Below are 57,671 nucleotides of genomic sequence, written 5' to 3' on the forward strand. Positions count from 1 at the left end.
CAACTAGGTACGATTAAGACTGCGGGCTTTAAACAGGGGTTGGGTTAGGATCATGATTTCAATTCCAACTAGGTACGATTAAGACATCGGGGGTGTGCCCTCTTTGAAATACATGTTCGTCAAATTTCAATTCCAACTAGGTACGATTAAGACCTAGATAAAGGCAATCTCGAAACTGTCGTGTCACTTATTTCAATTCCAACTAGGTACGATTAAGACTACGAACAGCAGAAGCCCATGTCTCCTGCCATTCTCATTTCAATTCCAACTAGGTACGATTAAGACCCCGTCGTTAGATAGGGTTTTGCGTAGAAGTCTATTTCAATTCCAACTAGGTACGATTAAGACAAAAGCCTACGTCGAGCTATTGACGGGCAAACTCAATTTCAATTCCAACTAGGTACGATTAAGACGATACGCTGGAATATATCGACCAGAGCCTGCATCATATTTCAATTCCAACTAGGTACGATTAAGACCGACTGGACAAGGGATTGATTATCTTAAGACCTATAATTTCAATTCCAACTAGGTACGATTAAGACAGGGGTTGGGTTAGGATCATGCGGCCCCGTGGTTTAATTTCAATTCCAACTAGGTACGATTAAGACAGGCTATTTTTTACTGATTGAAGCAGACGACGTAACATTTCAATTCCAACTAGGTACGATTAAGACCCCAACTACCGAGCCCCTCAAATCTCCGCAGGGCGTTTAAAAATGGACATTTCTTCGTCAGAAAACAAGACCTTACTGCGTCGATCAGCAATGATACGATTTTACCGGGAGATCGACGACTCGCTTTAGGGCTCTGGAAGGCCGTTTTGCTGGAAAAAGGGGAGGATGGACCGTCGGAAATCGTCAGCCTGTAGCGGCATCGACGACGAGCCAGATTACTGAATCACCTCCTTCAATTGCAGCAAACTACTGATTTCGTAGGTAGGATGGAGCTGCCGGCAGGCTTCAGGATCACCAAATCCGTACGTGGCCCAGCAGGAATCAATCGCACAGTTGTTGGCGTATTGCAGGTCCATGCTGGTATCGCCGATCATGAGGGTACTGTTGCCCGAATGAAGATCGAAATGCGGCTGAATGACGTTGGTATAACTCTCCGGGCTGGGCTTTTTCGGCATCCTCCGCAGTAAAGGACTGCCATCGCCCAGAATCAGTGAGACGTAAGGCGTCAATCCCAGATAATCCAGCGAAGTTTCGATGGAACGAATGCCCTTATTACTAATGACAACCACGTGTTTCCCCTGTTCAACCAGATGCTCCATCAGGTCTTTGGCTCCCGGATAACATTCCACCAATCGGTACGCATCCTGGTCGTAAATGGCCCGGTAGGTCGTCACCCATTCGTTGACTTCATCGATCGACAACGCCGGATTCAGTACCTGAAATGCCTCACCCATTACCAATCCTTTGCTGACGACAGCTTCCAGTTCAGCCAGGGGCGGAACCGGCACGCCGTAATGGGCGAAGGTAGGCGGGAAGGTCGCTAAAATGGCCTGGCGGGAATCACAAAGCGTACCGTCGTAATCAAACAGAATCAGGGAATACGGTTTCATGCCAATGGGATACAGAGAATGATAGGAAAAAGCTTCCAGCCTGAGTAACAGACTGGAAGCCTGACCGATCGGGATCGTATAACGTCGATCGGTCTGCCTAACTTATTTCAGCAGGGCAAGATTATACAATTCGTACCAGTCTTCGTGCGAAAGCTTGATGTCGGCCGCACTGACGGCATTACGAATACGTTCTTCCGACAGCGATCCAATAATGGGTAAGGTTCCCAGCTGATACAGCCAGGCTACGGCAATCTGCTCGACGTTGGCGTCGTATTTGCGACCCATTTCTTCGAGTTTCGAGCGGAGTACAACCGATTTCGCGTCCGAACCATTCAGGATACGTCCACCCGCCAGGGGAGCCCAGGCTAGCGGTTTGCTGAACCGTTGCTTGATAAAATCAAGGCGTCCGTCTTCAATCGCCGTGGTATTCGACAGGTTCAGCTCGATGTGGTTCGTTACGATGGGCCGCTTCAGGTTCGATTCCAGTAACTGGTGCTGGAACACCGTGAAATTACTGACCCCCAGGTGCTTGATTTTACCGGACTTGACGAGTTCCATCAGCGTACGGGCGGTCTCTTCGGGTGGGCAGAGGCGATCCAACTGGTTGAGCAGGAAAATATCCAGGTAATCCGTTTTCAGTCTTCGCAGGGAATTGTCCACGCTCTCGGTGATGTACGCACTGGTGTTGTCATAATACGTAAAACCGTGAGCCGATTGACGAATGCCGCACTTGCTGAAAAGAACCAGAGCTTCGCGTTTGACGGACTTTTGCTGAATGACTTTACCGAAATATTCTTCGATGGTATGGTTTCCGTAATGATCGGCGTGGTCGAAGGTATTGACCCCGAGTTCCAGGCATAAGTTGACTACTTTTTCCATCGACGTGAGGGTTTCGGCACCTTTGTCTTCCCAACGCCAGAATCCATAAATTGCTTCCGAAACTTTGGGTCCGGAGTCACTCAAATACACTTTTTGCATACTAAAAGAGATTATAATAACCGTGGTCTAACGTGGGGTGTACGTCAGGACTTTCGGTCAAAAGTAGCATTAATTCCTAATGCAAAACAGGTTTTTGCGTCTGTAAACCCTATTTTACTTGGTCAGTCGCAGATTTAACAAAATATTTATACAGCCTTTTCCTTTGGTAAAAAGCCATAGAATCCATAAGTTAGCAATTCGCAGAATGAATTTTACCTTGACCAAAACATTTACTTGAAAGCTTTTTCGGATCTAGTGCTCGTAAACCAATTGAAAGCAGAGGACGATCGGGCTGCTTTCAATGAGCTGTATTTACGGTACTGGAAGGTCATCTACGACATTGCTGCGAAAAAGTTACAAGATCCGGACCTGGCCAAGGATGTCGTGCATGATTTGTTTGTCGAACTCTGGTACAAACGCCATACGCTAGTCATCCATACGACCTTTGCGGGCTATCTCTATACGATGCTCAACCATCGGTTCATTGACCTGCAACGTAAAAAAGCCGTCCACACGCGGGCTCAGAACGAGTTGCTCAAAACGCACGAAACCGCCAGCGAAAGCGTGCACGATTCCTTCATTTACGCGGAGCTGGAAACGCGGCTTATGCATCGCATTGAGCACCTGCCCCCGGCCATGCGGCAAATCTTTCTACTCAGTCGGCAGGAGCAATTATCCCCGCAGGAAATCGCCGAACGCTTATCCCTTTCTACCCAGACGGTCAAAAACCAGATTCAGAACGCCCTGCTTCGTCTGAAGGAGTTTCAAATGGAGAAATAAGCAGATGCTTTCGGTGTTCGTGTCGAACGTATAGGTAGGCGAGTCTAGTCCGAAACAGAACACGCCACTCGACTTTGCTGCCCCAAGAACTCAACCTTTTACCAGCCTCCGTATCCTCCACATCGGAAAAATCAACCGAAGCAAGCCTTCTTACACCCTTTTGAGGAAACAAAAGAGTAGAGCCTTCCGCTCTCACCCATCCCTTATTTCGCCATTCCCCAACAACTAAATACCAACTATTAACTAACAACCAAAAACAGCCAACCAACAACTAAAAAAATAACGTACTCCTTCTGGTACGATCCACCCCCGACTTCGTCATGGGGGTATACGAAGTGTTGAACCTTCCACCGTACATGGATAAAGACGATTTATACCGACAGTTTGGGATGGAGGAGCCCGATGAGGAACCTTCGAATCGTGAACTGGAAGAGGAAATTTTACAGCGTATTCACGGTACGCTGGGCTTTGAAGCACCCCAGGTGCGACGCTTTCGCTGGGCCTATGGGCTGGCGGCCAGTATTGTGTTGCTCCTCGGTAGCGTAGGCATCTACTACTGGATGGCTCGCGATACGCAGGCCATTAGTATTCAAATCCCCGCGGGCAAAGTGCGGGAGATTAGATTACCCGATGGCTCCGTAGTCTGGCTCAATGCGGCCACGGCTCTGCATTACGCTCCGGATTTTAATCAGAACCGGGAAGTCTTTCTGGAAGATGGTGAGGCCTTCTTCCGGGTCGTTCACGATGAGAAACGACCCTTTGTGGTCCACGCCGGAAACGTACAGACCCGCGTGCTGGGGACTACCTTTCGCGTAAAAGCGTATCAGGCTCTCGAAACCATGCAGGTTTCGGTGGTTACGGGCAAAGTAGCCGTGAGCGAAGGCACGAAATCGCTGGCCGTCCTGGAGAAAAACCAGGAAATTACCTATCTAAAAACGGAACACAAGGCCATCGAACGGTCTATCGATGCCGCCGAAACCGTGGAATGGCAAACGGGAAATGTAGTCCTCAAGGCCGTAAGCTTCGCAGACATTGCCCTGGCGATTGAAAATGCCTACGGCGTTCGGGTCATTTTCAACCGGGCCACCTTCCGCAACTGCGTGAGCAGCCTTGCCTTTCAACCCCAATCGCAAAAACTCAGTGAAGTACTTGATTTAGTGAAAGATATCCAGGGAATTCAGTATGAAATTAAAGGAAAGGAGGTGCTGATTTCAGGAACTGAATGTCAGTAACAAAAGGAACCGTACCCGCGGAAACAGGTACGGTTCAGCCAGCAGCCCGGTGAATGAGGTAGGAGTCGGACACCGGAAAACCGCCGCTGGGTTTAATACAGGGATTAAACACACTTAAATGTATGAGAAAAAGCAAACGAATCAAACTCATGAGGGTTGGATTGATTGCGTGCGGCATTATGCTCACGGCGGCGGGGAGCCTGCTTGCCGAGAATAGCTACAGCCAGCATCTGATCAGTAAGAAAGTAACGCTTGAACTCCGGGAAACGTCGCTGGAAAAAGCCATCGAAACTCTGCGGAAGACGAGCCACATTGATTTTACCTACAACAACAACGAACTAAGAAAAATTAAGGTATCGGCGGGAACATTTACCAATGATAACGTCGGCCATGTGCTCACGACTCTATTAGACCACACGGCGTACGCGTACCGCGAAACCGATCACAGCATTGTTATTTTTAAACGTCGGGAGGCCCTCCCCGTACCGCCAACGCCGGTTCATCAGCCCGTAGTAGCGGCGACGGTGAAAGAAATGGCCGTTCGGGTCAAAGGGAAAGTGATTGACAGTAAGGGTGTTACGTTGCCCGGCGTTAGCGTCGTCATCAAGGATAGTCAACGGGGTACGCTCACCGATCAGAAGGGAGAGTTTACGCTCGATAACGTGAAGGAAACGGATGTACTGATTTTTACCTTCGTTGGTTTCAAAACCCAGGAAGTCGTACTGGGGAATCGCGTAGAACTGGAAGTCGTACTCGATGAATCCATCAAAGGATTGGACGAAGTCGTCGTGGTAGGCTACGGCACCCAGAAGAAAGGGAACCTGACCGGAGCCGTATCGACCGTAGAAACCGATAAATTTTTGAAATCCCGTCCGGTTACCGACGTCGCTCGCAGCTTGCAGGGAGCGGTGCCGGGGCTGACGATCTCGACGACGAGCGGTGACCTGGGTACAAATCCCCAGATTCGCCTGCGGGGCCTAACGGGCTCGCTCAACGCCGGAAACGGGGCCCAACCCCTGATTCTGGTTGATAACGTTGAAATTCAGAGTCTGCAAATGGTCAACCCGGATGATATTGAATCCATTTCGGTCCTGAAAGATGCGGCGTCCACGTCGATTTACGGAAGCCGGGCGGCCTGGGGTGTTGTGCTGATCACGACGAAATCGGGTAAGAAAAATACCCGGAGTCAGGTTACTTATTCCACCAACTTTGCCTACAGTACCCCCACGACGACCCCAAAAATCGCCGGTGCCGCCGACGGTCCGGAATACGCTCTGGCGGCAGCTCGCCGTACCAATCCCGCGGCTACGACCTTCGGAACGGTAGGGATGTATTTCACCGATGAAAGTATTCAGCGAATCCGCGACTGGAAATCTCAGTACGGCGGCCAAAATCTGGGCAACGATATGGTAATGGGCCGTGATTTTGAAATCAAGGACGGCCGTTTGTACTTCTACCGCCCCTGGGACGCCGAGGCCATGTTCATGCGGAAATGGGCTCCCCAGCAAACGCATAACCTGGGTATCACGGGCGGTTCGGACAAAACCAGCTATAACCTGAGTATAGGCTATCTGGGTCAGGAAGGGGTACTGAAAGACAAAACAGACAAATTTGACCGCTATAACGGGACGTTCAGTATCAATTCTTCCATCAACAAATGGCTGGACGTCAACGGAAAAATCCTCTTTTCGAAGAGCGTATTCGAGACTCCCTTCTCCTTTGGGGGTACGGTTTATGATCCGCTGTACTACATCTATCGCTGGCATCGGGTCTATCCCTACGGTACCTACGAAGGCCGGCCCTTCCGCAGTGCGGTGACGGAAACGCAGCAGGCTCAGATGATCAACACGACGGAAAACTTCCTGCGGGCTACCATCGGCGGGCGACTGAAACTGATGGAAGGACTCACCATTGACGCCAACTATACGTACTCCAACACCAATCGGCACGTGCGGGATGTCGGAGGAAAAGTAATGGCCTGGAATCAATGGAATGGGGTACCGCTGAAGTATGAATCGTACGCGAGTGCTACCTATGACCGGGTCATCTATCGGTCCCTCTGGAATGAACTGCACACGGTGAAGGCTTTTGGTACCTATCAGAAAGAACTGACCAATCACTCCTTCAAGGTCATTGCCGGGATGGATATGGACATTAGTCAGGATTGGGACCAAAGCTCCGAGCGACGCGGACTGATTGACATGAACCTGGGCGAACTCCCCCTCGCTACGGGAGATCAGTACGTAGGCGGGAGTCGGGGTCACTGGGCTACCCAGGGTTTCTTTGGACGGATTAACTACGGCTACAAAGACAAATTCCTGCTGGAGCTGAACGGCCGCTACGACGGTTCGTCGTTCTTCCCCACCCGTACCCAATGGGCCTTTTTCCCCTCGATCTCTGCCGGATACGTCCTTACGGAAGAACCTTTCATGAAGCCCATCGAGCCGGTGCTGAGCTCGCTGAAAATCCGGGGGTCTTACGGTTCGCTGGGAAATACGGATGTGGGTACGACGACGTTCCGACCCACGATGGGTACGACCAACTCCAGCTGGTGGATCGGCAGTACCAATATGCTGACGGTGAATACGCCCGCTCTGGTACCTGCTGCACTGACCTGGGAAACCATCCGTACGCTTGATTTTGGAGCCGACGCCAAGCTGTTGAACAACAAAGTAGGCGTGACGTTTGACTGGTATAAACGTACAACCAGCGATATGATCACGACGGGTATTCAGTTGCCGAGTTCCTTCGGGGCGGCAGCTCCCCGCCGAAATTATGGCGAAATGCAAACGACGGGCTGGGAACTGGCCGTTGATTTCAACCACGGATTCACGAATGGGCTGAACATCAATCTGGGCTTAAACCTGTCGGACTTTACTGAAAAAATCACCCGTTTTGATGGAACGCTGGTGAATGGCAACTACACCGGGAAAAACCTCGGCGAAATCTGGGGCTACGAAACCGACCGCTTTTTCACGAAAGACGATTTCAATCAGGATGCAAACGGAAATCTGCTACGCGACGCGACGGGCAGGTATATCCTGAAAGACGGTATCCCCAACCAGACCCGCCACGAATCCGGCTGGTTCTTCTACGGACCCGGCGACGTGAAGTATAAGGATCTCAATGGAGACGGCACCATTTTCACGGGAAGTAGCAGTCTGGAGGATCACGGTGATCTGAAAGTCATCGGTAACTCGACGCCCCGGTATCAGTATGGGGTGCGACTGGGAGCCGACTGGAAAGGTTTCGATTTCAATATGTTCTGGCAGGGGGTAGGCAAACGCGAACTCTGGCCTTCGGGCAGCATTTTCATTCCGGGTTTCAACCCCAGTGATGCCATGTATGCTCACCAGATGGATTACTGGACGGAGGAAAATCCGAATGCGTTTTACCCACGCCCAACCAATACGGGCCAATCCAATAACACACAGAACTTTCTGATTCAGAGTAAGTATCTGCTCAATATGGCCTATTTGCGGTTGAAAAACATGACGCTGGGCTATACCCTTCCAAAAACGCTGACGGAACGCATTCGGATTGAGCGTTGCCGGGTATATGTGAACGGCGAAAACCTGCTGACCTTCGACGATCTATCCATTCCGATTGATCCGGAAGTAGGGTACCTGCGGTCAAACAGCCCGGCGGTAACGTTTGGTCGGGTGTATCCGTACCGTCGCACGTTCTCTTTCGGTCTTCAACTCACCTTTTAATCAGAGCCAGCGATGAAAAAAATAGCGATTCTCTTGTCCGCCGCCCTGCTTTTTCTGGTGGGTTGTAAGGACGATTTACTAACGCGTTCGCCCCTCGACGCCCTCTCGGACGAAACCTACTGGACCAATGAAGCCAACGTCCGGACCTTTGCCTGGGGTTTTTATACCCGGTATTTTGATGGCTACGGATCCAGCTTTACGCCGGGACGATACTTCAACGGACAAACATTAAACGACGATTTTGCTCCGGCGAGCCCGACGCAGTTTACCCGAAATGTACCGGCTACGAGCAGTAACTGGACCTTTGCCTGGGTACGGAAAGCAAACCTCTTCAAGGAACGGATTCAGCGGGTACCGATGGAAGCCGAAGCCATTCGGCACTGGACGGGCATAGCCCGTTTTTTCCGGGCGATGGAATACCATGAACTCGTTCGTCAGTATGGCGATGTGCCGTTTTTTGACCAGGTGATTGGGGAAACCGATTTTGCTCAACTCTACAAACCCCGCGACCCGCGTACGGTGGTGGCGGATAGTATGCTGGCCGATTTGCAATACGCAGCGGCCAACGTACGGGCGGACGACGGCGAGAAAGGATTAACCGTGAATAAAAGCGTTGTACTCGCATTTATGTCCCGCATTATGCTCTACCACGGAACCTTTCTGAAGTACCACAGCATCGACCAGAATCGGGCTAAAACTTACCTGGAAGCGGCGAAATGGGCAGCAAATGAAGTCATCACTTCGGGTCGGTACGCGGCTACGGACACGTACCGCTCGATGTTCAGTTCGCTGAGTCTGGCGTCCTCGAAGGAAATGATTCTGTACCGGAAATACGAAACCGGTATGCTGACGCACTCGCTGAACAGTTATAACAACAAGGAGCCGCAAACGGGGGTCTCGAAAGATGCCATCGAATCGTACCTGAGCAAGGATGGCTTGCCCATTCAGCTTTCGCCGCTGTACAAGGGGGATAAGGGGATTGCCAATGTCATGGCCGATCGCGACCCCCGGCTGCCCGCAACGATCGTGAACCAGCTACGGGTGAGTAAGTACGCCGCCAACTTTTCGTCAAGCGGATACGCGACGCACAAATTCCTGAACGAAGAAACCAGGGAATTACCCGAAGGCAGCGGCTCGCTCAACCAGACCGACGCCCCCGTCATTCGCTACGGCGAAGTACTGGTTAACTACGCGGAGGCTGGTGCCGAACTGGGTACGCTCACGCAGGCCGATCTGGACAAGTCGATTAACACCTTACGGCAACGTCCGGGGATTGCGATGCCGAAACTGGAAGTCAGTGGCACAAGTCCGGCGGTGAATGGCAAGGTCTACGACGATCCGTCCCGCGATCCTTCGGTTCCCGCCCTGATCTGGGAAATCCGTCGTGAACGCCGGATTGAACTGCTGCTGGAAGGCTTCCGTCTGGACGATCTGATTCGCTGGAAGAAGATGGAGTACGCCGATACGCAGGCAAATTCGGACATCAACCGGGGAGCCTGGATTCGCAAGGCCGATTACCCCAATACCGATGCCATTATCGAGGGAACAACGGAAGGCTACATCATTCCGGCTCCAAAACTCGAATCGCAACGTTTATTCACCGATCCCAAAGTGTATCTGACGCCCATTCCGCTCGATCAGATTACCCTGTACCGAGCCGCCGGATACGAACTCAAGCAAAATCCGGGCTGGGAGTAAATATTGTAGAGTGATTCAACTGCCAGCGATATGCTGGCAGTTGTGTTTTGGGTTAAATGAGGTTGGTTTTAGAGGTTCAGTTAACTATGTCGTCTTGAACAGACCGGGTTCGGTACTTCTTCCTGGCTGGCTAGTAGCCATTGAGCCTTTCAGGCTGGACCTCTCCACGACTAACCATTCCATGGGGGCCATCCCATGGTGGCGACAGCCTGCATTGGCCCAACGCTTTGCGGCTATCGTAGGTCGTTCAGTTACCCCATGGAATGGTCCAGCCTGGAAGGCTCAATGGCGGGAGAGGTTTTCATCTTTGGACAGCAGTTTTAGTGGTTTGTTGATAGTTAATGGTAGTTAGAAAACAGTCGAATAACTTCAAGGACGGCCTAAACCCCATCCCCGTCCTATCGCGAAAAGCCGCCTTTTTCATCCGCAACGCGGTGGCCTAAAGCGGGATGAAAAGAGCGGTGTTCGCGATACGGACTAAACGAACAGCCCTGCTAACGGCACCAAACTTCGTCTAGGTGAATAACGAAGCTCAAAAAGAAAAAAATTTTAGATGTAGAACATAAGGTACTGGTTAGCCGGTATACCGGCCGATATCCCGTCTGAGTTGACGATACTCTCCCAAACCCTATTAGTAAAATAACCTCCGTAAACATTTATTTATGAAACCCTTCTTCACGCTGCTCCTCTGCTGGCTCGCCCTACACACCTCGGCTCAGAGCTTTCAGTTTGCCTTTGTGACAGACTTGCACGTCGGCGGGGCAACCGGAGCCGATGATTTACGGCGTACAGTGAAAGACATCAACGCCAATCCTAATCTAAAGTTTGTCTTACTCACGGGCGATCTCACCGAATTCGGTTCGGACGAAGAGTTGCAACTGGCCAAAACCATCATCGATAGCCTGCAAAAACCCTGGTACGCCATTCCCGGAAACCATGACGCCAACTGGTCGGAAAGCGGGAGCAATACCTTCAAGCGGGTATTCAAAGGTGAATCGTTCTCCTTCGAGTACGGCGGTTTTGCCTTCATTGCGACGGCCTCAGGGCCGAACATGCGGATGGGGCCAGGGCAGGTTCCCCGCGAACATCTGGTCTGGCTGGATAGTACCTTGAATCATCTGCCCAATCCGAAAATTCCGATTGTCTACATCAACCACTATCCGCAGGATGCCTCGCTCAATAACTGGTATGATGCTCTGGACCGGGTGAAAAAACGGAATGTACAACTCTTTCTCTGTGGTCACGGGCACCAGAACAAGGTTTACGATTTTGAACACATTCCGGGGGTCATGGGTCGTTCGAACCTGCGGGCCAAAGCCGAAATTGGGGGCTACAACATTGTTACGCTGACGAAGAACGAAGCAGTATTCACGGAGAAAACGCCGGGTACCGATCAGCTACGTTCCTGGGCAACCATCCCGTTGTACGATCACGAATTTAGTAAGGATACGACGCATTTTCCGCGTCCTTCCTACGCCGTTAATGAACAATACGCTCAGGTTAAAACGCTTTGGCAGTACCAGGATAACAGCGACATTGGCTCGGGAATAACCGTACAGAATGACCTGACTTTGTGCTCGAATACGAATGGACTGCTGTATGCTTTGGACGAAAAAGGCCAGAAAAAATGGAGCTTCCAGACCGCAGGTAAAGTATACGCGACGCCAGCGGCGAATAAAAAATACGCCGTCATTGCCTCCAGTGATCGCTGGATTTACGCCGTAAACCGAAAAAATGGAACCTTACGCTGGAAGTATGAGACGGGCAAGGCCGCCGTGGGAAGTCCGGTCATTCACGAAAACGCGGTATACGTTGGCGGTTCAGACGGCCATTTTCGGGCTTTCGATTTGAAGACGGGAAAAGTAATGTGGGATTTTGACGGGGTCAAAGGTTTTATCGTGACCAAACCCCTGATTTACCAGAACAAGATCTACTTCGGCTGCTGGGCGAATGATTTCTACGCGTTGGATTTGAAGACGGGAAAACTGGTCTGGAAGTGGAACAATGGTTCGCCCAATCGCATGTATTCGCCCGCCGCCTGCTATCCAGTCGGGGTGAATAACCGCATTTTCATCGTCGCTCCCGATCGGTACATGACCGCCCTGGATGCCGCAACGGGTCAGGTCATTTGGCGGAAACAGAATCCGGACGTACGGGTACGTGAGTCGATGGGCCTTTCCACCGATGGCTCGCTGGTGTACGTGAAAACCATGCAGGGCAACGTTTACGGGGTTTCGACGACGGCCGCGGCCATGGAATTGCCCTGGAAAGCAGAGGTACAGTTGGACTATGAAATCTGTCCGACGGCAATTGTCGAAAAAGACGGAGTCGTCTACGTACCCGGCAATTCGGGCATGCTCACCGCCATTGACCGGAAAACCGGACAAACCCGCTGGCAGCATAAACTTTCCAACGCCCTGGTGAGTGGCATTACCCCGCTGGATCGGGGGAAGGTGCTGGTCAGTACCATGGACGGGAAAGTGACTTGCCTGCAAGGAAACTAAGCCTTCACGTTTTTCAGAAGCCGCCGTCGTTCCGCTGGGGAGTACGGCGGCTTTGCTTTTCAGGATTTTTCCTATCTTGATTGCCCAAACAACCGAAGGGATGGATTACCTCGAAAAAAACCGGAATACCTGGAATCAGCGAACCCTGTACCATTTGCAATCGGATTTTTATGATCTGGAAGGGTTCATGAAAGGAGCTACTTCGCTCAAAGACATCGAACTCGGCTTGTTGGGGGAGGTTGCGGGGAAAACGATCCTGCATTTGCAGTGCCATTTCGGTCAGGACACCCTTTCGCTGGCTCGCTTGGGAGCCAAGGTAACGGGCGTTGATTTGTCAGATATTGCCATTTATTCGGCGGAATCACTGGCGATTCAGATGGATCTGCTGACGCCTCAATTCATTTGTTCGGATGTTTACGATCTTAATCTCAATCAGCAGTTTGATCTGGTTTTTACCAGCTATGGCGTCATCGGCTGGCTACCCGACCTGGATCGCTGGGCGGAAGTCATTGCCCGCCATCTGAAGCCGGGTGGACGTCTGGTTTTCGCGGAGTTTCATCCGGTAGTCTGGATGTTCGACAGCCATTTCCGGTACGTGCAGTATTCGTATTTCAATACCGAAGCCATTGAAGAGACTACGCAGGGAACCTACGCCGATCCGGATGCTCCCATTACAACCGACTCGGTGGGTTGGAATCATTCGCTGGGTGAGGTACTGAGCAGCCTGATTAGTCAGGGATTGCAGATTAACTTCTTCCAGGAGTACGATTATTCGCCCTACGACTGCTTTGCCGAAACCGTGGAAGTAGAACCGGGCAAATTCCGGATTCGCCACCTCGACGCCAAAATTCCGATGGTCTACGCGTTGCAGGCCGTAAAACCGAACCCTGCGGAAGGGTATGCCGCTCCCGAAAACGTCTAATCGGAATAAAGACCTGCTTTTCCTCAATGAAGATTCGCTACACCCTCGTATGCCTGGCCCTGCTGGCCGCTTCCTCCGTTCAGGCCCAGAAGAAAAAATGGGTTTCCCTGTTCAATGGCAAAGACATTTCAGACTGGATCGTCAAGATTCACCACCACGATGTAAACGTCAATTACGGAAATACCTTTCGGGTCGAAGACGGCATGATTAAAGTTCGCTACGATCAATACGATCACTTCAACGAACAATACGGGCATTTGTACTACAAAACGCCTTTTTCGCATTACCACCTGGTCATTGAATACAAATTTGCCGATCCCTGGCGGAAAGATGCCCCGTCGTACACGATTCTGAATAGTGGCGTGATGTTTCACTCGCAGGATCCACGAACCATGCCGAAGGAGCAGGACTGGCCGATTTCGATAGAAATGCAGTTTCTGGCCGGGCTGGGGGATGGGAAACCGCGACCGACCGGAAATATGTGCTCGCCGGGTACCAATATTGTCTATAAAGGCAAACTGGACAAGCGGCACTGCATCGATTCCAACTCCAAAACCTACGGCAAAGATGAGTGGGTACGGGCCGAACTCATCGTACTGGGCGATTCGCTGGTGAAACACATCATCAACGGCGAAACGGTTTTGGAATACTCAAAGCCGCAGATTGGTGGCGATGTGGCGAATCGGTACGATCCAGCTCAGAAAGTGGACGGCAAAATTCTGAGTTCGGGCTTCATTGCTCTACAAAGCGAAGGGCAACCCATCGATTTCCGGAAGGTGGAAATTATGGATTTAAGTGAAGGCAAAGAGGGTAAAAAATAACCTTGCTTGCTCGTGACCCTGAAATCTTACTTCCTCCCGCTACTACATCTATGTTAGCGGGAGGAAGTAAGATTGGTAACGTGGGGATGTTATCCTAGTGTTACCATTGTAATCATCGCTTGCAGAAGTACCGTTCCGCGTGTTATTTCCGGGTTTAATACGCTCTGCTTATGAAAACGGTTTTTTCCCTTTCCTTGCTGGTTGTATTGCTAGGTTGTACGCGTCCGTCAGGTCGTTCGGGTGGCGATACGGTACGCGTCCTGACGTATAACATTCACCACGCCAATCCACCTTCCAAACCTGAGTTTATTGACCTGGAGGCCATTGCCCGCGTCATTAAAAACGATCAGCCAGATATAGTCATGGTGCAGGAGGTAGACGTCCGTACCCGCCGTTCCGGACAGGTGGATGAGGCCGAAAAACTGGCCCAGCTCACGGGTTTGCAGGCGTATTTTGTCAAAGCCATTGATCACGATGGTGGCGAGTACGGCGTTGCTTTGTTATCGAAATTCCCCCTTCATAATCAACGCCGCTATCCGTTACCCCTGGATTCGCAGAAACCCGGCGAGCCCCGGGTGCTGGGAACGGCTGAGCTGAAATTGCCCTCGGGGCGTAGCATCACCGTGGCCTGTACGCACCTGGATGCCCAGCGGGGGCCTGCCAGTCGGGTTTTACAGGCCAAAGAAATCGCTCGGATTTTGAAAGCCGTACCCATGCCCGTTATCCTGGCCGGAGACCTGAACGATACGCCTGAAAGTGAGACCTTACGGATCTTAAATCAGTCCCTGCAATCGACGTGTAAAGACTGTGCTCCGACCATTCCGGTCGAAAATCCTCGGAAGACCATCGACTTCATTTTAACCGGCGGTCCCTGGAAAGTAATGGAACACCGCGTAATCCAGGAAACCTATGCTTCCGACCATCTGCCCGTGCGGGCTACCCTAAGCTTACCTTAACTTCTAATTTCGTTTTAATATTTCAAGGGTATAAGAAAAAACGTTTTGTTGCATTTTTGTAAGACCATTGATGTTTTACCTTGATTGCCATGGAACGTATATTTACCTTAATTACTACCCCTACTTACCTTTTTTTCATCCTTTTAGAACTTTACATCTCAAATCGTGAACGACTGGGATTGTATAATTTCAAGGAAACCCGTAACAGTCTTCTGCTTGGATTAGGAGGTTTAGTACTGGATGTCGCCATGAAAGGCGTCTCATTTTTCGTACTCGACGGGCTGGCTCGGCACTCTTTTCTGTGGACGTATTGGCAGGAGCATCCCGTAGCGGCCTGGGTGGGTGTATTCTTTGCTCAGGATTTTTGCTTCTACTGGTTACACCGGGCGGAACACTATTGCCGGGTACTCTGGGCCGTGCATTCCACGCACCATTCCGCCGAACGGTACAACCTGACGGTGGCCCTGCGATCGTCGATGTTTCAGCCCTTGTACCGGTATGTGTTTTACGTACCCGCGGCTTTGCTGGGCTTCGATGGCGTTCATATTCTGTTTATCTACGCGGTCAATCAGGCGTATCAGTTCTTCCTCCATACCGAGACGGTCGGTAAGCTGGGTCTGCTGGAACGCGTGCTGGTTACGCCTTCGCACCACCGGGTACACCACGCCTCGAATGTCGCGTATCTCGACAAGAATATGGGTCAGGTACTCATCATCTGGGATAAGCTATTTGGTACCTATGCCGAAGAAAGAGCCGAGGAACCGACCCGTTTTGGCCTCACGCATCCGCTGCCCAGTCAGAACTTCGTACACGTAGCCTTCGATGAATGGAAACACCTGGCTCAGGATGTATCGCAGCCGGGGCTTTCTTGGTCGGATAAACTCCGTTACGTATTCGCTGCTCCGGGCTGGTCGCACGACGGCCATACGCTTACTTCACGGCAGCTTCGGCAGCAGCAGTCTACCGTCGAAAAACGGGAAGAAGTAGAGGCTTAGCTCCAGATTTAAAGCTGAATTAGAAAACTGAACCCATGCTTCTGGAATCCCAGCGATTCGTAAAAAGCATGGGTTCTTTCGCGTTTCAGATTGCTGGAAAGGGCCATCTTGTAACATTGTTTCTCCCGGCAACGCTCCATCGCAAAGGTCATCATTTCCCGGCCAATGCCCTGACCCTGGGCGGAGGTATGCACGGCCACATCCTCGACTACGCCCGAGCGGGCTCCGGCGTGGCCCAGATTATCCATGATCAGTAAAGCAAAGGTTCCCAGAATCACCCGCTCCTGTTCGGCTACGTAGAGAGTGTAATCCGGGTACGACTGCATGCGTTGAAAGGTCGCCAGAGCCTGTTCGGGACTCAGGATTTCCGGATCTTCGAAGGCGTTTTGGTACAGGGCCAGAACGGCGGGAAGGTCTTCCGCCTGGGCCGGACGAATGATTAACATACAGGAAACAGGTTGAAATGACGGGCCTGAATTCGGCTGATTTGATGGAATCAAAGCTAAGAATCGCTTCGGGTTAATTCCAGATTTTCGGGAAGAAAAGATACTTGGATGACCTGAGCGAAAGCCGTTTCTTTGCGACTGGTTTTTTCAATATCCGCCTGAAAACCCAGATGAAAAGAAAAACGTCAGAATCTTTACATCGACTAAACACTAATAGTAGATATTATGGCTTACGGCTTACTGAAAGGCAAACGGGGAATCATTTCCGGAGCCTTGGATGAAAATTCCATCGCCTGGAAAACGGCTTTAAAAGCGTACGAAGAAGGAGCCCGCTTTGTACTGACCAATGCTCCCATTGCGATGCGAATGGGAGCCATCAACCAGCTCGCAGAGCAGTGCGAGGCCCAGATCATCCCGGCGGATGCCACCGATGTGGCAGATCTGGAAAAACTCTTTACGCAGTCGCAGGAAATATTGGGCGGTAAAATCGATTTCGTTCTGCATTCCATCGGCATGAGTACCAATATTCGGAAAGGTCGGGAGTACGGCGATCTGAACTACGAATGGTTCCTGAAATCACTGGACGTATCGGCTTTATCCCTGCATAAAATGCTGCAAACGGCCGAGAAGCTGGATGCGATGGCCGAGTATGGTTCCGTAGTTGCCCTTAGTTACATTGCAGCCCAACGGTCCTTTCCCGACTATACGGACATGGCCCAGGCCAAGGCCATGCTCGAAAGCATTGCCCGTAGTTACGGCTATCGGTACGGACGCCTGAAAAAAGTGCGGGTGAATACGATTTCGCAGTCGCCCACGAAAACAACGGCTGGTACGGGAATTGGCGGTTTCGACGCGTTTTTTGATTACGCAAACAAAATGTCTCCGCTCGGTAACGCCTCGGCCGAGGCCTGTGCGGAATATGCCGTAACGTTGTTCTCAGATTTGACGCGTTCGGTTACCATGCAGAATCTGTACCACGACGGCGGCTTTTCGGCGGTGGGCATCTCCCATGAAATCGTAGACCTGATGACACCAAAGGAGTAAGACGAGTCCCCAATTTGTAATGGTTATGGAATGATCGGGGTGAGCGTGTTAACTCAAGTGTTAATGATAACCTAACCCCGAAGGGGTTCAATCTGAATAGCCCCGTATGCAATACGGGGGCTTTTATAGCAACCCGATCATTCCAAAACACTTGCTGGGGTGAGCATTTGATAAATTCCGTTGACCTCAACTCAAAATACTAAATCCACACTGTAAACTTCTCAAATCACCCCCATCTTCTGCATTAGAAACGTCGCACTACGGTTCTGGCAAATGCCGTCGAGCAACTGGTAGGGGAAGACCAGTTCATCGTTCACAATTTCTACTTCAAAGCGTTTGTTGATCAGTTTTTGCGGATACTGTTCGGTAATCTCGCAAACTTCCAGATCGTGCGTGGCAATCACCCCCCAGGCATTGTACTGGATAATTTTCTTGATCACTTCAATCGTGCCGTTTCGTTTGTCGTCGGAGTTGGTACCCCGGAATAACTCATCCAGCAAAATGAAACAGGGCTTGGTTTGCAGCGTCTGCAAAATGGATTGAAGTCGCTTCACCTCCGCAAAAAAGTACGATTCACTATCGGCCAGTGAGTCGTTCAATCGCATGGAGACCAGAATGTCCAGCGGCTGAACCCGGGCTTCGGTCGCACACACGCAGGAACCCACGTTGGTTAGTAACATATTGATGCCCAGTGTCCGCAGAAAAGTACTCTTTCCGGACATATTCGAACCCGTCAGAATCATGAACCGGGGCGAAAAACGTACGTCGTTAGTAACGCGTTTGGTACGGTTGAGCAGCGGGTGTCCCAGGCTTTTAAACGCAATTTCACCCGAATCCGACAACGACGGAAATACAAAATCCGGGTTATTATACGAAAGATTAGCAAAGCTGTTAATCGATTCGAACGTACCAATCGTTTCGAGCCAGCTACGTAGCGATGCCGCGTACTGAGCTTTCCATTGCAACAACCGATGCAGGGTATGCACGTGCGAAACGTACAGTCCGTTAGTCAGTACGGCGGCCAGGGCATGGTTGATCCCGTTCATGGCCGCCAGTAAGGACGAAAGTTGGCGTACCTGCGTGCTGGCGAGGGAGCCATTGGTCCGTAGGCGTTGTTGCAAATCCTGTAATTCTTCTGATTGAAAGGTTTGCGATTCGATGGCGGCGATGAGTGTACTGTATTTTTTAATAATCAGTCCAATACGTTCCGAATCCACCGTTTCGGCTTTCACCTGCTTCAGATTTCGGGAAAGAATAAACAGGTTAATGAGTCCCATGAAACCAGCGAGGGTGAGAAAATCATCGTCCCAGGTCAAAACAAAACCACCCACACAAAGGGCCAGTAAGGCTGGAAAAAGAATGGCTAGCGTACGGGTCAACCCCGAGACGGGCGGGCTTTTTCGTTCGCTCCATTCCACCAGAGCGGCGTATTCTTCCGCCGTATCCTGACCCATTGTACCCAGGGCCAGAAATTCCTGCCGCCACTCGGGATGATTCGCCAATTCCTGAACGGCTCGCTGGCGTGGCGTGATGGCCGCATCCGGCAAACGGTGGAGGAGTTGTTGGGCCAGGGTCGCCTGCCCGATGCTGGTAGCCGTACGGTTCAGGTGCTGATACAGCGATTTTTCACCGAAAATATCGAGGTCATACGAATACGAATGAGCCGTTTGCAGATGTTCCGTCCCCGCCTGAAACGGGATGCGGCTGCCGTTGAGGTAATCCAGCTCATCCTGGTTGATTTGAATGAGTTGACGGGTGAGGGCAATCCGGTCGGACAGTCGTTCATGCCGATACATCAGGTACCGAAAAAAAACCGCTGGCAAGAGCAGTAGTAACCAGTACCCGCTTTCGTTGGATCGCTGAGCCAGATAAATCAGTGCTCCGGCCAGGACCACGGTTAGAAAGCGAAGGGTACCAATCCAGTTATAGCGACGGCTCAGTTGCTCGGATTCCCCCTGAAACTGAGCCAGACGTTCGGCGTAAAAAGACATAACTTGAAAAGCAGATAAATACAAACAAATCCTTGGTTGTCAAGGCATTTAAGTTTAGGTATTGGAACCTTCCAAAGGTTTTCTTTTGGAGCGTCCCAATACGTCTTCGTACAGAGTCTGGTAACGTCGGGCGATGACGGGTTCCGCGTACTGCGTCAGTACCTTTTGCCGGGCATTTCGGCGTAAGGATTCATAATCCGACTGGTAAAGCGTTTGATACAGGGCCCGCATGAGGTCTTCGGAAGAACGGTATTCGGCCAATGCCCCGTTTACCCCATCGTCAATAAGCTCGGGAATGCCGCCAATGTTGAAACCCACCGAAGGCGTACCGCAGGCCATGGCTTCCATGATGGTATACGGCAGGTTTTCTTCCAGCGAAGGAATCACAAAGACCGAAGCCGCTGAATACGCTAGGGCAATTCGCTCCGGATTTGACAAACGACCCAGATGATGAGCGGGATAGGGAAGTTTGGGTAGCCCTTCGGTTTGTCCGAAAATGACGAGTTCAATCTGCTCTTTCGTTTCGGGATGAGCCGTAGCCAGCCGTTCCAGAGCTTCCTTAAAATACGAAAATCCCTTCATGGGAGCATCCACCCGCATGGCGGCAAACAGAATCAGGTGTTTATGCTGGGGCAGATTGAGTTTCCAGCGGGCTGCTTTTTTTTCGGTAGGTTTAAAAACGTCCGTATCCAGTGGATTGGGAATGCTGACAATCGTATGTTTTTTCAGTAAACTACTTTTCCGGGCCCGATTGGCCAGCCAGTCACTGCACGCTACGGTGGTGAGGTTAGCCGGATCCATGACTTTCTGTTTTCGTTCCCAGATCTGATTCGATAAATCGACCTCCGAAGGATACCGCAAAAACTTACAGTTGCCGCATTTATTGATAAAGTGATCGCATTCGCCGCTGTGGTGGCAGCCCCCCGTAAAAGGCCACATGTCGTGCATAGTCCAGACCAGCGGCTTTTGCGTTTCCACCAGTTTCTGAAAGGATTGGGTGGAAAGAAATCCGTGATTGATCCAGTGTAAATGCAGAATCTGGGCTTTTTGTACAAACGGGTGCTCGGTTACGTCTACGCCCAGTACCGCAGGATCGAAAGCCCAGTGTTGCTTTTTGGAGGCCTCGTAAGCTTTCAGGTATAGACGTTCACCGGCAAAACGAGCTAACGTTTTCTTTTTACCCAGCCAGGAGTCGTCTAAAGCGGCAATGGCTGGATTTTGGGTATTTTTTTCCTGTACTAAAATTTGGGAATACAGGGGCGAGTAACGACTCAGAGCCTGCTGCAACCGCACGGCTCCGATGGATGCCCCGCCCATATTATCGGAAGTACTCAGTAGCGTAACGGAAGTTGGCATGAAATTCAAATAGTACTGCGTGCGTTTACACCCCGTACCGAACAAAGTTAATAATCTTCCGTATCCAGCTGAGACGGAAGTGTTTGCGTAATCGCTGGTGGATGACTTCGTCGGGAGAAACGGCCTTGGTCAGTCGACTGAACCGTTCCACCCGCTGGACATCGTAGCGGTGCGTACCCCGACCAAAATTCGTGCCCGAGCCATCCATACCCGTGCTCTCCAGTTTGGAGGCCCGGGGATGCAAATTGTACGCCTGATGCTTGTAATGGGCATAGGTCCAACGAATGGCCCAGGAGTTGAGTACACCCACCTGCTGTTTTTTCAGCATCGGTAACAGGTCTTCACCGCCCCGCATGAATTCCCGCCGGGCCGCTTTATTTTTCATAAACTCCGGAAAATCGCGTACCTCCCAGTCAACTTTCGCCCAGCGGTCGGGCCAGGTGCCCCAGCCGTACGAACAGCCCCGGGCCAGTAAGAGGACATCGTGCGGATAGTCCAGCGGAATCTCAATGGGGTAGAGGTAGCCCGAAATAGAAAAAACGCGAATGTCTTTTCGGTAGTATTCCAGGGCCTCATTCATGAAGCGTAAATAATCGCGGGTACAAAGCAAGTCGTCTTCCATCACCACAATTTTATCGTGTTGCTGGAGCACCTGCGTAACCCCCCGAATGATGGAAGCCGCCAGCCCACGGTTTTCTTCGCTGAAATCCAGGTGAATGCTCTCGAACCCGCGAATGGACTGGGCGTATTCACGAACGATGGCTACGTTGGCCTCATCAGCGGCTGTTTTGGGTCCATCGGAAAAAATATATACGGTACTAAACGCAGCTTCTGGACAGCGAAGCAAGCTCTTGACGGTCTTTCGAAAATGATCCGGGCGGTTATAACAAAATAGAGCAATGGGTGCGTACATGAAAAACGTTGGTTGGAAGGCAATGTCGGGTGGAGGTTTGAAGTTTAAGCTGGTTTGAGGTTTAAGTTAGTTTGAGGAGGTTTAAGGTTGGAGTGGGTTTTGGGAGTGATTGTTTCGAGCTAGTATATGGGTAATTCTTACCAAAACCAGTCAGTAGTAAAATGCACTTTAATGCATTACTAATGCTAAGCTCTTCAATCCCTAACTTTCAAACGCACTCAAACCTTAAACTTTTCAAACCTTTTCAAACGAACTTAAACCCTCTCAAACGTCCTCCAACCCCTTCTACCTAAAACTGCTTAATCAAAATACCCTGACCCGTAGGAGAGGTGAAAATGGTGTGTCCGACCTTTTTGGCGAAAGCGTCGTGCCCGTGCTTCTGGGCTTCGCAGGTAGGGAAGCCGTAATCATCGAAAATGACAACGGCCCCGCGTACCAGTTTGGGCCAGAAGTACTCCAGGGCGGCTACTTCGGGTACCACCGCGTTCATATCAATCGACAGAAAACAAATCTGCTCGGTATCGGCCTGGGGAAGGGTATCGGGAATGGCTCCTTTGATAATACGAACGTTGAAATCTTTGAACGTTTCCTGCACCTGTTCGTATAGATTTCGACTCTGTTCGTAACCCATCGTATGGTTCCGCTGGATTTCGTAATCCGAACTATACCGCGGATCCAGCCCCTGAAAGGTATCCATGAGGTAGTATCGCTTGTCGGTTTTGGCAAAATCAATGTATTGCATGATGGCCCGGTCGCAGAACCCTGAGAAAACGCCACAGGCCACAAAATCACCCGGTAGGTGCCTGACCTGATCGGCTGCCCAGCAGAGCATATAAATCCGCCATTCCATGCCGTTTTTGGGCACCAGCGTACCGCCCAGCTTCGTCACCCAGGCATACGCGGCGGCAAAGCGGGGGTCCTGTTTGAATTCCGTATTGACTTCGGTATAGAGTTTATCCGTCGCGTAATGAAATTTATCTTTTTGCAGCAGGTGAAAATTCCAGGGAGCCCGGATGAATTTCAGGTACGGAATCCAGGGTTCAGGGACAATCTTCGATAAAAATGTAAGAGCCATGCGATGTGTTCAGTCTTCAAATCCAGGTTTTCAGGAAAAAGAGACGACGAATCCTTCTTTGGGGAATTAAATCAGCCCACGCGTCGGGTACTTTCCTCTCGCATCAAAGACTATCGCTGACCATCAGTGATTTACGAACGTGTCAACGCGTACGATTACGGCTTTTTCCTGAAAACTTCTGTAAAGTAACAGCCAATTTTTCAAATACTTTGGAATGGAGTAGGGTTTGACGTGCGTACCTTCGCCGGCAAAAAGGCTTTTCTATGCCGAAACTTTCGGTTTGTATTCCTGCGTATAAGGAGCCAGCTTTACTCGAAAAAGCCCTTCAGGCACTGGAAACGCAGACTTTTCGCGATTACGAATTGATTCTAACGGACGATACGCCCGATGATTCCGTCCGGCAGCTCGCCGAACAATGGCAGTCCCGTTTGCCCCTGCGATACCAGGCCAATCGGCCCGCGTTAGGTACGCCTGAAAACTGGAATTCGGGCATTCGTCTGGCTCAGGGAGCGTACATCCTGATTCACCACCACGATGACTGGCTGCTACGTCCGGATAGTCTGGCTTTGTTTGTACAGGCTCTGGATGAACACCCCGACGCGGTTTTCGCCTTTGCCAATACCGATATTCGTCGACTGAGTACGGACGAACGCATTCGTCTGAATCGACCTTCAGAAATCCAACTGGCTCAGCTCCGAACCGAACCCGAAGTGCTCATTACGGCTGATTTTGTGGGCGTGCCGAGTACGGTCATGTTCCGAAAATCCGCCGGACTTTTCTTCGATTCCCAGCTCAAGTGGCTCGTTGATGTGGACTTTTACGTGCGGGCCTTGCGGCAACAGCCCCGGGCGGCGTACATCCCTCAGGCTTTGGTAGGGGTGGCCATCCACGAAAAACAGGTGACGGCTTCGGTAACGAAAAACAAAAATTTACTGCTGTTTGAGTACTTCACGGTGGCCGAGAAATTCAATCTCGATCTCCGGCAGGAACCCTACGCCGGAGCGTACGGCTACTGGTTCTGGCGGCTCAACGTGCAATCGGTCGATGAAATTCGGGCGGCGGGTTTTTACGGACCTATTCCCGCAGGTACGGAAGCGTTAATCCGAAACCGTCGTAAATTCGGTTTCCGGCACTGGTACATCAAAACGGTCATGTTCGTTAAATATCGCCTTTTGGGCCTCAAACGCAAGGATCTGCATGAATGAGTTGCCGCTTTCGGTGGTCATCTGTACCTACAACCGGGCCGATCTGATTGGGCTGGCTCTGGCGGATTTAACCCGACAAACGCTGGATACCCGTCAGTTTGAAATCATCGTCATTGATAATAATTCCCGCGATACCACACCGGAGGTCGTGCGGTCCTTTACGGAACAATACCCGCACATTCGGTACTTTTTCGAAGGAAAGCCAGGACGTAGTATTGCCCGAAATCGGGGTTGGCAGGAAGCCCGGGGCGAGTTTGTCGCGTACCTTGACGACGATATTCGCGTCGATCCGCAGTGGGCGACGGCCATGCTCAGGGCTTTGCAGCAAACGCCCCGACCGCTGGCCGTGGGTGGACTGGTAGAACCCTGGTACGCCGAAACACCGCCGGCCTGGTTTGTTCGCGACTTTGAACTTCGCAGCTGGGGCGATCAGCCCGGTTATATTCCGGCCCAGCGGGCTCCGTTTGGGTTTGCCGGAGGAAATATGGGGATCGCGAAAAAGGTATTGCAGCAGTACGGCGGTTTTCAGGAAGAACTCGGCGGCGGCGGCGAGCATATGCCACGCATGGGCGAAGAAACCGATCTGTTTTTCCGGATCTACAAAGATCATCAGGCCGAAGCAGACCGTATTTTCTGGTTCGAACCGGCGGCCCGGATTCAGCACTGGACGCCCGCCCGCAACTGGCAGATTCCGTACCGCTTGCAACGCAGTCACGCCAGCGGAGCCGCCCGGGCGTGGATGATGCAGGTAAAGCCGTATTCCTGGCAATACTGGCGGGTGCTAGCTTTTGGGGTGAAGTCCACGTTTCGTTTGCTCAAATCGCTGGCAACCACGAAACATCCGATGAAAACCGAGTGGGTCAAGTACCGGCAGACGCTGGCCTACCTCAAAGGTTTTTCGGACGAAAGCCGAACGTTGAAGTAAGAAATAAGGGCCTTGAGCCAACCCCCATACAGAAAATAAACCATTAACAACCCTTGGGAATTGTCATTCGTCAAAGCCTGAAAGCCAGTGCCGTTACGTATGCCGGTGTGGCCATCGGAACGATCAATCAGCTTTTTGTCGCTACGCATTTTCTGAGCGAAAGTCAGCTGGGCCTTACGCGTTCGCTGCTTACGTTCAGTCTGTTGTTTTACGCCATTTTTACCTTCGGTGGGCCTTCCATTGCGGACCGCTATTTCAGTCGATTTCGTAACGATGAAGAGAAACACCACGGGTTCCTGACGTTTTTGCTCGGGTATGCCGCGGTGTATTTCCTGCTCTTTGTAGTCGTATACCTGGGCGGTCACCGCTGGTTTATCCATTTTTTTCAGGAAAAGTCGCCGGAGCTGGTTCGCTATTATCAGCTACTGATCTGGTTGACGGGCTTTAATTTATTGCAGGGCATCCTGGAAGCGTACTGCCGCAATTTGCAACGTATTGCGATTCCGGCTCTGTTCCGGGAAGTAGGACTGAAGCTGGCCAATATGGTGGTGATCCTGCTGTACGGTTTTAAAGTGATTGATTTTGAGGTCTTTATTCGTTTGTACGTCTGGTCGTACGGACTGATTAGTCTAGGGTTGCTGGTGTACCTGCGGCTGATGGGCAAACTTTATCTCCACCGTATCTCCTGGGATCTGGTACGCCCCGTACTGAGTGAAATGATGCGGTTTGGCTCGATTGCGGCCCTGGGAGCCATCGGAACGACGATTTGTAATTACATCGATCAGGCCATGATCAGCCATTACCTGGGGCAGGATTACGCCGGGGTATTTGCCATTGCCGTACTGATCGCCTCGCTCATCGAGATTCCCAAAAAAGCCCTTACGCAAATTGCCATTCCATTGGTGGCCCAGTCTATTCGGCAGCAGGATTACGTAACCACCGAAAACATGCACCAGAAAGTGGCTCTGCACCAGCTACTGGCGGGGATGTTTCTGTTTGTGGGCATCTGGACGAACCTGGATGATCTGTTCGGAATCATGCCCAAGGGAGCCGTTTTCGCCCAGGGGACAAACGTCGTTTTTCTGTTTCTGATGACCCGACTGCTGGATATGGCGGGCGGCATGAGTGGTGAAATCATGGGATATTCGCAGTACTACCGCGTATCAACGGCCTTTGTACTGGTGCTGGGCGTACTGACGATTCTCACGAACCAATGGCTGGTGCCGAAGTACGGAATCGACGGATCAGCGATGGCGACTACGATCACGATTTTGTTTTACAGTGCCTTACGGGCCGGATTTGTATACTGGAAATTTAAGATTCTGCCCTTTACGCAGCAAACCCTCGGAGCCATCGGAATTGGACTTGTGGCGTACTTAATCACCCTGGCCATTCCTGATTTTGGAACTACAGTTGGCACCCGGATTGTGAATATGGTGCTGCGGTGCATTGTAACAACGGTTGTTTTTACTTCGATGGTGGTGGGTTTACGCATTTCACCCGAAATCAACGGCCTGATCGATTCACTGGTCAAGCAGGGGAAAGGCTTCATTAAAAAATGACAATAAAATTAATGGCTGCCCTTGTTTTTAATTAATCTAAATAGCTATAGATTTGTGGCGAGTTTTTTCTCCCAAACAAATCATATCTGTGAGATCGCTATACACGTTCTTTTTTCTTCTTCTTGGTTTTTACGGATTTGCCCAGACGGGTCGGATTACGGGTCAGGTGCTGACTGCCGATGGCAAGCCCGTTGAAAACGTTGCTATTAAACTGAAAGGCCGCCAGGTTGGAGCCGTAACGGACGAAAATGGTCAGTATACGCTTCAAAAAGTAAAAGTGGGTACGTATACCTTAGTAGCCAGTTTTATTGGACTTCAAACGCAGGAAGCCGAGGTACAGGTTTCTGAAAATCAAACGACCACGGCTTCGTTTACGTTACGCGAAACGCTGAATCAGCTACAGGAAGTAGTGGTTTCAGGTAACGCCAACCGATTTGCGAAACGCGAAAGTGACTTCGTAGCTAAGTTACCGTTGAGCAAAATGGAAAACCCGCAGGTGTATTCCACGATTTCCAAGGAATTGCTGGCTGAACAATTGGTGTTCTCAGTCGATGATGCCACCAGAAATGCTCCGGGTTTACAGAAAATGTGGGATGCTACGGGCCGCGGTGGAGATGGCGGATCGTATTACAACCTGCGTGGATTTGTGGTACAGAGCCAACTGCGAAACGGCGTAGCCGGAAATATCACTTCTCGCATTGATGCTGCCAACCTGGAGAGCATTGAAGTAATCAAAGGTCCTTCTGCTACGCTTTTTGGGAGTACGCTCACTTCGTACGGCGGATTGATCAACCGGGTTACTAAAAAACCGTATGACAAGTTTGGCGGTGAGATTACGTATTCCACGGGTAGTTATCGCTTCAACCGGATCAGTGCGGACGTTAATACGCCACTCGATGCGGACAAGAAAGTACTTTTCCGTCTCAATACCGCTTATAATTACGAGGGATCTTTTCAGGATAATGGTTTCTCCCGTAACATCGTCGTAGCTCCGAGTCTGTCGTATCAGGTGAATGATCGACTGTCGTTTACGTTTGATGCCGAGATTTCCAGCGGCGAGGGTACGTCGAAGCCCTTCATCTTCTTCTACTTCCCCGTATCTCAGTTAGGTGCTTCGCGGGCTGATCAGTTAGGAATTGATTACAATCGGTCTTACTCCAGCAACGATCTGACGCAAACGTCCCGAAACAGTAATTTCTTCGCTCAGATGAATTACAAACTTTCGGATCAATGGACCTCTCAGACGTTCTTTACCAGTACGCGTAGTTTTTCTAACGGGCATAACCCTTACTACTACGTGCTGCCGAATGCCGTAGCCTTGAATAATCCTACGCTTCAGGGTGCCGATTATCTGGTTCGGGCGGATCAGTCAACGGCCAATAGCGTCGCACAGGTAGCGGAAATTCAGCAGAATTTCATTGGTGATTTCAGAATCGGTAACGTCAGAAACCGCTTTGTAGGTGGTCTGGATTATTTCACCCAGAACTCCAACCAGCTCTTTTATTATACCGAGTTTGATACAACGCGTAAAAACGGTACGATTCCCCAGTACAGCCAGTTTAATAAAACCAGGCTGGAGGCCTTGTATGCCCGCAAGAATTATTCCGAATTCCCGTATCGATACATCACGCAGACCTATAGTGCCTACGCTTCTGATGTCGTAAATATTACGGATCGACTGATGGTGATGCTGGCTCTGCGGGTTGATCACTTCAACAACAAAGGAGATTTTGATCAAGCGACGGGAACGTACAACGGTGCCTACGAACAAACGGCCCTGTCGCCCAAGTTTGGCTTGGTGTATCAGCCTTTCAAGGATCGCTTCTCCGTTTTTGCGAACTACCAAAGTGGATTTGCGAACAAAACGGGTACCGATTTTGAAGGCAAGTCATTCAAACCTGAATACGCCAGTCAGGCCGAAGGCGGGATTAAACTCGATGCGTTTGGCGGTCGACTGAACGGTACCCTGAGTTACTACTACATTACGGTTGAAAACCTGGTGCGACCTAACCCCACTACGCCTAACTTCTCTATCCAGGATGGTACACAACGCAGCCAGGGACTGGAAGCGGAACTGATTGCCAATCCTTTCCAGGGGTTGAACGTAGTCGCTGGTTTTGCTTACAATGATTCAAAGTATACGAAATCAGCCCGTGATGTGGAAGGTCGTCGTCCAGCCACGGCCATGTCGCCTTACTCGGCTAACCTCTGGTTGAGCTATAAAATTTCCAAAGGAGCCGCTCAGGGTCTTGGATTTGGTTTCGGTGGCAATTACGCCAGTGACAATAAAATCGTGAACAGTGTGGCGATGGGTGAATTCATCCTGCCCGCTTATACGGTACTGAACGCCACGGCTTTCTACGAGTATTCTAAATTCCGCTTAGGTTTCAAAGTAGATAACCTGACCAATCAACAATACTGGACGGGATATACAACCATGAATCCCCAGCGTCCAAGAAGCGTTACCGGTAGTATTTCATTTAAGTTTTAGTGAACAAGTTTCGGAAAACGGCCTGATCCATGATCAGGCCGTTTTTGTTTGGGGAAATTGCTCATTTCCATTTCAAGCTTGTATCTCAACCCCGGAGGGGTTCAATATCCATAGCCTCGTATGCAATGCGGGGAATACCAGCCGCCTCTTTTACCGTAGATTCCAACTCCGGAGGGATTCATTAAGAATAGCTCCGCATGAAATGCGGGGTGCGAATGAGGTTTCAACACCAAACCCAAAACTCAAAACCCCCAACGGTAAACTGAAAACTCTTCCGTACATTAGACCAGATTTTCACATTAAATCATTCCTTCATCATGTTTCTCACGAGTAAAAAATCTGGTTTGCTGGCGGCGGCCTTCCTGACCTCTTTTGCTGCTTTGAGCCAGGAAGTGCAGAACCTGCCCGTACCCCTGGAAATTCAGAAAGCCTACGAAAACGGCACGCGGAGCACGGATGGCAAGCCGGGTGCGAAATACTGGCAAAATCATTCAGACTATAAAATTCAGGTAGACCTGAATCCGGCGACGCGTCGACTGAGCGGTACGGAACAGGTTGTCTATACCAACAACAGTACGACCCGTCTGCAAAATCTCGTGGTTCGGCTGTATCCGGACATTTTTAAGAAAGACGCCAACCGCGATGAACGTGAAATCGACCCTTCGGATATTAATGAAAGCGGCGTTGATGTAGAAAGCATCAGCATCAATGGTACGGAAGCCAAAATTCAGCGGAACGGTACCAATATGTTCGTGAGCGTTCGGGGAGGTCTGGCTCCTGGTGAAAAACTTACACTGGATGTGAAGTGGAATTATCTGATTCCCGCCAAAACGCACATCCGCGAAGGAATCTATTTCAATACTTCGTACATGGTGGCCTACTGGTATCCGCAGATCGCCGTTTACGACGACATCGATGGCTGGGATCGCCAGGATTATACGGGTCAGAAGGAATTCTACAACGACTTTAATACCTATGATGTCAACATCACGGTTCCGGCCAGTCACCTGGTTTGGGCAACGGGGGAGTGGCAAAATCCGGATAAGATTCTTGCTACGGAATACCTGAATCGGTACAAAAACTCGCGTACATCCAGCGAAGTCGTGAAAATCGTTTCGTCCACGGATCGCGAAAAAGGTGGAATCACCCTGGCTAAAACGGGCACGCATACCTACCACTTCAAGGCTGAGCACGTACCTGACTTCGTATTTGCCGCTTCGGATACCTATCTCTGGGATGCAGCCAGTGCCGTAGCCGATCCGAAAACGGGCCGTCGGACGGGCGTTGCCGCGGTATATCACCCTTCCAGCAAAGATTTTTACGACGTATGCCGGTATGCCAAGCAGTGCGTGGAGTACTTCTCGACCTACCTGCCCGGCGTACCCTTCCCATATCCCAATGAAACCGTATTCAACGGGTCGGGTGGGATGGAATTCCCGATGTTCGTAAACGATGGTTCGTATCCTCCGGCTTTTGCGGCCGAAGTGACGGCCCACGAAATCGCTCACACGTACTTCCCCTTTTACATGGGAATCAACGAACGTAAGTACGCCTGGATGGACGAAGGCTGGGCTCAAACCCTGCCGAACTGGCTGGAATTCGACATCGCGGGAATGCCCAAGAAGTTCATGCCGCAGCAAACCAACGCCGCTTACTTTGACCAGTTTGCTGGAAAAGAGCAGGAGCAACCCATGATGGTACCGACCAACCTGCTCAACGGATCGGCGTATACGTTCGCTACCTATATGCGGCCTTCGCAGGCGTATACCTTCCTGCGGGATATGCTGGGTCATGATAAATTTAAAGCGACCCTGCAGGAGTACATGGCTCGCTGGAATGGAAAGCACCCCATGCCGTACGATTTCTTCTTCTCATTCAATGATTACCTGAAAGAGGATTTGTCGTGGTACTGGAAACCCTGGTTCTTCGAAAAAGGCTATCCCGATCTGGCTCTGACCGATGTCAGTGACAAGAAAGGAAAGACAAAGATTGTCGTAACCCGTAAAGGTTCATTGCCCGTACCGATTCGGATGATCGTATTGTTCAACGATGATTCGACCGAGGAGATCAACGAAACGGCCCGGTACTGGAAAGATGGAGCGAAGACTTTTGAAGTAGATAAGAAATTCGGTAAACCCATCAAGAAAATTACCCTTAGCGGTCTAATGATTCCGGACGTAAACCGTAAGGATAACGTCTGGGAACCCGCAGCGAAACAATAGATTTTCCAACGGATACAAAAAATGGTCGGCCCGATAGCCGACCATTTTTTGTATCCAAACTTTAATAATTAAAAGATTAGTTATAAAACTGTAAATTCAGTTGTATAATTGAAAAATAAGTTAAACCTTTGACTGAGTTAAAAAAATAAAAGCCCATGGAAGAACTTACCCGCACTGAAGAACGTGTCATGCAGGCCATCTGGGAGTTGGATACGCCTTTCTTCATCAAAGATCTGGTGGAGCGGATGCCGGGCAAACCGCCCTATAATACCATCTTATCCGTCGTGCGAATTTTGGAATCGAAAGGTTTTCTGGGGTACAAGGCCTACGGTCGTACGTACGAATACTTCGCCAAAATTCCCAAGGAAGATTACCGGAAAAGTGGGTTTCGCAAATTGCTCAGCGATTACTTCGATGGTTCTACCACGAGCTTACTTTCTTTCATGGCCAGGGAAGAACAGATCACGTCGGAGCAATTGGATGAATTACGTAAATTCATTGACGAGCAATGATGTATCTGCTGCATTCATCGCTGATACTGGCAGTTTTTTACGTTGTCTATCGTTTGGTTCTTCAGAAACTGACCTTTCATACGCTCAATCGGGCGTATTTGCTGGCGAGCCTTGTGTTGAGCATTCTGATTCCCCTCGTACCGCTCCAACCCGCTGACTGGACCAAACAGCAACGTGAGCCTACGGAAGTTTTAGCGAAGTCAGTTACGGCTCATCGTTCAAGCACATCAGTTTCCGGGAAGAATGACCCGTTGAATTTTGTTGCTCTTACGCAGTGGGTATATGGGTCAGTTGTGGTCGTACTGCTCGGGCGATTGTTAAGGAAGCTGATCCTGCTAGGGCTACAAATCCGTCGATCCAGGGTTGAACGCTGGCGGGGCTTGCACCTCATTTCTACGGAACACGCCACGGCTTCCTTCTTCCACTGGGTTTTTCTGAACGATAAAGCATTGAATCCGAAGGAAAGGCAGATGGTACGGGCTCATGAGTACAGCCATTTTCGTCGGGGACATTCCATAGATGTGATGGTAGTCGAGATCTTCCGCTGCATCTGGTGGTTTCATCCGGTTAGCTATTGGTTACAAAAATCGCTGACTCAGCTCCATGAATACGAGGTGGATGCCGAAGTCGTTCAGCAGTACAGTACCAAAGCGTACGCTCAGCTAATTCTGAAACTGGCTGTACCGCAATCGGTCGGTATCACGACTCCCTTTGCCCGGCAATCCATCAAAAATCGCATCCATTTCCTCTTTACCCCATCCTCGATTTCTATGAAAAAACTACTTTTTGGGGTACTCATACCCCTGATGGCTGGAGCAGTAATCCTGTTTGCTCCGCCTCGCACGTTCCCACCTGCAACGATGGTTCAGACAAGCCAGGGGTCGATTCATCGGGTCACCTACGTGGATTATGAGGCCTTCCTGTCGGACATGCGTCGTAACCCTTCACTTTCCAGGCAAAAATTCGCAACGCTATTTCCGAATGATTGGCGTGAAGCGTATCAGAAAAACTGCCGTTCCAAAGACCAGGGCGTTACGGGCGTAAGCTGGGATCAGGCCATGCAGTACTGTACGTGGAAGACAAACGTTTCAAAAAATCATTATCTGCCCATCACGTATCGCCTGCCAACTGAGCAGGAGTTTCAAGACCTGTTCGCCAGGGGAGAGGCAGGGAAACCGACGGGTTTCTATTGCCTGGCCATCTGTCCATAAAGTCCGGTGTTCTCCAGCAGGCCAGGGATGGCTACGATTCTACTCCACTGAAGTATTAACCCACCTACGTTGATTCCTCAAGATGACTTACCTCCTGCATGCTTCGCTCATTTTATCCAGCTTCTACGCCGTCTACTGGTTCGGTCTTCGCAAGCTGACCTTTCACACGCTCAAGCGGTTTTACCTGTTGGGAACGCTGGTGTGTAGTTTGCTCATTCCCGTGCTGCCGATCTTGCCGGCTGAAGTAGTACGGGAAGAATCCATCTGGGAAACGACACCCGTCGTCAGCCCATCAGAGCCAGGAGCCCAACCGATAGCCGAGTCTAAGCCGAACACGGAGACATCGGCCATCGACTGGAACTTCATCGGCTTTAGCGTATATGCGGGCGTGGCTGGTACGCTCAGTTTACTGTTAATCGCCCGAGTATTCGTCATTATTCATCAGATTCAGCGAAAGCCCCGGACCACCTGGCATTGCTTACGGATTATACCTACGGAGCAAACCACGGCTTCTTTTTTCCGGTGGGTATTCCTGAATGAAGCGGACCTTACGGATTCGGAACGCGAAATGGTTCTAATTCACGAGTACGTGCATTATCGGCGGCTGCATTCACTGGATCTTTTACTCGTTGAATTACTTGGGTGCGTCTGGTGGTTTAATCCCGCCCTGTACTGGCTGAAAAAATCTCTGGTACAAACGCACGAGTACGAGGTAGACGCCGAACTCGCCACGCGTTACGGTGCAAAACCTTACGCTCAGCTTTTATTGAAATTAGCCATACCTGGCGTAAAGAGCCTCAGGCACACGTTTGCCCGACAACCCATTAAAAGTCGAATCAAAATGTTGTTCACTCCCTCTTCTGCTGCGATGAAAAAAATCCTCTTTGTACTCGTGCTGCCACTCATGGCTGTTTCTGTTGTTCTATTTGCTCAACGCATACCTGCTCAGGAAGTAAGACCAGACCCGGTTGGATCTGAACGGACGAGCCTTCCGGTTGCCTCTGCTCAGGCCACGGGTTCCGTGAAGTTGGCTCCGGTTACCCCGGGAAAACCGCTTTCCCGGCAACGAAAGATTAAAAAGGAACGGCCTATACAGTTGTCGCCTCGGACCCTTACTGACGGGTATCAGCTGGGAAAAAATCCGATTGTCTTTATCAATGGAAAACGGTATGATGCCTCCATACTCGAGCGGATTGATCCGGAAAAACTGCGGACGGCGGCATTGACGCCCAAAGGTAAAACCATCAAATTTGAAGGAAAAGAAGTAAAAGACGGCAAAATTGAACTGACGGTACACGATGATTTTGAGCTGACCGATACCCGGAAAATCAGGATCGCTGCTACAAATGCCAGGGATACGTACAGAGCCTTAACAAACGCCTCGCCGAATCGATCCATTGTGCGGGTTCGGCAAACGAGCTATGAGGAAAATCCTTATGAAGTCGTGTATTACCTAAGTCCGCGTGGGGTAAGTGCAGCGGTTTCCCTGAAACCGGGAGAACGGGTGGAGTTTTATCTGGATGGCGTAAAACGCACGGAAGAGCAGATGAATGCCGCCGGAAGACAAGGTACATCCCGAACCGCAATAGAGCCCCAAAATGGCGTTGCAAGGATTGAAATAAATAATAAAAACTAGATCTGGAGCTAAAGCAGTATAGATCTGATTGCTTCTCAATGAACTCTTGTGAAAAGGCGTATCGTTTAAATAAAAAAGGCCCGTTCTCTTCAAAACGGGCCTTTTTATTATTGGTAAGCTATCAACTATACACCTGCTACCGTCCGTTTGATGAACTCCGTCAGGCTTGGGCCACTCAATAACCCTTGTGACAACAGGGCCAGATCAATGAGTTGCTTGGCCAGATTCGAATCCGCGGAATCTTTCACGCGTAAGATGGCCGGGTGGTTCGCGTTGATGATCAGATTGTACGTCATGGGCATCGAACCAAAGAAGGCCGGCTGACCGCCCATTTTAGACATATCATTCATCCGACGCATGAATTCATTCTGGGTCAATACTACCGGAAGCTCGTCCGAACTTAGCGGTTGCACATCTACTGAATACCCCGCTCCGGCTACGCCTTCAAACAGGGATTTCAGGGACGTTTTCTCGTCTTCACTCAGTACGCTTTCAACCGTAACGCCTTTGTCGATCAGGCGATCCAGACTGTCGGCATCCACGCGTTTGAAGGACGTTTTCTCCAGTTTCTGCTCCATCTTGCCGATGAAGTGCGGGTCAATCGCACCTTCCAGTTTCAGAACATCGTACCCCCGGGTCAGAGCCGTTTGAATATACGCATCCTGTTTACCTGCATCGGTGGTGTAAAGCCATACCAGCGAATCGTCTTTGTCTTTCTGGGTCGCTTCGGTTTTGGCTTTGTACTCTTCCAGCGTATAGTACTTCTCATCCGCACTTTGCAGCAGGACGAAATCCTTGGCTTTGTCGTAAAACTTATCGTCCGACACCATCCCGTACTTGATGAAGATGCCGATATCGCTGAACTTTTCTTCGTAACCCGGACGGTCATTCTTGAACAGTTCGTTCAGCTTATCCGCTACTTTACGGGTGATGTACCCGTTAATTTTCTTCACGTTCGCATCGGCCTGCAGGAAGCTACGACTTACGTTCAGCGGAATATCCGGTGAGTCGATCACCCCGTGCAGCAGCATCAGGAAATCGGGGACGACGTCTTTCACTTCATCCGTAATGAAGACCTGACGGCTGTACAACTGAATCTTCTCACGGCTCAGTTGCAGTTCGTTCTTGATTTTGGGGAAGTAGAGAATACCCGTCAGGTTGAAGGGATAATCTACATTGAGGTGAATCCAGAACAGCGGCTTTTCCGAGAACGGGTACAAAGTTTCGTAGAACTTCAGGTAGTCTTCGTCCGTCAGATCGTTCGGATTTTTCGTCCAGATGGGTTCGGTTTCGTTGATCACCTTACCGTCGAATTCGACGGGGATGGGTAGGAATTTGCCGTATTTCTCCAGAACCGTATTCAGACGATACTGTTCCAGGAATTCCTCTGAATCCGGAGCTACGTGCAGAATGATGTCCGTACCACGTTCGGTTTTGTCAGCCGCCGAAATCTCAAATTCCGTGGAACCGTCGCAAATCCAGCGGGCTGCTGGAGCGTCCTGATACGATTTGGTAACGATTTCAACCTGCGAGGCCACCATAAAAGCCGAGTAGAAGCCCAGTCCAAACTGACCAATAATCGCTCCCCGCTCTACACCCTGATCTTTGTATTTTTCTACGAATTCCAGAGCACCGGAAAAAGCAATCTGATTGATATACTTTTTGATTTCGTCGGCAGTCATGCCCAAACCTTTATCGCTAATGGTAATGGTCCTGGCCTCTTTATCGACGGAAACTTTAATCGTCAAATCCCCTAACTCTCCGCCATATTCGCCCAAAGACGCTAATCGCTTGATTTTCTGCGTGGCATCAACGGCGTTGGATACTAGTTCGCGAAGAAAAATCTCATGGTCGGAATACAGAAATTTCTTAATGATGGGGAAAATATTCTCCGTGTGAATCGAAATATTCCCCTTTTCATGAAAGTGGTTGTATCCATTGGTTTGTAATAAGTTGGAATGATGGTGAATCAGTTAGCAACGTAGCAAAGTTCATTCCCAATCGAATAAAATGTCATATTGACAGGCAAAGGCAATATCGTATCAATTGTAGTGAAAAAAAGGCAAGATGACTAGTATAAAAATAAGTTAAAATTGCATATTAATTGCTTATCCTGCTTTACCTCGAACAAGTCGCATCAATAAACCTATTTACAGACGGCCTATATGTGCCGTCTGTTTTGTTTTTTTCCAGGCTTTGGGAACGATCCTTTCTGAAAATTTTTCCGGTACGCTTCACTACCCATTCAGCTAATTGCGTAAAGCTTTACTTAAGCACACCCGCAAAAGCCTACTGTTTACCAAGGTATTGAAAATATTTTTTTGTTAATAAATGGAGAAGTCTTGAAAAGCGTAAGCTCCATTGCAAAGAAATAAATAAGTATTTTTAACTAGTAAAATTACTTTGTATGGGTATTTTTGCCGGTATAAGGCCTTGAAAACGGAATAGGATAACAAGAAGCTGAAAACACTTTAGCGAAAAATTACGTTAGTATCGGTACCTACAGAGCGGCGGGCGACTTTGAAATGTAAATTTTTAAATTGTACTTTTGCAATAGTAATCCTTGAGTGACCTAAAGCTCTTCAGCCTTAAAATAACGATACCCAATTATGAAATCACCTGTTTCCTCCAAATCCATTAGTCCAACGGACTATCTCATTGCAGCAGTTCTTTTTTTAGGTTTATTGTTGACCGTCTTTTCGTTCAGTCAGATTCACTAAGAATCGTTGGCTGTGTGGTAGCAAACTAGAATTTTAAGCGTATTCGTATACTCCCCTCTGTGCAGAWCCGTGCATAAACGATTCTGCCAGAGGTTTTTTTTTGCTGGTACTCGATTAAGTGCTGGTAAATTTGCCGACACGGGCAAAAGCCCTTTTATTCGCCTCTGCTTAACTAAACATTTCAAGTAGTGAATCATCTTTGGGGTATAGATTTGGGAGGCACTAAAATTGAGTGTGCCGTATTGAACGCCGATAACATCAAAGAGGTCCGGGTTCGCCGCCGGATTCCCACCGAAGCCGATCAGGGGTACGAACATATTCTTAACCAGATAGAAAAACTGGTTACTCAGGTTATTGAAGAGTTGGGAGAGCGGCCGGAGAAAATCGGATTTGCTACCCCCGGTACGCTCGATCCGGTTACGCAAACGATGCGGGGTTGTAATACCGTAGTAATGAATGATCAGCCCATGCAGAAAGATCTGGAAGCACGGCTGGGCGTACCTTGTCTGATTGCCAATGATGCCAACTGTTTTGCTTTAGCCGAGGCCCTTTTGGGTGCTGCACCCGAAGTACATCCGAAGGCTCAGGTTGTATTCGGTATCATCATGGGTACGGGCGTCGGTGGGGGCGTGGTGATCAACGGAAAAGTATGGGGCGGTCGCCAGGGCATTGGCGGCGAATGGGGCCACATCTTTCTGGATGAATCCGGTGGACCCTGCTACTGCGGAAATGTAGGTTGCGTCGAAACCGTATTATCAGGACCTTCGCTTCAACGTTTTTACACCCAGGAAGCTGGTGAAAAACGTAGTATGCCTGACATTTTGGCCCGCCATCAGGCCGGTACGGATCCGGCCGCAACGGCTACCGTTGAACGTATGCTGAATCAGTTTGGTAAGGCGTTGTCGATCATTACCAATTTGCTTGATCCGGACGTGATTGTAATTGGGGGTGGCGTCTCTAACATTGATCTGCTGTATACCGAAGGCGTACAGCGGGCTCAAAAGCACATCTTTACGCCTAAGCCTGACGTGTTAGTAGTGAAAAACGTGTTAGGCGATAGTGCGGGCGTTTTCGGAGCAGCTCTTTTGTAATAAATATCGCTCATTTATTCAAAATTAAACCTCGTACAGCCATGCAACTTTCAGCAGACCGGACGGCTCTCGTCCTGATTGAGTTTCAGAATGATTTTACGACGGAAGGAGGTGTTTTGCACGACGGCGTAAAGGCCGTTATGGATTCGACCCAGATGCTCCCGCATACCATCGAACTGGTTCGTCAGGCTCGGGAAGCGAGTGTACAGATTGTACACGTACCGATTTCTTTCACGGAAGATTACCATGAATTGAATCCGACGCCGTACGGAATTCTGAAAGGGGTGAAAGACGCCGGAGCTTTCAAGAAAGGAACCTGGGGTGCTGAAATTATTTCGGATCTGCATCCGCATCCCGAAGATATTATCATCGAAGGGAAACGGGGATTGTGTGGTTTTGCCAGTACGAACCTCGATTTTATCCTGCGAAGCCGAGGATTACAGAACATCGCTCTGGCGGGTTTTCTCACCAATTGCTGCGTGGAATCGACCATGCGGACGGCCTACGAAAAAGGTTATTACGTCATGACTCTGACCAATTGTTGTGCAACACTAAGTCAGGGGGAACACGACAACGCTCTGACCAAGGATTTTCCCATGTTTAGTCAGCCCATGACGCATCAGGAGTTTCTAAGCTCCGTAGGTACGGAAGTAGAGCTGGTAGGGAAAGGCTACGAATAGATAAAAACGCGACTCAGTACTGCTGAGTCGCGTTTTTTATTCTTACGGGAATGGAAAGCGGCAGTATTTATCCGCAGTAAAGCGAAGAATACGTAACGAATGAATCCTTTTGATACATTAAAAGATCTTCCTGAACGCTTTGTACCCATGAAACGGTACTGCTTAGGAAATCATAGGATTGCAGAGCTGATAGATCGGCTTGGAGCATCACATGCGACTACCAGCATGTAAATTTTTGCCCTTAACACCGCTTACACCTAATGATTAAAAGCCATATTTGAACGAAAAAGCTCTTCTTCAAAAAATTATCCGTGCAATGAAACGCCTATTTACCGCCTGTCTTTTGCTGGGAACGATCCAAGCGGGTCTGTCCCAAACGAACTTCAAATATCGGCCATCCGCCCATTCGCACAACGATTACGAACAAAGTAAACCCCTCGAAAACGCCTATGCTTTGGGCTTTGGCTCCATCGAAGCAGACGTGTACGTGCAAAACGGGGAATTGATGGTTGCTCACGAACGCAGCGAAATCAAGCCCGAGCGTACCTTTCGGCAACTGTATCTGACGCCCTTGCTCAAATTAGTACGGCAACACGAAGGTTATCCGTATCCGGGCCATCATCCCTTACAATTGATGGTTGATCTGAAGGATGCGGAAGCATTACCCTTGCTGGAACATTTGCTTAAATCGCATCAATTTGAACTCAAACAGGTTCGCTTTGTCGTGAGCGGTAGTATGCCTCGGCCCGAAGAATTCAAAAACTACGATGAGATTATTAGTTTCGATGGACGTCGGTCTCAGAACTATGGAGCTGATGTGAAGGCACGCGTACCCTTGATTAGTGCCGATTTTAAAGAATTTAGCACGCAGGCCTGGGATGGGACTACGCCGCTTTCGACGGATGTTGAAACGAAGTTGAAGGCTTTCGTTGCTCAGGCTCACGCCAATGGGCAGAAAACCCGCGTATGGGGAACTCCGAACACGGCTCTGGCCTACCAGACCCTTCAGAAAATCGGACTCGATTACATTGGCTCGGACCAACTCGACAAATTGGCGGCTACTCTCAACTAGTACGGTCGATTTGCGGCCTGGTGTAATCTTTTAGTAAACGGAATGGTTACTTCTCTAGCCGTTCGTACCGGATGGTGCGAGCGGTTTTTTCTATCGAAATTAATCGGGTATGAAGCTCATTAAATTAGCCGCAGGCGTAGTGAATACCATTCCGCTGGACTGGAATGGCAATCTTCAAAATATTCTTTCCTGTATTGAGGAAGCCCGTAATCAGGAGGTTACGCTGTTATGTTTACCCGAACTGAGTCTGAGTGGATACGGCTGCGAGGATATGTTCTACGCACCCTACGTAGCGGAAACGGCCCTGAGTCAGTTGCAGGAGATTGTTCCGTATACTTCCGATCTGGCCGTATCGGTGGGTTTGCCTTTAATGCTGAACAACAAGCTGTATAACGCTTCCTGTTTCATTGTTAATCGGCAGATTCGGGGCTTTGCACTCAAGAAAAATCTGGCTAATAACGGAATCCATTACGAAACCCGCTGGTTTCACGCGTGGTCAGCCGGGGATCGAACCAACGTAAAAATCAACGGCATTGACTATCCGGCGGGCGATCTGCTCTTCGAAGTAGCGGGAGCCAAGATCGGTTTTGAAATCTGCGAAGACGCCTGGATTGCCAACCGTCCCGGTCGCGAGTTGTACGCCCGTGGCGTGGACATTATTCTGAATCCTTCGGCCAGTCACTTTAGCTTCTTCAAAAGTCAGACTCGCGAACGGTTTGTCCAGGACGGGAGTCGCTCCTTCGGCTGCGTCTACGTGTACTCGAATCTGCTGGGTAATGAAGCGGGCCGGGCCATCTACGACGGCGATGCCATGATTGCCCAGTCGGGAGAGATGCTGGCTTCGGGTACGCGTTTCAGCTATACCGATCACTACATGGTCACAGCAACGGTCGATCTGGAAAAAGGTCGCCTCGAGCAAACGCAGAACCGGGCCGTATTCAGCAAAACCGCCGATGCGTTGATGGTTTCCGTACCTTTCCAGTGGCCCGAGATTCGTCCGGCCCGCAACCAGTACGTACTGGAAGACTGGGAAGCGAAAGGCTACCAAAAAGAAGAGGAATTTGCCCGGGCCGTATCGCTGGCTTTGTTTGACTACTTGCGGAAAAGTCGTTCACAGGGCTTTGTCGTATCGCTTTCGGGGGGAGCTGACTCGTCGGCCTGTGCTGCTCTGGTGTATCTGATGGTAGAGTTGGGCGTAGAAAGTATTGGAATCGAGCGATTCAAACAACGACTCAGCTACATTGAAAAAATTCAGCAGGCGACTTCGACCAAGGAAATCGTGCATGAACTGCTGTACTGCATCTGGCAGGGAACGGAAAATTCTTCGGCAGAGACGAAGTTTTCGGCAACCTCACTGGCCGAGGATCTGAACGCCCGTTTCTACGACGTCAACATCAATGGCCTCGTTGAAACCTACAAAGAACTCATCGAGTCGGGACTGGATCGTAAACTGAGCTGGGATACCGATGACATTGCCTTGCAAAACATACAGGCTCGGGTACGGGCTCCGAGTGCCTGGTTGCTGACTAATATTTACAACTGCTTGTTACTGTCTACCTCCAATCGTTCGGAAGCGTCCGTAGGGTATGCAACCATGGATGGCGACACGGCGGGCAGTATCTCACCGCTGGCAGGTATCGATAAAACGTTTCTTCGGAAATGGCTCCTGTGGCTGGAAGAAGTAGGGCTGGGGGGTACCCTGAAAGTGAAAGGCCTGAATGCCATGAACAACCTGCAACCCACGGCCGAGTTACGCCCCGCAGATCGGAAGCAAACGGATGAAGCCGATTTGATGCCCTACGAAGTGCTCAATGCGATTGAAACCTACGGCTTCCGTGATAAACAGCCGCCGAAGGAAGTTTTGAAAAAGCTGGAACTGGATTTCGAAGGCATCTATACGCGGGAAGAGCTGGTTGCCTGGACGGAACGGTTCTTCCGCCTCTGGAGCCGTAATCAGTGGAAACGCGAACGGTATGCTCCCAGCTTCCACATCGACGATCGGAACCTTGATCCCCGTACCTGGCTTCGTTTCCCCATTCTGTCGGGCGGTTTCGAAAAAGAACTGGCCGAACTGCGGGAAGAGGCGAATACTCCTTTGGGTCGCCGTCGGATTGGATTTGGAAATTAAAATAGCTCGGCTGGGTTTGCTGCCGTTGTGGAACGAGTAGGGTGGCATGATGATTATAATCGGGGTGAGCCTACTGAATTATTAAACGCAAAACGGCTCGGATGTTTGAACACATCCGGGCCGTTTTGTATCTATCAAATTACGAACAACCCCGGAGGGGTTTAATAACAATAGCCCCGTATGCAATACGTGGAATAAGCCCCGATTTAAAACCGTCCTGGAATGATCGGGATGGTATGGTCAAGCGTCTTCGACGCGTACCTCTAACCCTTCAAAAACGATCACAAATGACGATGGTCGCCCAATCGCCCTAAGCGTTAAAACTTCCCCTGCAACGCCTCCAACGCTATCGCCAGATACACCAGCGGAGCATTCCAGTTGATCGCAATTTCATTGGAAGCGTACGAGCAGACATCATCCGTAAACGAAACATCGGGTAACTTTGAAGGATACGTTGTACACTTATCCTGCTGCCCCGGATTGGGGCCGCCCGAAATCATACCGGGTACGGGGTCTACGACGCCATCCGCTTCCGACAAGCGATGGTGGGGATGCATCACCCGCTTACTGCCAAATCCCGTCAGGAGGCAGTAGCCCGTCGCATTTTGTCCGAGTAAATAATTCAGATTCGACAAGGCTCCCGCTAAATACTCTTTCCGTGGACTCAGTCGGTACGCGTGCAATAAAGCAATTCCCTGATTCGCCGCAACCGAACTGCTTCCCCAGATGAAATCTTTCGCTGTCTGACCCATTACGGTGGCGTTAGCACTGGCCGCATAGTCAGCCACCAACGCATCAGCTTCCTTCAGTAACAAAGCCCGCAGACCCGCCACTTCGCCCTGAGCCGCTTCGGGTAACTGCTTTTGCAAGCGGGTGAGGGTGTAGTAACCCAGCGTCCGAACCTGATTCCAGGAGGGCAGGGGAGCTTTTGGGTCGGGTAGCCAGGCCAGTCGGTACTGTTTGTCTTTCGTCAGGGCATACAACTCGGCGGCGGCCCAGATCCACTCATCGCTCACGTCGCGGTCGCCGTACGTACCTGTGCTAATGTCGGGATCGAAGGCTTTATTAATGGCATCCTGATCGTATAAAACTTTGGGGTTTTCCTTGGCCCAGTTCCAGGCCTGCACCGCCATGACCCGGCAGGAGTCCGACAGACCCGGCAAGGCTTTGGAAAAAGGCTTGAACACCCGGGCCGCCTGAGCCATCACCGCCGCAAAATCGAGCGTGGCGGCGGTACTTTTCTGAACGACGTACCGTACGGTATGAGCATTCTGCGGCATAATCATCCCATCGAATTTGGCGTTGGTGAGTTTATGATATACGCCACCGTCGTTAGGATCCTGCATGGTGAGCATCCAGCGAAGATTGACGAGTACTTCATCCAGCAGATCCGGAAGAGCATTCGTTTTCTCAGGAATGTCCAGCGAAAGTTTCTGAACAAAGGCAGGGTGATCTTCGTACAGCGAAAGCAACGTTCCAACCGTAATACCCGAGTTGACAATGTACTTGTTGTAGTCACCCGCATCGTACCAGCCGCCGGGCGAAGACAGTATGGTCCCCGCCGGACGCTCCTTCGATGCCGCCGAAGGGTGTACCACCACCTTCGTATCCGGATGACCTACGGGGCGGGCCCATTGGCCCGCGTAGGCTTTTGTTAGGGGGTCCGAAACCCGGTTGTAGTAAAACATCTTGATACTGGCCTGGGCGACGCTTCGGTGAATATTATTCTGAATTTTGAACGGATACGAAGTACCAACCTCCGGGATCACTAGCTGATAGGTACCGGGTTTTTGAAAAGCCGTAAAGTCAGCTACGCGGGTCTGTCGGGAGGCGTACGAATTGGTTCGTACTTCGCTCAGCGTACCCCGAAAGACGGTATCCCTTCCAGCTACCACCGCAAAGGTCCGACCGGTTTCGGGTACAATGGCCTGTTTCGGTGCGTTCGGATAAAAACCAACCTGATTGAGCTGAATGGATTCGGTGGGGGTCTGGGCCGCTAACGTACCGCTCGTGAGTAACAGGGAAAAAAGAAACCGGATACGCATACAAATGCTGGGTTTAGAGAAAGAATATACGCAAGATAAGGCGAGGCTTCAGGTACAGCAATTGCAAAGGTTCGCGAATCGACGAAATGTCGCTAAACGACTGTAGCTTTGTCCGGTTATTGCCGATTCGGCAACCGCTTCAACATTTAGATCACTGCATGTTTCTCGCCATCGACGTCGGTAATACTGACATTGTTTTTGGAATCCATTCGGGTTCGGGCTGGCGGTGCCAGTTTCGCATTCCCACCCATTATAGCACACGTTCGGCGGATTACGAAGTACGTGTACGTACGCTTTTTCTGGAAAATGATCTGAAAATCAGTGACATCACCCGGGTGGGTATTAGTAGTGTAGTGCCGGGGGAAACGGGTTTGATCCGTAGCCTGGTCACGGAATTATTTCTGCTTGAACCGTTTGTCGTAGGTCCCGAAATCTATCCAATGCTCGGCCTGGGCATCGCCAGCCCCCGCGAGATCGGGACCGATCTGGTGTGTAATGCCGTTTACGCCTGGGAGACGTATCGACAAAATAGTGTCGTCGTGGATTTTGGTACGGCTCTCACGTTTACCGTCGTCAGCGAAGCCCGGATTGTGGGCGTGAATATCGTACCGGGGATCAAAACGGCCCTACGTTCCCTCTTTGCCAATACCGCCCAATTGCCCGAAGTACCCCTGGAAATGCCCGCGTCAGCCATTGGGAAGGACACTGTACACGCCATTCAGGCCGGAATCCTGTGGGGTTACGTAGGTTTAGTGAAGGAACAATTATTTCAGATCCAGAAAGAAGTAGGACCGTGTAAGGTACTGGCTACGGGTGGTCTTTCCTCCGTTCTGAAACCTTTACACGAATTGTTTGAAGAAGTAGATATCAACCTAACGCTTAACGGTCTGAAAATCATTGGCGATACATTGTATAATTGAACTTTAAAAACAAATTCTATAATTGAACGTTTATTTTAAACGATTGTTTAAATTTTATTTGGAAGAAGCTATTCTTCTGGTTTTTATTTGCATCACTGTATGACGACCAACCAAAACGATACCGAGGAAAAGATTAAGGAAGCGGCTCAACGCATCTTCCTGGAGAAAGGTTATGAGGGTACAACGATTCGGGATATTGCCGAAGCGGCCCAGATCAATACGGCTTTGACGAATTACTATTTTCGAAGTAAGGAGAAGCTGTTCTGGCTGGTGTACGAATCCTTGTTGAAAGAGGCGATACAGAGTGTTCAGGCAATTCTGGACAAGCCCATTCCGATGGAAGAGAAGTTAATGGGATTGATCGATCACATGTTTGAAACGCAGGCGGCTAATCCTAATCTGTCCATGTTCCTGATGAACGAATGCCGTCGGGATCCGAAGAGTTTCGCGGAGAAGACGGGCGTCGGTTGTCACTTGCTGGAAGGCGGTTTCATCCAACAGTTTCAGGAAGAAGTAGAAAAGGGTACCGTCACGAATGTATCAGCGGAGCACATGCTACCGCTAATATTCGGGCTTATTCAGCAGATTTTTGTCGGACGGGAACTCCACATGCATTTATTTCAGGTCGACGAATCCGAATTCCTAACGTTTGCCCGCGAACAAAAGCGGATCATTAAAGACATGCTCTGTACGTATTTGTTCAAGAAATAGATTAGTCTTTTTTCCCCTATATAAGCCCCGGTTTACGTGGGGCTTTTCTTTTAACCCTGATTTAAACAAACGTTTAAATTATTTATTTTAATCAAATAATACAATGTTACGCCTTCCCCTGATTGTTTGCCTATTCCTGCTCAGTTCGGGCGTTTGGGCTCAGAAACTGACGCTGGCCGACCTAACCGACAGAGCTCTGACGCACAATCTGGACGTCCGGTCTATCCAGCTCGAACGCGAGATTACGGACGCTCGGATCAAAGAAGTCCGTTCGTCCGCCCTACCGCAGGTGAATTTTGCGGGCGACTACAAGTATTATATCAAGATTCCGGCTCAGGTCATTCCATTATCGGCTTTTGGAGGTCCGGAAGGATCGTATTCGGCGGCGGCGTTTGGACTGCCCTGGAACCTGGGAAGTACGGTGCAAGCCAATCAGATTCTGTATAATCCTTCACTGATGATTGGTTTGAAAGCCGCAAAAGTGGGTCGGGAAGTCGCTGATTTACAGATTCGCCGGACCAGAGAAGACATCGCCTATAATGTCGGAGCTACGTATTTCAACGCTCAGACCGTTGCCCAACAGGTTCAGTTTCTCGAAGGAAACATCAAGGCCCTGGACCGCTCCATTCAAATTACGGATTTGCAGTTTCAGCAACAGATGGCCAAGGGCATCGACGTAGATCGGCTGCGGCTGAATAAGGTTTCCATGCAAACGCAGATTGAATCGCTGAAAGCCGATTACGCTCGCATGTTGAATATGCTCAAGTTTCTGGCCGGTATTCCACAGACCGAAACGATCGAAATCGAACAACGAATCGAGGAAACGACGATTGTCGTACCGACGGCCGAAGAAAGTGGACTGAACCGCACCGAACTACTGTTGCTGGATCGCCAGCAGGTGGCGAATACCTTAGAGCAACGCAACATCAAAGCGGGGTTTCTGCCGACGGTTTCTGCGTACGGCGTAGCCAATCACAGCGTATTTGCCATCGGTGGCAACGAGTCTTACATCAAAGGTATTCCCGCGTACTGGCTGGGCTTACAGGTGAACTGGAGCATTTTCGATGGATTCACCCGCCGCAACAAGCTGGCTCAGAAACAACTGGAAGGGCAACAGTTATCGCTCGATCTTCAGAAGACGAAGGAATCCATCAGTATGGACATTTCGAATGCTCGTACACAGATGACCGTTCAGCAGCAAAACCTGAAAACGTCCGATGAACAGGTGCGACTGGCTCAGAAAGTATACGAGCAAACGCAGTTGCAATTCAAGGAAGGAACGATTGACATCAGTAACCTCATCCAGACGGAAAATTCCCTGCGGGAAGCTCAAAATAACTACCTGAGTTCGTTGGTCAAACTCCGTACGGCCGAACTCGACTGGCGGAAAGCAACCGGAAATCTCATCACTAAATAGATCAAAACACTCCTATGAAACGAATAATTGTAGCCATTGCCCTCGTGTCTACACTGGGGCTGACGGCCTGGAAATTGCTGGACAACAAGGAAAAAGTTGCCGAAAAAGTATACAAACCCAATCCAAACCTGAAAGTGGGCGTGCGTACGGCCAAGGCCGAAGTACGCGACCTATCCCTCGAATCGCAGTTTTTAGGTTCGTTTGAGGCGAATCGGGAAATTGAAATTCGTCCGCAAGCCGGGGGTGAAATTGTCCAGTTACCCATCGTGGAAGGACAGGCCGTAGGAGCCGGAAAGCTCGTGGCCAAGCTCGACGACGATCAGCTTCGCTACCAGATTGAAGCTCTGGAAGTACAGATTGAAGGGTACAAAAATGACCTGAAACGCTACGAAGCGTTGGTGAAAGGGGACGCAACGCCCGCGGTCAACATCGAGAAAACGCAGCTCAACATTCGGGCTACGCAGGCTCAGGTGAAGCAGTTGCAGAAACAATTGGCGAATACGACGATTACGGCACCGTTTTCGGGTATCGTAACGTCCAAAATGGTCGAGAAAGGATCAGTCGTTTCACCGGGTACGCCATTGGCGAAAGTAACGGATATTTCTACGCTGAAACTGGTCGTACAGGTCCCGGAAAAAGCCATCAACCAATTCCGGATGGGCCAAAGTATTGCGGTGAAAACCGAGGTCTACCCCGATACCGAATTTAAAGGCCGGGTTTCTCTGATCGGTGCTCAGGGCGATGCGGCTCATAATTATCCCATCGAAATTTCGGTAGCCAATTCCAGTGCTCATGCCTTACGGGCGGGTATGTACGGCACGATTGCCAATACCAGCGAACTGAAAGGTCAGAGTCTGTCCGTACCGCGTCAGGCGATCATCGGTTCGACCAAACAGCCGCAACTGTACGTGGTTGAAAACGGAACAGCTATCCTGCGTGACGTACAAATCGGAGCCACGACGAACGATTACTACGAGATTACGAAAGGCTTGCAGGCGGGCGAACAGGTCGTCGTTAGTGGACAAATCAACCTCCAGAACGGTACCCCGGTGGTTGCTCAATAAGGTAGTTTGAATAGTTTAAGAAGGTTTGAAAAAAGTTAAGGGGTTGGAAAGAAGGTGAACTGGAATGGTTTGACTGGGAGAACAGAAGAAGCCATTCGGCAGAGCGAAAGGAATACCAAATCTCATACCCTCAAACGAATCAAACCTTCTTAAACCATTCTAACAACTTCCAACCACCCGTCAAACCTTTCCAGTACAACCAGCACAGGATATGAATTTTATAGAAACCATCATCAAGCGGCCTTCCATGATTATCGTACTGTTTGCGATACTCACGCTGGGAGGGTTTGCTTCGTATCGGCTGCTCAGCTACGAGCTGATGCCCGAGTTTTCCATTCCGGTCGTAACCATTACTACGGTGTACCCGGGTGCGGCTCCCTCCGAAGTGGAATCGGAAGTAAGTAAGAAAATCGAGGACGCCGTATCGGGCCTCGACAATATCGATAATATTACCACCAAGTCGCTGGAAAGTGCTTCGCTGGTGATTGTGGAATTCAAAGCGGGTACGGACATTGACAATGCTCTGGATGAAACCCAGCGGAAGATCAACAACATGGTGAGCGACCTTCCAGACGATGCCGAAACGCCTTCGCTGTCCAAAATCTCACCCAGTGATCAGCCGATTATGCAGTTACTGGCCACGTCCAGCCTGCCCAACGAAGTATTCTATCAGCAGGTGGAGGATCGGTATCTGCCCCTGATGCAACAGGTACCCGGCGTCGCTGAAATCACAATGGTGGGGGGTGATAAACGCGAAGTACGGGTGAACGTCAACGACGATAAACTCAACTATTACGGCATATCACTGCTTCAGGTAACCCAGGCCATTAATCAGGCCAACATGGAATTCCCGACGGGGAAAGTCAAAAGCTCGTCCGAGCAGATTACGCTGAAGCTGGCCGGTAAGTTTTCCTCCATGGATGACATTCGGAATCTGGTGGTGGCAACGCCCCCCAACGGAAGTCCGATTCGCGTAAAAGACGTGGCTACGGTCACGGATGGACTGGCCGATACGGAAAGCATCAGTCGTTTCAACGGACAAAACGGGATTGGGATGTTCATTAAGAAACAATCCGATGCCAACGCGGTGGAAATCAGTCGCCTGATTCAGGAACGACTGGCAACCATTGAAAAAGAGAACGCCAAAGACAACGTACATTTTACGATTGCCTATGACAGCAGCACGTTCACGCTGGAGTCTGTGGAGGCCGTTACGCACGATTTGATTCTGGCCGTGGTACTGGTGGCAGTCGTGATGCTGCTCTTCCTGCACAGTATCCGGAACGCCATTATCGTCATGATTTCTGTACCGGCTTCGCTGGTTTCGGCCTTCCTTTTCATGTACGTGATGGGCTATTCACTCAACCTGATGACCCTGCTGGCCCTTTCGCTGGTAATCGGTATTCTGGTCGATGACTCGATTGTAGTACTGGAAAACATTCAGCGGCACCTGGAGATGGGTAAAAATCGCTGGCAGGCGACGCTCGATGGGGTGAAGGAAATTGGCTTTGCGGCCGTAGCTCTGACGCTGGTGATTGTGGTGGTATTCGTGCCCATTACCATGGTTAGCTCCATCATTGCTGACTTATTACGCCAGTTCTCATTGACAGTAGCGTTTTCGACGATGGTTAGTTTGCTGGTCAGTTTTACGCTGACGCCGTACCTGACGTCCCGAATTGCTCGGCTGGAACACCTGAATCCGAAGAATCCCTTTCACGCTTTTCTGTTGTGGTTTGAACGCGGACTGACGGGCTTGTCCAACTGGTACCAGCGTACCCTCGTTTGGGTAATCGGTCACAAAATCGCCTTTACCGGAATCCTGATCGCCATTTTCGTGGCAACGGGCTGGGTGATGGGTCTGGGTATTATCGGACAGGAATTCGTGGCTCAGGGCGATCAGGGCAAGTTTCTGCTGACGATGAAACTGGATAAAAGTGCTTCCCTGCAGCAAAACAACCTGACGGCCCGTAGCATTGAAGATTACCTGCGGAAGAAACCGGAAGTAGAAACCATTTTCGCCAACGTGGCGGGTGCCAGTACGGGCATGTCGAGTACGGGTCAGGGCGAAACCAACCGGACGGAGTTAACCATTGAGCTGGCTCCGGCGGAAGAGCGACCGAACCAGTTGCCGACGGAAAAGTACATGATTGAAACGCGTAAGGAGCTGTCGGAGCGTTTCCCGGGTATTGAATTTACCTCTTCCGTAATCGGGATGGTCAACTCCGGAGGTTCACCGATTGAAATGATTCTGAGCGGGGATAACCTCGACGAGTTAATGAAAACCGCAGGGCAGGTAGCCGATCGCCTGAAGAAGACGCCGGGTGCCAACGATGTGAAGGTTTCAGTAGAAGCCGGAAATCCCGAAGTACAAGTGAACATCGACCGGGAGAAGATGGCAAAACTGGGCCTGAACATTCAGACCGTAGGTGGCTTGCTGCAAAACGCCTTTGCTGGTAACGATGATTCGAAATACCGCGAGGGTAGCGAAGATTACGACATTCGGATTATGCTGGACGCCTTTGACCGGAAAGATCCCGAAGCGGTGAAGAACATTACCTTCTTCAGCCCGATCGCGAATCGTCCGGTACGGCTGGCCGAGTTTGCCGACGTGCGTCTGGGTAGCGGGCCTTCGTTGCTCGAACGTAAAAATCGCCGTACCTCCGTTACGATTACGGGGAATACGCTTGGCGTAGGATCCGGTACGCTGATCAACACGATCAATGAAGATCTGGCGAAAAATCCGCTTCCGGCTAACGTGACGCTGAGTTGGGGTGGAGACGCCAAGAGTCAAAGTGAAGGATTCGGCTCGTTGGGACTCGCCATGGTGGCCGCTCTGATGCTAGTGTACTTCATCATGGTCTTGCTGTACGACAGCTTTATTTATCCGCTGGTCGTATTGTTCTCCATCCCCGTGGCCATCATTGGAGCGATGATTGCTCTGGCTCTGTCGTCCTCCAACATGAGCATCTTCGCGATGCTGGGTATGTTGATGTTGATGGGTCTGGTTATGAAAAACGCCATTTTGATTGTGGACTTTGCCAACCAGCTCAAAGCTCAGGGCATGCATTACAAGGAGGCCATCATTCACGCCGGAGAAGAACGTCTGCGACCCATTCTGATGACCACCATCGCCATGGTAATCGGGATGTTACCCATTGCTATGGCGGCCGGGGCTGGTTCGGAGTGGAAAAACTCCTTGGCCTGGGTGTTGATTGGTGGATTAACCAGTTCGATGATTTTGACCATATTCCTGGTACCCATGATTTATTACCTAGTCGATCGGGTTCGGGAAAAGTGGGGGAGTAAGCAAAAGAAAAAAGTAGAAGAATTAGAGTCAGTACCTGTTTAAGCCGTGAAAACAAGGGTGTCTTTCGAAAGGAGGGCACCCTTTTATTTGGGTAAGAGCGGGTTAAAAAGAGTGAACCGAATTTCAACCCGACCCAAATCTTCAAAAATGAAATGTCAGCTGCCGCCCATCCCATTCATCCGCCCGCTCCAGATTCGACAGCGTGACCCCCATAAGCCGAATCCCCATGCGGAGGGGGAAAATCCCCTCGAACAGCTCCCGTACCATGCGTTCGTAAAAGGCCTGTTCGGTAATGGGTTGCAGACTCGTTCGACTGCGGGTAATTTGCTCGAAATCGCCGAATTTTACTTTCAGCGTTACCGTTTTGCCGTACGCCTGAGCCCGCTCGGCTCGTCGCCACACTTCCTCCGTAATCGGCCAGAGTTCATTCAGTAATAATTCCACGTCTTCCAGATCCGTCGAAAAGGTTTCTTCAGCTCCGATGGACTTCCGAATTCGGTCGGGATTGACTAGCCGATCATCCTGTCCCCGGGCAATCTGGTAGTACCAGCGGCCCACTTTTCCGAAATGTTTCACCAGTACCTCCAGCGGCTGGGCCTTCAGATCGGCTCCGGTAAAAATGCCCATCTTGTGCATTTTCTCGGCGGTAACCTTACCAATGCCGTGAAAATCCTTGACGTGTAAGCCCGCCACAAACGCTTCTGCCTGTTTGGGTTTAATGATGAAAAGACCATCCGGCTTGTTATAGTCGGAGGCGATTTTGGCCAGAAATTTATTAAACGATACGCCCGCCGAAGCCGTCAGTCCGGTTTCCGCCCGAATCTGGTCTTTGATCTCCTGAGCAATCTGCGTAGCCGTCTCGATCCCTTTCAGGTTTTCCGTAACGTCGAGGTAGGCCTCATCCAGCGAAAGCGGTTCAATCACAGGTGTATAACGGGCGAAAATCTCACGGATTTGAACCGAAACTGCCTTGTATACGTCAAATCGCGGCCGGACAAAAAGCAGGTGTGGACACTTACGCAAGGCCGTTACCGAGGCCATGGCCGAGCGAACGCCGTACTTACGGGCTTCGTAGCTGGCCGCCGCCACCACCCCCCGTTCGCGACTACCACCCACGGCCAGCGGTTTCCCCCGCAGCTCCGGATTATCCCGCTGTTCGACGCTGGCATAGAAGGCGTCCATGTCAATATGTATGATTTTCCTAAATGTTGCCAAAATTCAGTATGTACCTTTGGGATGTTTTCAGTTTGCTGTTTTCCGTTTTCAATTTCTGGGTACGTACCTGACAGAAATTGATTCATAACTGAAAACTAAAAACCGTAAACTGAAAACTAAAATGTTACCCGATCTATACCCCGAACTCCAATTTCAGACCAGTCGTTCCTCCGGACCGGGTGGTCAGAATGTAAATAAGGTTGAAAGCAAAGTGGAAGTTCGTCTCAATATTCAAACTTCCCAAATTCTAACGGATGAGCAAAAACAGAAGTTATTCCAACGTCTGGCCTCGCAGCTCAGTACCCAGGGTGAACTCATTATAACGGCTCAGCAATCGCGTAGTCAGCTGACGAATAAAGAACAGGCCGTCAAGAAGTTATACGCGGTTCTGGAGAAAGCTTTTCGTGAGCCCCGAACCCGCAAACCTACCAAGCCCACCAAAGCTTCCACGCAGGAAAGGCTCCAGTCCAAACGGCTGGCTTCGGAGCGGAAAGCGTCCCGTAGTCGCAAAAACTGGGAAGAGTAAACGCCTTATTATTAATTTTGTTACAAACGATTTCCACATGCATTCTTTCAAACTTAGTTTTCTATTGCTGCTAAGTCCGCTGTTGTTAGTGGCACAAACCAAGAAAAGCGTTCAGCGAACCATGCCTGACCGTCCCAAACTGGTGGTAGGGATTGTGGTCGATCAGATGCGATATGACTTTCTGTTCCGGTATTCAGAGAAATACGGGAAAGGCGGTTTCAAGCGGCTCTTAGGCGAAGGCTTCAACTGTGCGTACACGCATTACAACTACATGCCGACGATCACGGCACCCGGACATACTTCCATTTATACGGGCTCCGTTCCGGCTATTCACGGGATTGCAGGAAATGATTGGTTCGACCGTAGTTTAGGTCGGGAAGTATACTGTACGGAAGATACGTCGGTCGTTACGGCGGGAGGGAACCCTTCACCAGCCGGTCGGATGTCACCCCGCAATGTACTCGCCAGTACGATTACCGATCAGCTGAAAATCGCGACCAACTTTAAATCAAAAGTCATTGGCGTTTCACAGAAAGATCGGGGAGCCATCATTCCGGCGGGACATACGGCTGATGGAGCCTACTGGTTCGATTCCCGCGACGGAAGTTTTATCACCAGTACGTTTTACATGAAAGACGTTCCGCAGTGGGTAAAAAACTTTAATGCGAAAAAACTGGCGAATAAATACCTGGAAAAACCCTGGACGACGCTGTTACCCATCGAGCAGTATACTGAAAGTACGGCCGATGATATGCCGTACGAACAGCCGATTCCGGGCGAAAAGAAACCCGTATTCCCGCACGAAGTAGGCGGTACGTTCCAGGGCTTCTACGAGAATTTCCGGAAAACGCCTTTTGGTAACAGTATTACGAAAGACTTTGCTCTGGAGGCCCTCAAAAACGAGAAGCTGGGTAAAGGCAGCGTAACGGATTTTCTGGCCGTCAGTTTCTCCTCGACGGATTACGTAGGTCACAGTTTCGGTCCTAACTCGATTGAAACGGAAGATACCTACCTGCGGCTAGATAAGGATATTGAAGAATTACTAACCTTCCTCGATAGCTGGGTGGGTAAAGATAACGTACTCGTTTTCCTTTCGGCGGATCACGGCGTAGCGGACGTAGTGGGCTTCTCGAACGAACACCACATTGCTGCCGGTTCGCTGGATAAAGTAACGGTAAAGGCCCGGAACGTACTGAACAAAGCCTACGGTGAAGCCGACTGGATTCAGTACTACGGCAACTACCAGTTATACCTGAACCCAGCCGTACTAAAAGCGAAAAAACTGACGTATTCGGATGTTTATCCCATGCTGCGTGATTCCATCGTGCAAATGAAAGGGGTCGCTAACTTCATCAATCTGCATTCGCTGGAAGCCGTTTCCATGAACGATAATCAGGCGTACTTCGTGAAGAATGGCTATCACCCGCGTCGGGGTGGTGACTTTATGCTCGTCTCCGAACCCGGCTGGCAGGATGGCTATACCAAAGCAGGTACGGGCCACGGAACGCTCTACAACTACGATTCACACGTACCCTGCCTGTTCTACGGCTGGAAAATTCCGCACGGTCGTACGGGAGCTTCCACGTACGTAGCCGACATTGCCGCCACCGTATCCTATCTACTCGACATCCTCGAACCCAGTGGCTGCGTAGGCAAACCGGTACTGGACATGGTGGGGCAAATTAAGTAGTTTTCAATTTACGGTTTTCTGTTTTCAGTTAATGAAAAGGCCTGTCTTTGAGTATACTCCTCAAAGACAGGCCTTTCTTTGTGAAACATTGTGTCTTGGTGCCTTCGTGGCAAAGCATCCTTTCTAACACTGATCTATACTGAAAACAGAAAACCGTAAACTGAAAACGGATCAAAGTTTAAGATTCTCCTTTTTCCCCGATTTCACCGCTGCATAGATCGCGTCGATAATCTTCAAATCTTTTACGCCTTCTTCACCATCGACAGGTACCATGGGTTGTTTACCCTGAAGAATAATCGCCGCCATTTCGTCCATCTGTACGGTCTGGTGCGTCACGATGGGCTGATTCAGTTCCCCTTTGTGGGTCCGGCCTTTGATGGGACCGTATCCTGTCGCGGGAAACAATTCTGCGAAACCATTATCACCCGTCAGGAAGAAACGATCCAGGTTGTTGATGTTGTAACTCGACAGACAGGACGCTACGGCTCCGCCGGGAAAGCCCAGCTGGAACGTGATCGTTTCATCGACGCCTTCCTTGAATTTCTGCGGATCGGTTTTTGTCTCCTGAGCCGTCACCCAGATGGGTTCTTCGCCCACCATATACCGCGAACCGTTGATGGCGTAAATCCCAATGTCCATCATGGCACCACCGCCCGCGAGTTGCTTGTTCATTCGCCACTGACTGGGGTCGCCGATTTTAAAGCCAGAAAGTCCCTGGAAGAAGGTAATTTTTCCGAGTTCACCCGCTTTTCGCATCCGCACGATTTCCAGCGTATGTGGCTCGAAGTGCATCCGATAACCTACCAGTAGCTTGACGTTGGCTTTCTTACAGGCTTCTACCATTTCCTGGCCTTCCTTGGCATTGATGGCCATCGGTTTTTCACAGATCACGTGCTTACCGGCCTTGGCTACACGAATGACCTGATCGTGGTGCAAGGCGTTGGGCGTAATGACGTAAACGGCATCGATGTCTGCATTATTCTTGATCTGGTCGAAGTTCTCGTAGTTATAACAGTTCTTTTCGGGAATCTTGTATTTCGACTGCCAGTCTTTAATCTTCGACGGCGTACCGCTGATAACGCCTACCAGTTTCGCCATTTTACTGGATTGCATGGCCTCTGCCACGCGGCTACCGTAACCACCCAGACCCATAATGGCCACGCGTAAGACGGGGCCATCGTAGGGCTTGCTGTAAAATTCGTCCAGCGAAGTAGCCGTGGGCAAAAAAGGTAAGGTAATGGCCGAAGCCGTCAGCTTTTGTAGAAAGTCGCGACGTGAATGCATAGAGAAATGTTTTAGCTTGAGGTTAAACAGGCGAGTCGGCGGACCGACGGATACGCACTCAAAAATGAGTTTTTCTTATTGAACCCTCAACACCTTTGGCGAAAATCCTGTACCAGCAATGAGTCTAAAACAATCGGTCTCCCAAAGACGTATCAATTTCCGCAGCAGCAGCGGTCAGAGCCAGGGGACTACTTTAAAAACTTTAACGTCAACAGGTTGGTCAGTGAAGAAAAGAGTAGGGCTACACTATACGCCACCCATAGAGACGAATGCGGTAGTAACAAGCCCACGCCGTACAGAAAAGCCGCAAAACCAAAGCCGGAGCTAACCATTCCCCGCAGAATACGGGCACACTGGGCAGGCCCCTGCTGGATGTGCGTAAATACGGCCAGACAGGTCGTCATGATCGGAAAAGGAGTAAGCAGCCCACTCCAGACCGGGCCCGTCCAGGCCGCCAGTTGCGTAATTCCCGCGACAAAAACCGTGGCAACCAGCATCCGCAAAGGCAAATCAAAACGTGGTGGAGGCGAAATATGCGTTGGAACAGCAGGCCGTGGAAACTTCCAGTAAATCAGTGCAATGAACACTAACAAAGCCACGAATAAAACGTGTATACTGCCCGAGTAAAACTGGCCCAGATACAACGAAACAAAAATCATCGCGTAGCATCCCATCAACAGGGGAAACCAGTGCAGGCGTGCGGCTCCTTTCGCGTAGAGCCAGGCAAAAGCATAGGTGGAAAAGCAGCCGAGAAGAGAACCCGCCGCCGACTGAGCCGCAAAACCCTTACTCTGTTCCAGAGCCAGAAAAATTGAAATAGGACCCGCAATCCAGGGAAAACCACCCAGCCATCCGCCCACCACATTTCCCCAGCGACGGGCGGCCAGCGTAACGCCACCAATCAGCGAGGGCATGAGAATCAGTTTAAGGAGAAGGGTGGTCATGGCAGGTAAGAAAGGCGTTTGATCGAGTTTGAGTTAGTTGGATGGGTTTCAAAAGTTTAACGTATTAAAACCCTCAAACCCCGAAGGGGTTCAATCGAATTA

General features: G+C 50.2%; 41 protein-coding genes and 1 CRISPR repeat array. Of the genes, 29 read left to right on the forward strand and 12 right to left on the reverse strand.

Annotation, left to right across the window (positions count from 1 at the left end):
* Nucleotides 1–677: direct repeats of the CRISPR family, unit length 20 nt; unit sequence CAACTAGGTACGATTAAGAC.
* A 215-nt stretch (nucleotides 678–892) separates the two neighbouring features.
* The gene (locus BWI97_RS15300) at nucleotides 893–1,567 is read right to left on the reverse strand and encodes an HAD family hydrolase (RefSeq protein WP_102201602.1); all 675 of its coding nucleotides are present in this window, start codon (nucleotides 1,565–1,567) and stop codon (nucleotides 893–895) included.
* 102 nt (nucleotides 1,568–1,669) lie between these two features.
* The gene (locus BWI97_RS15305) at nucleotides 1,670–2,545 is read right to left on the reverse strand and encodes an aldo/keto reductase family oxidoreductase (RefSeq protein WP_102201603.1); all 876 of its coding nucleotides are present in this window, start codon (nucleotides 2,543–2,545) and stop codon (nucleotides 1,670–1,672) included.
* 270 nt (nucleotides 2,546–2,815) lie between these two features.
* Between BWI97_RS15305 and BWI97_RS15310 the strand changes: the two genes are divergently transcribed.
* The 9 genes from BWI97_RS15310 (at nucleotide 2,816) to BWI97_RS15350 (ending at nucleotide 16,166) form a co-directional block, all read left to right on the forward strand.
* On the forward strand, nucleotides 2,816–3,325 hold the full coding sequence (locus BWI97_RS15310; protein WP_158242770.1) for an RNA polymerase sigma factor: 510 nt from the start codon (nucleotides 2,816–2,818) through the stop codon (nucleotides 3,323–3,325).
* A 320-nt stretch (nucleotides 3,326–3,645) separates the two neighbouring features.
* A complete protein-coding gene (locus BWI97_RS15315) occupies nucleotides 3,646–4,557 on the forward strand; it encodes a FecR family protein (protein ID WP_102201605.1) in 912 nt (303 codons plus the stop codon).
* A gap of 122 nt (nucleotides 4,558–4,679) precedes the next feature.
* Complete coding sequence (locus BWI97_RS15320) at nucleotides 4,680–8,270, forward strand: TonB-dependent receptor (RefSeq protein WP_199182017.1); 3,591 nt, start codon at nucleotides 4,680–4,682, stop codon at nucleotides 8,268–8,270.
* 12 nt (nucleotides 8,271–8,282) lie between these two features.
* A complete protein-coding gene (locus BWI97_RS15325; RefSeq protein ID WP_102201606.1) occupies nucleotides 8,283–9,968 on the forward strand; it encodes a RagB/SusD family nutrient uptake outer membrane protein in 1,686 nt (561 codons plus the stop codon).
* A 662-nt stretch (nucleotides 9,969–10,630) separates the two neighbouring features.
* A complete protein-coding gene (locus BWI97_RS15330; protein WP_102201607.1) occupies nucleotides 10,631–12,472 on the forward strand; it encodes a PQQ-binding-like beta-propeller repeat protein in 1,842 nt (613 codons plus the stop codon).
* A gap of 100 nt (nucleotides 12,473–12,572) precedes the next feature.
* Entirely contained in the window at nucleotides 12,573–13,394 is an 822-nt protein-coding gene (locus tag BWI97_RS15335) for a bifunctional 2-polyprenyl-6-hydroxyphenol methylase/3-demethylubiquinol 3-O-methyltransferase UbiG (RefSeq protein ID WP_102201608.1), read from the forward strand.
* A 26-nt stretch (nucleotides 13,395–13,420) separates the two neighbouring features.
* Nucleotides 13,421–14,215: a DUF1080 domain-containing protein gene (locus BWI97_RS15340; protein ID WP_094809253.1), complete on the forward strand. Its 795-nt coding sequence runs from the start codon at nucleotides 13,421–13,423 to the stop codon at nucleotides 14,213–14,215.
* A 170-nt stretch (nucleotides 14,216–14,385) separates the two neighbouring features.
* Nucleotides 14,386–15,171, forward strand: coding sequence for an endonuclease/exonuclease/phosphatase family protein (locus tag BWI97_RS15345; protein ID WP_102201609.1), 786 nt, complete (start codon nucleotides 14,386–14,388; stop codon nucleotides 15,169–15,171).
* An 89-nt stretch (nucleotides 15,172–15,260) separates the two neighbouring features.
* Nucleotides 15,261–16,166, forward strand: a complete 906-nt coding sequence (locus tag BWI97_RS15350; protein WP_102201610.1) for a sterol desaturase family protein — start codon at nucleotides 15,261–15,263, stop codon at nucleotides 16,164–16,166.
* Between the two features lie 8 nt (nucleotides 16,167–16,174).
* Here BWI97_RS15350 and BWI97_RS15355 read toward each other — a convergent pair whose 3' ends face one another.
* Nucleotides 16,175–16,612, reverse strand: a complete 438-nt coding sequence (locus BWI97_RS15355) for a GNAT family N-acetyltransferase (RefSeq protein ID WP_102201611.1) — start codon at nucleotides 16,610–16,612, stop codon at nucleotides 16,175–16,177.
* A gap of 225 nt (nucleotides 16,613–16,837) precedes the next feature.
* Here BWI97_RS15355 and BWI97_RS15360 point away from each other — a divergent pair, with 225 nt between their 5' ends.
* Nucleotides 16,838–17,656 (forward strand): enoyl-ACP reductase, encoded by an 819-nt coding sequence (locus tag BWI97_RS15360; protein ID WP_094809249.1) that lies wholly within the window; start codon nucleotides 16,838–16,840, stop codon nucleotides 17,654–17,656.
* Between the two features lie 221 nt (nucleotides 17,657–17,877).
* On the opposite strand, the gene BWI97_RS15365 is transcribed toward BWI97_RS15360, so the two are convergent.
* The 4 genes from BWI97_RS15365 to BWI97_RS15380 form a co-directional block, all read right to left on the reverse strand.
* The gene (locus BWI97_RS15365) at nucleotides 17,878–19,647 is read right to left on the reverse strand and encodes a DNA mismatch repair protein (protein WP_102201612.1); all 1,770 of its coding nucleotides are present in this window, start codon (nucleotides 19,645–19,647) and stop codon (nucleotides 17,878–17,880) included.
* 54 nt (nucleotides 19,648–19,701) lie between these two features.
* Nucleotides 19,702–21,003: a glycosyltransferase family 4 protein gene (locus BWI97_RS15370; RefSeq protein ID WP_102201613.1), complete on the reverse strand. Its 1,302-nt coding sequence runs from the start codon at nucleotides 21,001–21,003 to the stop codon at nucleotides 19,702–19,704.
* A 25-nt stretch (nucleotides 21,004–21,028) separates the two neighbouring features.
* Complete coding sequence (locus BWI97_RS15375; protein WP_102201614.1) at nucleotides 21,029–21,916, reverse strand: glycosyltransferase; 888 nt, start codon at nucleotides 21,914–21,916, stop codon at nucleotides 21,029–21,031.
* A 289-nt stretch (nucleotides 21,917–22,205) separates the two neighbouring features.
* Nucleotides 22,206–22,991, reverse strand: a complete 786-nt coding sequence (locus BWI97_RS15380) for a TylF/MycF/NovP-related O-methyltransferase (RefSeq protein WP_094809245.1) — start codon at nucleotides 22,989–22,991, stop codon at nucleotides 22,206–22,208.
* Nucleotides 22,992–23,254: 263 nt separating this feature from the next.
* On the opposite strand from BWI97_RS15380, the gene BWI97_RS15385 reads away from it, so the two are divergent.
* From BWI97_RS15385 to BWI97_RS15420, 8 genes are all read left to right on the forward strand, one after another.
* Entirely contained in the window at nucleotides 23,255–24,196 is a 942-nt protein-coding gene (locus BWI97_RS15385) for a glycosyltransferase family 2 protein (protein WP_102201615.1), read from the forward strand.
* Nucleotides 24,189–25,121: a glycosyltransferase gene (locus BWI97_RS15390; protein WP_102201616.1), complete on the forward strand. Its 933-nt coding sequence runs from the start codon at nucleotides 24,189–24,191 to the stop codon at nucleotides 25,119–25,121. The genes BWI97_RS15385 and BWI97_RS15390 overlap by 8 nt, the downstream gene beginning before the upstream one ends.
* A gap of 53 nt (nucleotides 25,122–25,174) precedes the next feature.
* Nucleotides 25,175–26,683 carry an oligosaccharide flippase family protein gene (locus BWI97_RS15395; RefSeq protein WP_102201617.1) on the forward strand — a complete coding sequence of 503 codons (1,509 nt, stop codon included), beginning with the start codon at nucleotides 25,175–25,177 and terminating at the stop codon, nucleotides 26,681–26,683.
* 88 nt (nucleotides 26,684–26,771) lie between these two features.
* Nucleotides 26,772–29,174, forward strand: coding sequence for a TonB-dependent receptor (locus tag BWI97_RS15400; protein ID WP_233207866.1), 2,403 nt, complete (start codon nucleotides 26,772–26,774; stop codon nucleotides 29,172–29,174).
* Nucleotides 29,175–29,491: 317 nt separating this feature from the next.
* Complete coding sequence (locus BWI97_RS15405; RefSeq protein ID WP_102201618.1) at nucleotides 29,492–31,396, forward strand: M1 family metallopeptidase; 1,905 nt, start codon at nucleotides 29,492–29,494, stop codon at nucleotides 31,394–31,396.
* A 155-nt stretch (nucleotides 31,397–31,551) separates the two neighbouring features.
* Nucleotides 31,552–31,908, forward strand: a complete 357-nt coding sequence (locus BWI97_RS15410) for a BlaI/MecI/CopY family transcriptional regulator (protein ID WP_094809240.1) — start codon at nucleotides 31,552–31,554, stop codon at nucleotides 31,906–31,908.
* Nucleotides 31,905–33,119 (forward strand): M56 family metallopeptidase, encoded by a 1,215-nt coding sequence (locus tag BWI97_RS15415; RefSeq protein ID WP_102201619.1) that lies wholly within the window; start codon nucleotides 31,905–31,907, stop codon nucleotides 33,117–33,119. The genes BWI97_RS15410 and BWI97_RS15415 overlap by 4 nt, the downstream gene beginning before the upstream one ends.
* 82 nt (nucleotides 33,120–33,201) lie before the next feature.
* Nucleotides 33,202–34,755, forward strand: coding sequence for a M56 family metallopeptidase (locus BWI97_RS15420; protein WP_102201620.1), 1,554 nt, complete (start codon nucleotides 33,202–33,204; stop codon nucleotides 34,753–34,755).
* 125 nt (nucleotides 34,756–34,880) lie between these two features.
* Here the strand turns inward: BWI97_RS15420 and htpG are convergent, their stop codons facing one another.
* Nucleotides 34,881–36,725, reverse strand: a complete 1,845-nt coding sequence (htpG, locus tag BWI97_RS15425) for a molecular chaperone HtpG (protein WP_102201621.1) — start codon at nucleotides 36,723–36,725, stop codon at nucleotides 34,881–34,883.
* Nucleotides 36,726–37,663: 938 nt separating this feature from the next.
* Between htpG and BWI97_RS15430 the strand changes: the two genes are divergently transcribed.
* The 4 genes from BWI97_RS15430 to nadE all read left to right on the forward strand — a co-directional run bounded on the left by BWI97_RS15430 (nucleotide 37,664) and on the right by nadE (nucleotide 42,446).
* Nucleotides 37,664–38,566: an ROK family protein gene (locus tag BWI97_RS15430; RefSeq protein ID WP_094809236.1), complete on the forward strand. Its 903-nt coding sequence runs from the start codon at nucleotides 37,664–37,666 to the stop codon at nucleotides 38,564–38,566.
* A gap of 41 nt (nucleotides 38,567–38,607) precedes the next feature.
* On the forward strand, nucleotides 38,608–39,246 hold the full coding sequence (locus BWI97_RS15435) for a cysteine hydrolase (RefSeq protein ID WP_102201622.1): 639 nt from the start codon (nucleotides 38,608–38,610) through the stop codon (nucleotides 39,244–39,246).
* 316 nt (nucleotides 39,247–39,562) lie between these two features.
* Nucleotides 39,563–40,318 carry a hypothetical protein gene (locus BWI97_RS15440; protein WP_146010952.1) on the forward strand — a complete coding sequence of 252 codons (756 nt, stop codon included), beginning with the start codon at nucleotides 39,563–39,565 and terminating at the stop codon, nucleotides 40,316–40,318.
* Between the two features lie 109 nt (nucleotides 40,319–40,427).
* Complete coding sequence (nadE, locus tag BWI97_RS15445; RefSeq protein WP_102201624.1) at nucleotides 40,428–42,446, forward strand: NAD(+) synthase; 2,019 nt, start codon at nucleotides 40,428–40,430, stop codon at nucleotides 42,444–42,446.
* Nucleotides 42,447–42,763: 317 nt separating this feature from the next.
* Here nadE and BWI97_RS15450 read toward each other — a convergent pair whose 3' ends face one another.
* Nucleotides 42,764–44,491, reverse strand: coding sequence for a glycoside hydrolase family 9 protein (locus BWI97_RS15450; protein WP_102201625.1), 1,728 nt, complete (start codon nucleotides 44,489–44,491; stop codon nucleotides 42,764–42,766).
* Nucleotides 44,492–44,649: 158 nt separating this feature from the next.
* On the opposite strand from BWI97_RS15450, the gene BWI97_RS15455 reads away from it, so the two are divergent.
* The 5 genes from BWI97_RS15455 to BWI97_RS15475 all read left to right on the forward strand — a co-directional run bounded on the left by BWI97_RS15455 (nucleotide 44,650) and on the right by BWI97_RS15475 (nucleotide 51,952).
* Complete coding sequence (locus BWI97_RS15455; protein ID WP_102201626.1) at nucleotides 44,650–45,411, forward strand: type III pantothenate kinase; 762 nt, start codon at nucleotides 44,650–44,652, stop codon at nucleotides 45,409–45,411.
* Nucleotides 45,412–45,510: 99 nt separating this feature from the next.
* A complete protein-coding gene (locus tag BWI97_RS15460) occupies nucleotides 45,511–46,122 on the forward strand; it encodes a TetR/AcrR family transcriptional regulator (protein WP_094809230.1) in 612 nt (203 codons plus the stop codon).
* Between the two features lie 103 nt (nucleotides 46,123–46,225).
* The gene (locus tag BWI97_RS15465) at nucleotides 46,226–47,539 is read left to right on the forward strand and encodes a TolC family protein (RefSeq protein WP_102201627.1); all 1,314 of its coding nucleotides are present in this window, start codon (nucleotides 46,226–46,228) and stop codon (nucleotides 47,537–47,539) included.
* Nucleotides 47,540–47,553: 14 nt separating this feature from the next.
* On the forward strand, nucleotides 47,554–48,603 hold the full coding sequence (locus tag BWI97_RS15470) for an efflux RND transporter periplasmic adaptor subunit (RefSeq protein WP_102201628.1): 1,050 nt from the start codon (nucleotides 47,554–47,556) through the stop codon (nucleotides 48,601–48,603).
* Nucleotides 48,604–48,814: 211 nt separating this feature from the next.
* A complete protein-coding gene (locus BWI97_RS15475) occupies nucleotides 48,815–51,952 on the forward strand; it encodes an efflux RND transporter permease subunit (protein WP_102201629.1) in 3,138 nt (1,045 codons plus the stop codon).
* Between the two features lie 99 nt (nucleotides 51,953–52,051).
* Here BWI97_RS15475 and dinB read toward each other — a convergent pair whose 3' ends face one another.
* Nucleotides 52,052–53,128, reverse strand: coding sequence for a DNA polymerase IV (gene dinB / locus BWI97_RS15480; protein WP_255402979.1), 1,077 nt, complete (start codon nucleotides 53,126–53,128; stop codon nucleotides 52,052–52,054).
* 118 nt (nucleotides 53,129–53,246) lie between these two features.
* Here dinB and arfB point away from each other — a divergent pair, with 118 nt between their 5' ends.
* Nucleotides 53,247–53,651 (forward strand): alternative ribosome rescue aminoacyl-tRNA hydrolase ArfB, encoded by a 405-nt coding sequence (gene arfB / locus BWI97_RS15485; protein WP_102201631.1) that lies wholly within the window; start codon nucleotides 53,247–53,249, stop codon nucleotides 53,649–53,651.
* A gap of 37 nt (nucleotides 53,652–53,688) precedes the next feature.
* On the forward strand, nucleotides 53,689–55,341 hold the full coding sequence (pafA, locus tag BWI97_RS15490; RefSeq protein WP_102201632.1) for an alkaline phosphatase PafA: 1,653 nt from the start codon (nucleotides 53,689–53,691) through the stop codon (nucleotides 55,339–55,341).
* A 171-nt stretch (nucleotides 55,342–55,512) separates the two neighbouring features.
* Here pafA and BWI97_RS15495 read toward each other — a convergent pair whose 3' ends face one another.
* Together BWI97_RS15495 and BWI97_RS15500 are read right to left on the reverse strand one after the other, a co-directional pair.
* The gene (locus BWI97_RS15495) at nucleotides 55,513–56,625 is read right to left on the reverse strand and encodes a Gfo/Idh/MocA family protein (protein ID WP_102201633.1); all 1,113 of its coding nucleotides are present in this window, start codon (nucleotides 56,623–56,625) and stop codon (nucleotides 55,513–55,515) included.
* Between the two features lie 188 nt (nucleotides 56,626–56,813).
* Nucleotides 56,814–57,569 (reverse strand): hypothetical protein, encoded by a 756-nt coding sequence (locus BWI97_RS15500; protein ID WP_102201634.1) that lies wholly within the window; start codon nucleotides 57,567–57,569, stop codon nucleotides 56,814–56,816.
* Nucleotides 57,570–57,671: the final 102 nt, after the last annotated feature.

Source organism: Siphonobacter sp. BAB-5405, from assembly GCF_002872335.1.
Lineage (GTDB): Bacteria > Bacteroidota > Bacteroidia > Cytophagales > Spirosomataceae > Siphonobacter.

What these genes read in the sequence shown, in the direction of transcription:
- BWI97_RS15375 (WP_102201614.1), bottom strand. Translation starts at nt 21,916, where the DNA reads ATGTACGCACCCATTGCTCTATTTTGTTATAACCGCCCGGATCATTTT.
- BWI97_RS15500 (WP_102201634.1), bottom strand. Translation starts at nt 57,569, where the DNA reads ATGACCACCCTTCTCCTTAAACTGATTCTCATGCCCTCGCTGATTGGT.
- BWI97_RS15350 (WP_102201610.1), top strand. Translation starts at nt 15,261, where the DNA reads ATGGAACGTATATTTACCTTAATTACTACCCCTACTTACCTTTTTTTC.
- BWI97_RS15475 (WP_102201629.1), top strand. Translation starts at nt 48,815, where the DNA reads ATGAATTTTATAGAAACCATCATCAAGCGGCCTTCCATGATTATCGTA.
- BWI97_RS15405 (WP_102201618.1), top strand. Translation starts at nt 29,492, where the DNA reads ATGTTTCTCACGAGTAAAAAATCTGGTTTGCTGGCGGCGGCCTTCCTG.
- BWI97_RS15315 (WP_102201605.1), top strand. Translation starts at nt 3,646, where the DNA reads ATGGGGGTATACGAAGTGTTGAACCTTCCACCGTACATGGATAAAGAC.
- BWI97_RS15415 (WP_102201619.1), top strand. Translation starts at nt 31,905, where the DNA reads ATGATGTATCTGCTGCATTCATCGCTGATACTGGCAGTTTTTTACGTT.
- BWI97_RS15330 (WP_102201607.1), top strand. Translation starts at nt 10,631, where the DNA reads ATGAAACCCTTCTTCACGCTGCTCCTCTGCTGGCTCGCCCTACACACC.
- BWI97_RS15390 (WP_102201616.1), top strand. Translation starts at nt 24,189, where the DNA reads ATGAATGAGTTGCCGCTTTCGGTGGTCATCTGTACCTACAACCGGGCC.
- BWI97_RS15410 (WP_094809240.1), top strand. Translation starts at nt 31,552, where the DNA reads ATGGAAGAACTTACCCGCACTGAAGAACGTGTCATGCAGGCCATCTGG.
- BWI97_RS15360 (WP_094809249.1), top strand. Translation starts at nt 16,838, where the DNA reads ATGGCTTACGGCTTACTGAAAGGCAAACGGGGAATCATTTCCGGAGCC.
- BWI97_RS15420 (WP_102201620.1), top strand. Translation starts at nt 33,202, where the DNA reads ATGACTTACCTCCTGCATGCTTCGCTCATTTTATCCAGCTTCTACGCC.
- BWI97_RS15465 (WP_102201627.1), top strand. Translation starts at nt 46,226, where the DNA reads ATGTTACGCCTTCCCCTGATTGTTTGCCTATTCCTGCTCAGTTCGGGC.
- BWI97_RS15455 (WP_102201626.1), top strand. Translation starts at nt 44,650, where the DNA reads ATGTTTCTCGCCATCGACGTCGGTAATACTGACATTGTTTTTGGAATC.
- BWI97_RS15320 (WP_199182017.1), top strand. Translation starts at nt 4,680, where the DNA reads ATGAGAAAAAGCAAACGAATCAAACTCATGAGGGTTGGATTGATTGCG.
- arfB (WP_102201631.1), top strand. Translation starts at nt 53,247, where the DNA reads ATGTTACCCGATCTATACCCCGAACTCCAATTTCAGACCAGTCGTTCC.
- BWI97_RS15345 (WP_102201609.1), top strand. Translation starts at nt 14,386, where the DNA reads ATGAAAACGGTTTTTTCCCTTTCCTTGCTGGTTGTATTGCTAGGTTGT.
- pafA (WP_102201632.1), top strand. Translation starts at nt 53,689, where the DNA reads ATGCATTCTTTCAAACTTAGTTTTCTATTGCTGCTAAGTCCGCTGTTG.
- BWI97_RS15385 (WP_102201615.1), top strand. Translation starts at nt 23,255, where the DNA reads ATGCCGAAACTTTCGGTTTGTATTCCTGCGTATAAGGAGCCAGCTTTA.
- BWI97_RS15435 (WP_102201622.1), top strand. Translation starts at nt 38,608, where the DNA reads ATGCAACTTTCAGCAGACCGGACGGCTCTCGTCCTGATTGAGTTTCAG.
- BWI97_RS15300 (WP_102201602.1), bottom strand. Translation starts at nt 1,567, where the DNA reads ATGAAACCGTATTCCCTGATTCTGTTTGATTACGACGGTACGCTTTGT.
- BWI97_RS15450 (WP_102201625.1), bottom strand. Translation starts at nt 44,491, where the DNA reads ATGCGTATCCGGTTTCTTTTTTCCCTGTTACTCACGAGCGGTACGTTA.
- nadE (WP_102201624.1), top strand. Translation starts at nt 40,428, where the DNA reads ATGAAGCTCATTAAATTAGCCGCAGGCGTAGTGAATACCATTCCGCTG.
- BWI97_RS15355 (WP_102201611.1), bottom strand. Translation starts at nt 16,612, where the DNA reads ATGTTAATCATTCGTCCGGCCCAGGCGGAAGACCTTCCCGCCGTTCTG.
- BWI97_RS15370 (WP_102201613.1), bottom strand. Translation starts at nt 21,003, where the DNA reads ATGCCAACTTCCGTTACGCTACTGAGTACTTCCGATAATATGGGCGGG.
- BWI97_RS15340 (WP_094809253.1), top strand. Translation starts at nt 13,421, where the DNA reads ATGAAGATTCGCTACACCCTCGTATGCCTGGCCCTGCTGGCCGCTTCC.
- BWI97_RS15495 (WP_102201633.1), bottom strand. Translation starts at nt 56,625, where the DNA reads ATGCATTCACGTCGCGACTTTCTACAAAAGCTGACGGCTTCGGCCATT.
- BWI97_RS15325 (WP_102201606.1), top strand. Translation starts at nt 8,283, where the DNA reads ATGAAAAAAATAGCGATTCTCTTGTCCGCCGCCCTGCTTTTTCTGGTG.
- BWI97_RS15335 (WP_102201608.1), top strand. Translation starts at nt 12,573, where the DNA reads ATGGATTACCTCGAAAAAAACCGGAATACCTGGAATCAGCGAACCCTG.
- BWI97_RS15460 (WP_094809230.1), top strand. Translation starts at nt 45,511, where the DNA reads ATGACGACCAACCAAAACGATACCGAGGAAAAGATTAAGGAAGCGGCT.
- BWI97_RS15470 (WP_102201628.1), top strand. Translation starts at nt 47,554, where the DNA reads ATGAAACGAATAATTGTAGCCATTGCCCTCGTGTCTACACTGGGGCTG.
- BWI97_RS15440 (WP_146010952.1), top strand. Translation starts at nt 39,563, where the DNA reads ATGAAACGCCTATTTACCGCCTGTCTTTTGCTGGGAACGATCCAAGCG.
- BWI97_RS15365 (WP_102201612.1), bottom strand. Translation starts at nt 19,647, where the DNA reads ATGTCTTTTTACGCCGAACGTCTGGCTCAGTTTCAGGGGGAATCCGAG.
- BWI97_RS15380 (WP_094809245.1), bottom strand. Translation starts at nt 22,991, where the DNA reads ATGGCTCTTACATTTTTATCGAAGATTGTCCCTGAACCCTGGATTCCG.
- BWI97_RS15305 (WP_102201603.1), bottom strand. Translation starts at nt 2,545, where the DNA reads ATGCAAAAAGTGTATTTGAGTGACTCCGGACCCAAAGTTTCGGAAGCA.